Annotated in this window: 42 protein-coding genes, 1 tRNA gene and 4 pseudogenes (2 of these 47 running past the window's edge); 24 read left to right on the forward strand and 23 right to left on the reverse strand. The window is 62.5% G+C overall.

The features are described from left to right. Positions 1–93 carry the 5' end (the start) of a hypothetical protein gene (locus C1720_RS13550; RefSeq protein WP_158241599.1) on the reverse strand. The gene continues 159 nt to the left of window position 1, outside the view, so 93 of the gene's 252 nt are visible here — the first part of the coding sequence; the start codon lies at positions 91–93; its stop codon lies beyond the left edge, outside the window. A 1,471-nt stretch (positions 94–1,564) separates the two neighbouring features. Here C1720_RS13550 and greA point away from each other — a divergent pair. The 4 genes from greA to C1720_RS00730 all read left to right on the forward strand — a co-directional run bounded on the left by greA (position 1,565) and on the right by C1720_RS00730 (position 4,175). Next, a complete protein-coding gene (greA, locus tag C1720_RS00715) occupies positions 1,565–2,041 on the forward strand; it encodes a transcription elongation factor GreA (RefSeq protein ID WP_050716003.1) in 477 nt (158 codons plus the stop codon). Positions 2,042–2,062: 21 nt separating this feature from the next. Then, the gene (locus C1720_RS00720; protein WP_102282884.1) at positions 2,063–2,491 is read left to right on the forward strand and encodes a DUF4149 domain-containing protein; all 429 of its coding nucleotides are present in this window, start codon (positions 2,063–2,065) and stop codon (positions 2,489–2,491) included. Positions 2,492–2,750: 259 nt separating this feature from the next. Continuing rightward, entirely contained in the window at positions 2,751–4,028 is a 1,278-nt protein-coding gene (locus tag C1720_RS00725) for an aspartate kinase (RefSeq protein ID WP_102282885.1), read from the forward strand. 54 nt (positions 4,029–4,082) lie between these two features. Beyond that, positions 4,083–4,175: transfer RNA gene (locus tag C1720_RS00730), tRNA-Ser, on the forward strand. 1,097 nt (positions 4,176–5,272) lie between these two features. Here the strand turns inward: C1720_RS00730 and C1720_RS12635 are convergent. The 3 genes and pseudogenes from C1720_RS12635 to C1720_RS14085 form a co-directional block, all read right to left on the reverse strand. Next, positions 5,273–5,413: a transposase gene (locus C1720_RS12635; protein ID WP_146006794.1), complete on the reverse strand. Its 141-nt coding sequence runs from the start codon at positions 5,411–5,413 to the stop codon at positions 5,273–5,275. Between the two features lie 256 nt (positions 5,414–5,669). Further along, a pseudogene (locus C1720_RS14080) lies at positions 5,670–5,927 on the reverse strand (transposase); the annotation flags it as partial. Between the two features lie 24 nt (positions 5,928–5,951). Continuing rightward, a pseudogene (locus C1720_RS14085) lies at positions 5,952–6,149 on the reverse strand (transposase); the annotation flags it as partial. Positions 6,150–6,356: 207 nt separating this feature from the next. On the opposite strand from C1720_RS14085, the gene C1720_RS00740 reads away from it, so the two are divergent. The 4 genes from C1720_RS00740 to C1720_RS00755 all read left to right on the forward strand — a co-directional run bounded on the left by C1720_RS00740 (position 6,357) and on the right by C1720_RS00755 (position 12,387). Then, on the forward strand, positions 6,357–8,504 hold the full coding sequence (locus tag C1720_RS00740; RefSeq protein ID WP_102282887.1) for a TonB-dependent siderophore receptor: 2,148 nt from the start codon (positions 6,357–6,359) through the stop codon (positions 8,502–8,504). A gap of 166 nt (positions 8,505–8,670) precedes the next feature. Further along, on the forward strand, positions 8,671–9,945 hold the full coding sequence (locus C1720_RS00745) for an AbiH family protein (RefSeq protein ID WP_102282888.1): 1,275 nt from the start codon (positions 8,671–8,673) through the stop codon (positions 9,943–9,945). 222 nt (positions 9,946–10,167) lie between these two features. Further along, the gene (locus C1720_RS00750; RefSeq protein ID WP_146006795.1) at positions 10,168–11,220 is read left to right on the forward strand and encodes a PstS family phosphate ABC transporter substrate-binding protein; all 1,053 of its coding nucleotides are present in this window, start codon (positions 10,168–10,170) and stop codon (positions 11,218–11,220) included. A 78-nt stretch (positions 11,221–11,298) separates the two neighbouring features. Then, positions 11,299–12,387, forward strand: coding sequence for a PstS family phosphate ABC transporter substrate-binding protein (locus C1720_RS00755; protein WP_102282889.1), 1,089 nt, complete (start codon positions 11,299–11,301; stop codon positions 12,385–12,387). 248 nt (positions 12,388–12,635) lie between these two features. Here C1720_RS00755 and C1720_RS00760 read toward each other — a convergent pair whose 3' ends face one another. After that, positions 12,636–12,878: a hypothetical protein gene (locus C1720_RS00760; protein ID WP_102282890.1), complete on the reverse strand. Its 243-nt coding sequence runs from the start codon at positions 12,876–12,878 to the stop codon at positions 12,636–12,638. A 365-nt stretch (positions 12,879–13,243) separates the two neighbouring features. Here C1720_RS00760 and C1720_RS12640 point away from each other — a divergent pair, with 365 nt between their 5' ends. The 7 genes and pseudogenes from C1720_RS12640 to cas6 all read left to right on the forward strand — a co-directional run bounded on the left by C1720_RS12640 (position 13,244) and on the right by cas6 (position 22,025). After that, positions 13,244–13,474 carry a hypothetical protein gene (locus tag C1720_RS12640; RefSeq protein WP_146006796.1) on the forward strand — a complete coding sequence of 77 codons (231 nt, stop codon included), beginning with the start codon at positions 13,244–13,246 and terminating at the stop codon, positions 13,472–13,474. Continuing rightward, a pseudogene (locus C1720_RS14525) lies at positions 13,471–16,160 on the forward strand (fused MFS/spermidine synthase); the annotation flags it as partial. The gene C1720_RS12640 and the pseudogene C1720_RS14525, both read left to right, overlap by 4 nt. A gap of 240 nt (positions 16,161–16,400) precedes the next feature. Next, the gene (locus C1720_RS14530; protein ID WP_233199985.1) at positions 16,401–17,855 is read left to right on the forward strand and encodes a spermine/spermidine synthase domain-containing protein; all 1,455 of its coding nucleotides are present in this window, start codon (positions 16,401–16,403) and stop codon (positions 17,853–17,855) included. Between the two features lie 156 nt (positions 17,856–18,011). Continuing rightward, positions 18,012–18,902, forward strand: a pseudogene (cmr4, locus tag C1720_RS00775) (type III-B CRISPR module RAMP protein Cmr4); the annotation flags it as partial. A gap of 4 nt (positions 18,903–18,906) precedes the next feature. Beyond that, a complete protein-coding gene (gene cmr5, locus C1720_RS00780) occupies positions 18,907–19,356 on the forward strand; it encodes a type III-B CRISPR module-associated protein Cmr5 (RefSeq protein ID WP_102282894.1) in 450 nt (149 codons plus the stop codon). A gap of 11 nt (positions 19,357–19,367) precedes the next feature. Beyond that, on the forward strand, positions 19,368–20,678 hold the full coding sequence (gene cmr6, locus C1720_RS00785) for a type III-B CRISPR module RAMP protein Cmr6 (protein ID WP_158241600.1): 1,311 nt from the start codon (positions 19,368–19,370) through the stop codon (positions 20,676–20,678). A gap of 204 nt (positions 20,679–20,882) precedes the next feature. Next, positions 20,883–22,025 carry a CRISPR system precrRNA processing endoribonuclease RAMP protein Cas6 gene (gene cas6, locus C1720_RS00790; protein ID WP_158241601.1) on the forward strand — a complete coding sequence of 381 codons (1,143 nt, stop codon included), beginning with the start codon at positions 20,883–20,885 and terminating at the stop codon, positions 22,023–22,025. A 116-nt stretch (positions 22,026–22,141) separates the two neighbouring features. On the opposite strand, the gene C1720_RS00795 is transcribed toward cas6, so the two are convergent. From C1720_RS00795 to C1720_RS12645, 3 genes are all read right to left on the reverse strand, one after another. Further along, positions 22,142–22,843 carry a hypothetical protein gene (locus C1720_RS00795; protein ID WP_102282897.1) on the reverse strand — a complete coding sequence of 234 codons (702 nt, stop codon included), beginning with the start codon at positions 22,841–22,843 and terminating at the stop codon, positions 22,142–22,144. Positions 22,844–23,010: 167 nt separating this feature from the next. Beyond that, positions 23,011–23,397, reverse strand: coding sequence for a hypothetical protein (locus tag C1720_RS00800; protein ID WP_102282898.1), 387 nt, complete (start codon positions 23,395–23,397; stop codon positions 23,011–23,013). A gap of 9 nt (positions 23,398–23,406) precedes the next feature. Beyond that, the gene (locus C1720_RS12645; protein WP_146006797.1) at positions 23,407–25,722 is read right to left on the reverse strand and encodes a tetratricopeptide repeat protein; all 2,316 of its coding nucleotides are present in this window, start codon (positions 25,720–25,722) and stop codon (positions 23,407–23,409) included. Between the two features lie 627 nt (positions 25,723–26,349). Here C1720_RS12645 and scpC point away from each other — a divergent pair. After that, complete coding sequence (scpC, locus tag C1720_RS00810) at positions 26,350–27,900, forward strand: succinyl-CoA:acetate CoA-transferase ScpC (protein ID WP_102282900.1); 1,551 nt, start codon at positions 26,350–26,352, stop codon at positions 27,898–27,900. Positions 27,901–28,084: 184 nt separating this feature from the next. Next, on the forward strand, positions 28,085–28,942 hold the full coding sequence (thiD, locus tag C1720_RS00815) for a bifunctional hydroxymethylpyrimidine kinase/phosphomethylpyrimidine kinase (protein ID WP_102282901.1): 858 nt from the start codon (positions 28,085–28,087) through the stop codon (positions 28,940–28,942). Between the two features lie 321 nt (positions 28,943–29,263). Here thiD and C1720_RS00820 read toward each other — a convergent pair whose 3' ends face one another. The 8 genes from C1720_RS00820 to C1720_RS12650 form a co-directional block, all read right to left on the reverse strand. Next, positions 29,264–30,073 (reverse strand): family 1 encapsulin nanocompartment shell protein, encoded by an 810-nt coding sequence (locus tag C1720_RS00820; protein WP_102282902.1) that lies wholly within the window; start codon positions 30,071–30,073, stop codon positions 29,264–29,266. 47 nt (positions 30,074–30,120) lie between these two features. Beyond that, on the reverse strand, positions 30,121–31,257 hold the full coding sequence (locus tag C1720_RS00825; protein ID WP_102282903.1) for a Dyp-type peroxidase: 1,137 nt from the start codon (positions 31,255–31,257) through the stop codon (positions 30,121–30,123). 106 nt (positions 31,258–31,363) lie between these two features. After that, positions 31,364–33,202 (reverse strand): type IV pilus assembly ATPase TfpB, encoded by a 1,839-nt coding sequence (gene tfpB, locus C1720_RS00830; protein ID WP_102282904.1) that lies wholly within the window; start codon positions 33,200–33,202, stop codon positions 31,364–31,366. Positions 33,203–33,544: 342 nt separating this feature from the next. Then, a complete protein-coding gene (locus tag C1720_RS00835) occupies positions 33,545–34,312 on the reverse strand; it encodes a class I SAM-dependent methyltransferase (RefSeq protein ID WP_102282905.1) in 768 nt (255 codons plus the stop codon). Next, positions 34,299–34,895 carry a flavin reductase family protein gene (locus C1720_RS00840; protein WP_102284423.1) on the reverse strand — a complete coding sequence of 199 codons (597 nt, stop codon included), beginning with the start codon at positions 34,893–34,895 and terminating at the stop codon, positions 34,299–34,301. Before C1720_RS00840 ends, C1720_RS00835 begins: the two co-directional genes overlap by 14 nt. 260 nt (positions 34,896–35,155) lie before the next feature. After that, on the reverse strand, positions 35,156–36,385 hold the full coding sequence (gene serA, locus C1720_RS00845; protein WP_102282906.1) for a phosphoglycerate dehydrogenase: 1,230 nt from the start codon (positions 36,383–36,385) through the stop codon (positions 35,156–35,158). 282 nt (positions 36,386–36,667) lie between these two features. After that, on the reverse strand, positions 36,668–37,126 hold the full coding sequence (locus C1720_RS00850; protein ID WP_146006798.1) for a hypothetical protein: 459 nt from the start codon (positions 37,124–37,126) through the stop codon (positions 36,668–36,670). 768 nt (positions 37,127–37,894) lie between these two features. Next, positions 37,895–38,116, reverse strand: a complete 222-nt coding sequence (locus C1720_RS12650) for a hypothetical protein (RefSeq protein ID WP_146006799.1) — start codon at positions 38,114–38,116, stop codon at positions 37,895–37,897. A gap of 93 nt (positions 38,117–38,209) precedes the next feature. Between C1720_RS12650 and C1720_RS13555 the strand changes: the two genes are divergently transcribed. After that, on the forward strand, positions 38,210–38,386 hold the full coding sequence (locus C1720_RS13555; RefSeq protein ID WP_158241602.1) for a hypothetical protein: 177 nt from the start codon (positions 38,210–38,212) through the stop codon (positions 38,384–38,386). Positions 38,387–38,464: 78 nt separating this feature from the next. Here the strand turns inward: C1720_RS13555 and rpiA are convergent, their stop codons facing one another. Further along, positions 38,465–39,136, reverse strand: coding sequence for a ribose-5-phosphate isomerase RpiA (gene rpiA, locus C1720_RS00855; RefSeq protein ID WP_102282908.1), 672 nt, complete (start codon positions 39,134–39,136; stop codon positions 38,465–38,467). Positions 39,137–39,349: 213 nt separating this feature from the next. On the opposite strand from rpiA, the gene C1720_RS00860 reads away from it, so the two are divergent. Next, positions 39,350–40,483, forward strand: a complete 1,134-nt coding sequence (locus tag C1720_RS00860) for a quinone-dependent dihydroorotate dehydrogenase (RefSeq protein WP_102282909.1) — start codon at positions 39,350–39,352, stop codon at positions 40,481–40,483. Here C1720_RS00860 and C1720_RS00865 read toward each other — a convergent pair. Then, positions 40,477–40,713 carry a hypothetical protein gene (locus C1720_RS00865; protein WP_102282910.1) on the reverse strand — a complete coding sequence of 79 codons (237 nt, stop codon included), beginning with the start codon at positions 40,711–40,713 and terminating at the stop codon, positions 40,477–40,479. The two genes, C1720_RS00860 and C1720_RS00865, sit on opposite strands and share 7 nt — an antisense overlap. Before the next feature lie 215 nt (positions 40,714–40,928). Between C1720_RS00865 and C1720_RS00870 the strand changes: the two genes are divergently transcribed. Further along, entirely contained in the window at positions 40,929–41,546 is a 618-nt protein-coding gene (locus C1720_RS00870; protein WP_102282911.1) for a TRAP transporter small permease subunit, read from the forward strand. A gap of 16 nt (positions 41,547–41,562) precedes the next feature. Further along, on the forward strand, positions 41,563–43,443 hold the full coding sequence (locus C1720_RS00875; RefSeq protein ID WP_082203264.1) for a TRAP transporter large permease: 1,881 nt from the start codon (positions 41,563–41,565) through the stop codon (positions 43,441–43,443). Between the two features lie 114 nt (positions 43,444–43,557). Here the strand turns inward: C1720_RS00875 and C1720_RS00880 are convergent, their stop codons facing one another. Together C1720_RS00880 and C1720_RS00885 are read right to left on the reverse strand one after the other, a co-directional pair. Then, positions 43,558–44,640, reverse strand: coding sequence for a TRAP transporter substrate-binding protein (locus C1720_RS00880; protein WP_102282912.1), 1,083 nt, complete (start codon positions 44,638–44,640; stop codon positions 43,558–43,560). A 344-nt stretch (positions 44,641–44,984) separates the two neighbouring features. Beyond that, positions 44,985–45,974 (reverse strand): Bug family tripartite tricarboxylate transporter substrate binding protein, encoded by a 990-nt coding sequence (locus C1720_RS00885; RefSeq protein ID WP_102282913.1) that lies wholly within the window; start codon positions 45,972–45,974, stop codon positions 44,985–44,987. Positions 45,975–46,196: 222 nt separating this feature from the next. Between C1720_RS00885 and ubiM the strand changes: the two genes are divergently transcribed. Next, positions 46,197–47,411, forward strand: a complete 1,215-nt coding sequence (gene ubiM / locus C1720_RS00890) for a 5-demethoxyubiquinol-8 5-hydroxylase UbiM (protein ID WP_050715939.1) — start codon at positions 46,197–46,199, stop codon at positions 47,409–47,411. Positions 47,412–47,905: 494 nt separating this feature from the next. Further along, positions 47,906–49,792, forward strand: coding sequence for a carbohydrate-binding domain-containing protein (locus C1720_RS00895; protein ID WP_199170921.1), 1,887 nt, complete (start codon positions 47,906–47,908; stop codon positions 49,790–49,792). 204 nt (positions 49,793–49,996) lie between these two features. On the opposite strand, the gene rlmB is transcribed toward C1720_RS00895, so the two are convergent. From rlmB to C1720_RS00910, 3 genes are all read right to left on the reverse strand, one after another. Beyond that, a complete protein-coding gene (gene rlmB, locus C1720_RS00900; RefSeq protein WP_102284424.1) occupies positions 49,997–50,737 on the reverse strand; it encodes a 23S rRNA (guanosine(2251)-2'-O)-methyltransferase RlmB in 741 nt (246 codons plus the stop codon). 543 nt (positions 50,738–51,280) lie between these two features. Continuing rightward, positions 51,281–55,456, reverse strand: a complete 4,176-nt coding sequence (gene hrpA, locus C1720_RS00905) for an ATP-dependent RNA helicase HrpA (protein WP_102282915.1) — start codon at positions 55,454–55,456, stop codon at positions 51,281–51,283. Positions 55,457–55,883: 427 nt separating this feature from the next. Beyond that, complete coding sequence (locus tag C1720_RS00910; protein ID WP_102282916.1) at positions 55,884–57,407, reverse strand: sulfite reductase subunit alpha; 1,524 nt, start codon at positions 57,405–57,407, stop codon at positions 55,884–55,886. A gap of 72 nt (positions 57,408–57,479) precedes the next feature. Here C1720_RS00910 and C1720_RS13930 point away from each other — a divergent pair, with 72 nt between their 5' ends. Further along, positions 57,480–57,671 carry the start of a carboxypeptidase regulatory-like domain-containing protein gene (locus tag C1720_RS13930; protein WP_146006800.1) on the forward strand. 2,022 nt of this gene lie beyond the right edge of the window, so 192 of the gene's 2,214 nt are visible here — the first part of the coding sequence; the start codon lies at positions 57,480–57,482; the stop codon falls past the right edge of the window.

Genomic DNA, 57,671 nt, shown 5'->3' on the forward strand with positions numbered 1-57,671 from the left:
GAAAGGGAGAAGCGAAGCTTCTTGCTCCACCTTTTTGCTCCTTGTTTGATAGCGAAAACTCCCCGTATTTATTGCGACAAGGGCTGTTTTCATGCCCTTGAATCTGCTTCTGTTTTCATGAACACGCCCACGGCCTGGCCGCCTGCGGCGGACTGGCCACTCAAACCGTCTGTGCCGTTCGGTCTGCCGCTGGCTAGGCACACGCTGGAGCGACGGCTGGACTGGATGGATCGCGCGCGAGGAAGGCATTTACCGGCTGGGGGCTGCTTTGGCCTGCCCCGTGGCTGATGAAGCGTGCAATGCCGTCAGCGCCCCGGTCTGGCGCTTGCTGACCAGCGGCCCGCGCGGCGTCCGCCTGCCAGCGGGTGAGCCAAAGCCAATCACCACCCGCCATCCCGCGCCTTCAGGCGATGCGGCCCCGCCGCGCCTGGCGTTCGCTGTTTGACATTCCGCCGTTGGCTCACTGTGCAACGCCGCCCCGGGCCTGCTGGAGCAATCCGCCAACGGCATGGAGGACCTGACGAACAACAACCGCAGCCAACACGTGCGGCAAGCGCGTGGCCTGCCCGTGATCGCACGCTGAATACGCCAGCGGCCACGGCTACTACGCCTGGAGTGAGGAAGTGCCGCCAGTCTGCAAAGCCTGCTGGCGGCAGATGAAGCGGCGGGCCGCGAGGCGCGCCATGATCCGCCCGTTTTTCCGTCTGTTTTCCACCGGCGCATTCAGGCACGCCTCGCATCAAAAATAGAAGCAAATTCAAGCCATTAAAAATGCCATCAGCGCTGATTCCACTAAGACCCCCCGCTATCAAAGCAGAAACAAATTCATGCCCCTGACACGAGGCAGCTTGTCTGCTTGTGCACGGTGCCATCGCTTTGCCACGCCATTGCCCTTTCATCGCCTCGTCCGCCCGTCCGCACGCGGCATGCGGACAGTTCTTTATTCACTGTCCGAGGAGTTTTGAGCGTGATGAAAACCCAAGCCATCCAGGGGCCGTCGCAGAACCCAGGCCCCGCTGCCCGCCGCCGCAGGGGCCGCTTTCGTGCCAGGCGCGCCGCAGGCCTCGCTCGATGAGGAGGATGCGCCTGCCCAATGGGGTGACAACGCCAGCACCTTCCGCGTGCCCGCTTTTCGCTGATCAACGCCTGGCTCGACCGGAACCCCAACTAGCCCTTTCCCGCCCTGCGCGGCAGCTTCGTGCAGCTGAACGCGCAAAACCTCGCTGGCAGGCGCTACGTGGCTTCCTGCGCTGGCGACTTTTCCCGTTTTCTGGGTCAAGGGCGCCGCGTGACGCTGAGCGCAGGCTACCGGTAGCAAGAGCTGGCAGCAACTGAAAAAAGGGCGGGCGCGTCGGCGCGAACGCGCTTCGCGCGCTGCTCCCTGCCTACATCTACCCAGCGGGATTTCCACGCTGTCCGCAACCGGCTGCGCGGCATGCGCCAGCAGCTTTCAGCCTGCCCGTCAAGGCTTGGCAAAAAAGCGGGCGCAGGCATAATCCGCCCGAAATTTCTTGACCGGCCGCCGCGCAGCAATGCGCGGCGGTTTGCTTTTGGAGGAACCCTCATGGCCACCACCCCCCTGACCAAGCGCGGCGCAGAAAAGCTCAAGGCCGAACTGCACCGCCTCAAAACCAAAGACCGTCCCGAAGTCATCAACGCCATTGCCGAGGCGCGCGCGCAGGGCGATTTGAGCGAAAACGCCGAATACGAAGCCGCCAAGGACCGCCAGGGCTTCATCGAAGGCCGCATCAAGGAAGTGGAAGGCAAGCTTGCCAGCGCGCAAATCATCGACCCTGCCGCCATTCACGCCGAAGGCCGCGTGGTCTTCGGCGCAACCGTCGAGCTGCAAGACGAAGCCACGGGCGAAACCGTCAAATACCAAATCGTGGGCGAAGACGAGGCCGATCTCAAACAGGGCCTCATCAACATCTCCAGCCCCATCGCGCGCGCCCTCATTGGCAAGGAAGAAGGTGACAGCGCCGAAGTGCAGGCCCCTGGCGGCCTCAAGCACTACGAGATCATCAGCGTTGCCTACATCTGAGTCGTCTGTTCTGAAACACACATGCCCAGCGTTCTCAGTGCTTTCGCCAGCGCCCTGAGCGCGCGCCTGCCCTTGATGGCCGCCGCCTTGTGGTGGAGCAGCGGCATCTGCCTGGGCTTCGTCGCCGTGCCGCTGGTGTTCCAGCACGCGGGCAGCGTGGCGCTGGCCGCGCGCATCACGCCTCACCTCTTTGCCGCGCAAACCTGGCTGGCATTGGGCTGCGGCGCCGTACTGCTGCTCACGCGCCCCCGCGAGCCGCAGCGGCAAGACACGGCGCTTATCAGCCTGACCGCCTTGGGGATGCTGCTGGCGCTGCTGGTTCAGCACGTTGCCGCCCCGCGCATTGCAGCCCGCATCAACCTGCCGTTGTGGCACACGGCAGGCACACTCCTTTACGCGGGCCAGTGGCTGTGCGCCACTGTCGTGCTGTGGCGGCTGGCACGGCGCTGAGCCAGAATCAAAAACAAGAGCAATTTTGAAGGGTTAAAAAATGGCTTTCGCGCCCTTTCCACTAGGACCCAATGCTCTCATAACAAGAGCAGAAATACGCCACCCTTCTACTCCTGAACTCTTGGGCCGCGCCTGGCTTGGCCAGAAAGAACGCAGACGGGCAGGTCTGCGCTCCTCCTAGAATTCGCCCCTTTCGCACATGGGGTGAGCGCGTGATGCCCGCCCTGCTTCTTCATCCTTCACCCATACCGATTTCCCGATGGCATTGATCGTTCACAAATACGGCGGCACGTCGATGGGCTCGACCGAGCGCATTGCCAACGTTGCCAAGCGCGTGGCCAAGTGGGCGCGCGCCGGCCACCAAATGGTGGTGGTGCCCAGCGCCATGAGCGGCGAAACCAACCGCCTGCTGGGCCTGGCCAAGGAGCTGGCCCCCGAAAAGCTGACCGATGCCTGCCTGCGCGAGATGGACATGCTCGCCTCCACAGGCGAGCAAGTCTCTGTCGGGCTGCTGTCGCTGGCTCTGCAAGCCGAAGGCGTGCCCGCCGTGAGCTACGCCGGCTGGCAAGTGCCCATCAAAACCAGCAACGCCTACACCAAAGCCCGCATTGAAAGCATTGACGAGGAGCGCGTGCGCCGCGACCTGGCAGCGGGCAAGGTGGTCATCATCACCGGCTTTCAGGGCGTGGATGCGGACGGCAACATCACCACGCTGGGCCGTGGCGGCTCTGACACCTCCGCCGTGGCCGTGGCCGCCGCCCTCAAGGCCAGCGAATGCCTGATCTATACCGACGTGGACGGCGTTTACACCACCGATCCGCGTGTGGCCCCCAAGGCCCGGCGCATGCAGACCGTCAGCTTTGAAGAAATGCTGGAAATGGCCAGCCTCGGCTCCAAGGTGCTGCAAATCCGCTCGGTTGAATTTGCTGGCAAATACAAAGTGCCCGTGCGCGTGCTCTCCAGCTTCACGCCCTGGGACATCGACATCAACGAAGAGGCCCGCTCCGGCACCCTCATCACTTTCGAGGAAGACGAAAAAATGGAAAAAGCCCTTGTTTCCGGCATAGCCTTCAGCCGCGATGAAGCCAAGATTTCGGTGCTGGGCGTGCCCGACAAGCCCGGCATCGCCTACCAGATACTGGGCGCGGTAGCGGCGGCCAATATCGAGGTGGACGTGATCATCCAGAACCTGAGCAAGGACGGCAAAACCGATTTTTCCTTCACCGTGCACCGCAATGATTTGGCGCGCGCCGTGGACTTGCTCAAGAGCAAAGTGCTGCCCCAGCTGGGCGAAGCGCAATTGGTGAGCGACACGCACATCTGCAAGGTCAGCATCGTCGGCATCGGCATGCGCAGCCACGTGGGCGTGGCCGCCAAGATGTTCCAGACGCTCAGCGAAGAAGGCATCAACATCCAGATGATTTCCACCAGCGAGATCAAAACCTCCGTGGTCATCGACGAAAAGTACATGGAGCTGGCCGTGCGCGCGCTGCACCGCGCCTTCGGCCTGGACCAAACGGCATCCTCGCCGGCCTGACGCCGTAAACGGCCGAAAGCGCCCTTTTCTCTGCTAGAATCTGCCGCTTACCTAGGAGACGTGACCGAGTGGCCGAAGGTGCTCCCCTGCTAAGGGAGTATGGGGTGTAGAGCCTCATCGAGGGTTCGAATCCCTCCGTCTCCGCCAAGATTGACCCTAAGTGATTGATTCACTTAGGGTTTTTCTTTTGTGACCCATCTTCCCGCCCAAAAATCTGCCCAAAGCTGACCCGGTAGGGCTTGCAATTGATTGCAGCGGGGATCGCAGGGCTTCAGGCTGTTGCGCTTGGCACGAGCCTATAGCCGGGATCGCGTAGAAATGTGCGGCAGAATCTGGGAAAATCACGTCACCCATTCAATGGGTAGAAAGCGAGGTTGACTTGTTGACCAAGTTTTTGAATGAAAGGGGAGGACTTGCCCGAGGGCCTGATCTAGCGTGACGCAGCAGGGAGACCTATCCAAGTCGCTCCGAGTTCAGCGGACCGTAATCCAAAGGGCTTTCCCTGAGACGAGATGCTTGCATGCTATCGCTCATATAGCCGGTAAGGTTCAGGAGACTCAAACCTTTGCACGCTCTTAAGGTGTGCCGAAGTTGGTATTTGTGGCAATGGATAGGGTGGGATCAGCCACAGATGCCAACTTCACTTTTGCAGACAGCAAGAAGCCCCATTGCTGGGGCGTGACCGGTGGGTAATGTTGCTCGGTAAGGGGCTGGCTACATATGCCGATCCCGCCATGTTGAATGGCTTGACGGTAGTCCCTCGGTCGCCATTACGGATTCACAAATTGCCTGGTTCAATGCGGCCTCTTCCTCTTCTGGATCGGCAGGGACACGAGCTAAAAACTTCCTTCGCTGCCCACATGCGTTGCGATGGATTCGGAGAGTCGAGGCCATCCGTGAACACTCGCAAGGCCTTGCGGCGCATGTAACTGTTGTACGCGGCATCGTCCAAGCTACGGGAGTAGATTTCGTTTTCTAGGCGGGCAAGGAAGATGGGGGCTTGCATCCATGCTGTGACTGTCTGGGGACTGGTGCCCGCAAACTCTGCTGCTGCCTGCGGCTTGAGTCATGCCTTCTACCAGCGCTATCACGGCTTTTATTTGGCTATTTGACAAGAGTTTTTGAGGAGTTGGCTTGGAATAGACAACGGCCATGGCTTCACCTTTGTTCTGGGGACTTCAACCTGTGGAATAGCGCTCGCCTGCCTTGGAATAGCACGGCTGTTTGTTAGGGTCTGTTGAGAATTACCGAGACTGAATCACAGCTGAAGCCAGATAGATCACCTCCTTGAAGCTGGCATCGGTCTTGTCACTGCGCATGGCAATGCGCTTGAACTCCTTGAGCTTGCCAAAGAAGTTTTCTATGAGGTGACGCCAGCGGTACATGTGCTCATCAATGAGGCCGGTGTCGATTGAATCTTTGCGAGATCACGATTGGCACGCCTTGCGCTTGCAATCGCTCTATCAGCCATTGAACATCAAACGCTTTGTCTGCCAGCAACGCCCAAACTTTAGGTTCCGGATCAGTTCTTCGACTCCTTGCTGTCATGCCGCTGGCCTGGCATCAGAGTGAACTTGACCAGATGGCCCAGCGCATCGCACAGGGCCTGTATCCTGGCGCTCACGCCCCCGCGCCAGTGGCCTATGGCCTGACTTTGAGTCCTGCGCCCTGGCCGTGACGGTGCACTTTCACGATCGTGGCATCGGCCATGGCGTATTGCATATCCGGCTGGCCGCTGACGGCATCAAAGAGTTTTTGCCAGATATCGGCCTTGACCCAGTCACGAAAGCGTTTGAAAACGGTGTTGCATTTGCCGAATTCTTCAGGCAAATCGCGCCAGGGGCTGCCCGTGCGCACGCTCCACGGCACGGCCTCTACAAACAAACGGTTGTCCGTGCCTCTTGGCCCCGCATCGCNGTCACGAAAGCGTTTGAAAACGGTGTTGCATTTGCCGAATTCTTCAGGCAAATCGCGCCAGGGGCTGCCTGTGCGCACGATCCACAGCACGGCCTCTACAAACAAACGGTTGTCCGTGCCTCTTGGCCCCGCATCTCCAGGCTTGCCCAGGCAGTGCGGGGCCATCAGTGCCCACTGCTTGTCGCTCAATACTCTTCTTTCCATGGCGGGATTGCAGCATAAGAGGGGATTCTCAACAGGTCCTAGAACAAAGGGCGCGAAGGCGGTTTTTCCGCCCTTCAGATTCGCTCCTTTTTTTAACGTCGCCTGGCCCGGCGCGCGCGGGATTCAAGTTCACAAGAAACGCAAGGCTTTGCTTGCAAAAACAGTCAATTCGACGAGAGTCGTTCTCTTTTGCTTCCGCCTTGCGCCATGAACCCCGCTCCTCTTTCTTTCCGTTCCATCTTTCGCTTTTCCTGCCTGGCGCTGGCCGCCGCCAGCCTGTGCGCGCCGCTGCATGCGCAGCAGGCCCATGATGAAGAGGAGGAAAGCGCCGACGAAGCCACGCTGCAAACCGTGGCCGTGACCAGCGCCCGCGCCCAGGGGCTGGCGCCGCAGACGGTGGAGGCGGGCACTTTTCGCGGCGCCAGCATCATGGAAGTGCCTTCCACGGTGAACGTCATCACGCGCGAGGCGCTGGAGCAGCAGGCCGTCGAGGGGCTGTATGAAGCCGTGCGCAACACCGCCGGCGTGACGCGCCAGCAAAACGCGGGCGACACGTATGACCAAATCGTGATTCGCGGCATGGAGGTGCAAAACCGCACCAATTACCGCCTCAACGGCGCCATGCCCATCATGAATTTCTCGCAAGTGCCGATGGAAGACAAAGAGCGCGTGGAAGTGCTCAAGGGCGCATCGGCCCTGTATTACGGCTTTACTTCGCCTGCCGGCGTGGTCAATTACGTGACCAAGCGCGCGGGCAAAGCGCCCGTGACTTCGCTGGGGCTGCGCGTGAATGAACACGGCAGCGCCGTCGCTTCAGTGGATGTGGGGCGCCGCTTTGGCGCGCAAGAGCAGTTTGGCCTGCGCGTGAATGCCGCTGGCGGCGTGCTCGGCTCGCATCTGGATGGTGTGCGCAAAGGCCGGCGCGCCTTCTTTTCTGCCGCCTTCGACTGGCGCGCCAGCAGCCGCCTGCTGCTCAAGGCCGACTTTGAATACGACAAGCGCCGCATCACCGAGCAGGCCGCCGTGGGGCTGCCCGCCGCCGTCAATGGCCGCATCACCCTGCCCCGCCCCGTGGACCCTTCGCGCCTGGTCGGCCCCGCCTGGGCTGATTTCGAGGCCACCACCATCAACGCGCTGCTGCGCGCCGACTACGCCCTCAATGACAACTGGGCGCTCACCGTGGAGGCAGGCCACTCGGAAATGGAGCGCGACCGGCGGCTGCCCATCTTCCGCTTTGCGCGGGCGGCTGACGTGGCCACGGGGCAAGGCTTCATCCGGGGCAACATGCAAAACCATCAGGTTGAATCCGACATGGGGCGCGCCGAGCTGTTCGGCAGCTTCAAAAGCGGCTTTGTGGAGCACGGCCTCACCCTGGGCCTGAGCCACACCCGCAAAGAGCAAGACCCCATTTACCAGCGCAACTACAACATTTCGTCGCAGAACCTGTATGCCCCCGTGCCCATCACGCGCGTCACTTACGGGCCTGTGCCCACAACGCCCACATCGGCGCTGCTGAAAACGCGCGACCAGGGCCTGTATGTGGTGGACCGCATGCAGTTCGGCCCCCAATGGCAGCTGATTGCGGGCCTGCGCCACTCGCGCTACCACAGCACGCAAGGCAAGCGCGTTTATGACGCGCGCAAAACCACGCCCATGCTGGCCGTTGTTTACAAGCTGCGCGAGGACCTGTCCTTCTACGCCTCCTACGCGCAAGGGCTGGAAGAAGGCGAAGCCGCCCCGGCGGGCACCGCCAACCAGAACGAGCGCCTGGCCCCCGGCGTGAGCAAGCAAAAGGAAATCGGCGCGCGCTGGCAGGCCCCCTGGGGCACGCTGTTGTCAGCGGCCGTGTTCGACATCGAGCGCCCCGGCTACTACACCAACGCCAGCAACGTTTACACCGCCGATGGCCGGCAGCTCTACACGGGCCTGGAGCTATCGGCCCAGGGGCAAATCACGCGCCAATTGGGCTGGCAGACCGCCTGGCAGTGGCTGAACCCGCGCTTTGCCGACATCAACGCCGCCTACAACGGCAAGCTGCCCGAAAACGCCTCGAAGAAAACCGCCAGCCTGTTTCTCACCTACGCCTTCAGCGGCGCCTTGCAGGGCCTGTCGCTCAACGCGGGCGCGTACTACACGGGCCGCCGCCCCATGGACGACCTGAACCAGGGCTGGCTGGGCGGCAACACGCTCTACACCCTGGGCGCGCGCTACCGCCACCAGATGGGCGGCAACGCCTACACCTGGCAGCTCAACGTGGACAACGCCGCCAACAAGCGCTACTGGGCCGCCGGCGGCAACCGCCTGAGCGCGGGCCTGCCGCGCACGGTGAAGCTGGCGCTGAAAGTGGATTTCTGAAAACCTGCCCGGAAACCCTTTCCGGCAAATTCGTCATGATTCATCGCGCGGCTTGAATGGCAATGGCATCAGCCGCGCTGATGATCGCAAATACCGTCAAATCCTGACTGCCTTTTCTGCTATTTCCGCAATTTCCCTGCCCGCTGACAGAAACAGGAGCTGATCCATGCCATACGATGATCTGAAAGAGAAATTCAACGACGTCAAGCGGCAGCACAATATCATGGCCCTGGTGGGCAACGGCTTCGACATCCAGGCATTATCCGATTTCGGAGCGCCCTCTGATACGCGGTACGAATCCTTCTTTCATTATCTGAAGTATCGCAGATTCAGCCCGGACAACCATATATTTCAGGAAATGGAGCTTCTCCTCTCGGAAGGGAAAACAAACTGGTGCGATGTCGAATTCGCCATCGAATCCCTGCTGACCTGCGGGGAAACCAGCCCCGAGAAACTGTCTGAAGACCTGGGAAAAATACAACGGGAATTCGCGAATTTTCTCAACCAGGTTGTCACCCCTGATATTCTCACGAACCTGGGCGAATCATCCATGAAGAATAAATGGGCCATCACAAGCCTCATGGAATTTCTGGGAGACATCAGAAACGCAACAGACTTCGGAAGAATACGCTTCCCGAGGCGGCTGGATCATTGCCATGCCATCAACTTTCAATTCATCAATTTCAACTTCACAACCCTTCTGGACGATTTCATCTACCTCGACCAGAAGCAATTTGATCCGCATCCTTATGAGCATTCCGACAGGAATGCGACTTTTTATGCCAATCCCCGTAAGCACGAGACATATTCCTATCGCCCAAAAGGGCACAGGGAAAACACCCATGATGCATGGTTTAAGATTTATCTTGCCTGCAATATCGTGCATCCGCATGGAATTCTGTACACGCCAAGGTCGCTTCTTTTCGGAATAGACGAAACGACAGGGCCTGCGGAACGGTTTTCCAAACCTTATTGGTCCCAGAATGAATTGCGATACAAGGATCTCTTCCCTGAAACCGATTTGTTCATCATTTTCGGGTGTTCGCTCGGGCATACGGACCGGTGGTGGTGGAAGTCCATTGCCGATGCCCTTTTGAAGGAAGCGGAAGATCAAGAAAAGCCCGAATTGCTTCTTTACTGGCGAAAAGGAAGCAAAGAGGCCCAATTGACCGCAGATGAGCTTCGATGGAGATTTGCAAAAGCAGCCGGCCTTGCCTTTGATCAGAAGGTGCAAAAAATGCTCGCAAGCCAAATACACGTTGTTTTGTATGATGATTCAATAAGAGATCGCGTCTGGCTGAATACGCGCGCATTTGAATTCAATCAAACAGCTCATTTTTACGCTACTGCCAAGCCAGATGACGCCGCGCAAAAAGCTGGCGCCGTGCCAAGCCCACGCGTTTTGCCGCCTCCACCTTTCTGGCCACCCAAGGCATCGTGAGTCAGGCTCACCAGAAAGGCGGAGCGCGCTCCAGACGAAAAGAAGCAGCGGCCAGCGGCCTCTCGGCACTGGATTTTCACGCTCTATTTCTGCTCCTTGTTTGATAGCAATAGGTCCTAGTCAAACGGGCGCAGAAGCCGATTTTTTACCCTCATATTCGCTCCTGTTTTAGATGCTCTTGAATCAGGCCGTCCTATCCACCTCTGCCTTCCATTGCTGCCCATGCGCCCTGCCCTTTGCTCTTTTCTGAAAAAGCGCCCTGCCCTGGCGCTGCTTTGCCTGCTGGCCGGCCCGGCCCTGGCGGCTGGCGCGGCAGGCAGCGCACCGCCCGCGCCATCGCAACCCGAAGCCAGCGACCGCCACGCCAGCGGCGCGGCGCTGATTGGCGGCGCTGAGCACGCGCGCGCCCTGATGGAAGCGGCCAACGCCGCCTTCATGCAGCAGCACCCGGGCGTGCGGCTGGCGTTTGACGGCAAGGGCACCAGCAGCGCCGTGCCGCTGCTGATGCATGGCCGCGTTCTGCTGGCCGTGATGGGGCGGGCCATGAACGACATCGAGCGCGTGCCCTGGCGCAAGACCGTGGGGGCAGAGCCGCTGGCCGTGCGCGTGGCGCATGCCGCCTTGCGCCCTGCCGGGGGCCTGGCCACCCATCTGGCCGTTTACGTGCATGCCGGCAATCCGCTGCCCGCATTGAGCGTGGAGCAGCTGGCGCGCATGCTGTCCACGGGCCACCCGCTGGGCGATTTTTCGCACTGGAGCCAGCTGGGGCTGACGGGGCCGCAGGGCCAGCAGCGCATTGCCGTTTGCGCCACGCCCGAATACACGGGCTTTGGCGACTGGCTGCAAAAGCACGTGCTGCAAGGCCGCCCGCTGGCCGCCTACACGCAGCAGCGCAGCAACAGCGCCGCGCTGCTGGAATGCGTGGCGCAAAACGCAGGCGGCGTGGCCGTGGCCGCGCTGGGCATGCAGCGCGAAGGCGTGCGCGCCGTGCCGCTGCTGGGTCTGACCAGCGGCCAGCCGCTGCAAGGCACGGCGCAAGAGGTGACCGCGCAAGACTGGCCGCTGGCGCGCCCCCTGCTGGTTTACGCGCGGCGGCTGCCCGGCCAGGCCGCCGATCCGCTGGCGCGCGACTATCTGCGCTTTCTGCTCTCGCCCCAGGGGCAGGCGCTGGTGGCGGCGCGCTCTGGTGGCTACCTGCCGCTCACGCCCGAGCAGGCGCAGGCCGAATTGCGCAAGCTGGACGAAGCCGCGCCCGCCGCCCCAAAGGGCGATTGATGCCGCGCCCGGCCACGCCCCTTCTGCTTTCGGATTTCGCGGATTCCGCGCTTTTCCCCAATCTCTCCGGTTCAACCCATGCCCGCCTGCCTACACCCTTTACGCCTGGCCTGCCCTCTTCTGGCTTGCTGCCTGCTGGCCGCTTGCGCCACTTCCACGCCCGTCAGCCCGCCACCGGCGGACAACGGCGCGCCCGCCTACGCGCCCCGGCCCGTCAGCGTGCCCGCGCAAGCCGGCTATGTGCTGCCCGACGGGCGCGTTCACATCATCGGCAACGACGGCATGCAGGCGCTGATTGACGCGCTCAACGCCGCCTTCAGCCGCCACCACCCGAACGTGCGCTTTGCCGCCACCTTGCAAGGCTCATCCACCGGCATGCCCGCACTGGCGGCAAACGCCACGCTGCTGGCGCCCATGACGCGCGACATGTGGCCCGGCGACCGCGCCGCCTGGCGGCAGTTGCAAAGATCACAAGGAGCGCAAGGCTCGCAAGAGCCGCTGGCCGTGCGCATCGGCTACAGCGGCTACGGCCCGCGCCCGCCGCACAAAACGCCGCCCGCCGTTTACGTCAACGCCAGCAACCCGCTGGCCGGGCTGGACATGGCGCAAGTGGCCCGCATCTTCACCGACGGCCAGCCCGGCGGCGACCTCAACACCTGGGGCCAGCTGGGCCTGACGCAGCCCGGCTGGGCCAGCCGCCGCATCCACGCCTACGGCCTGCGCGATGACGGCGGCTTTGCCACCGGCGTGCGCACGGCCCGCCTGGGCGGGCTGCCCTTTTCCGTCAAATACGAACCGCTGCCCTCGCGGCAAGACGTGATTCGCGCCGTCTCGCAAGACCCCTACGGCATCGGCCTGATCGGCTGGATGAACGCCAGCGCCGTGGCCGCCAACGTGCGGCCGCTGCCCCTGGCCGCCCAGCCCGGCCAGCCCTTTTACGGCCCCGATCTGCCATCCGTGCGCCAGGGGCGCTACCCGCTCTCGCACCACGTGCAGTTCTACGCGCGCCAGCCGCTGGACGAACTCGCGCGCCAATACCTGCTGTTCGCCCTCTCCAGCGAAGGCCAGGCCATCGTCGCCAGCCAGCAAGGCAGCCCCGAAGGCTACGTGCCCCTGAGCGCAGACGACCTGGCCGCCGAACGGCGCAAATTGCTGGCGGCGCCCTAAGAAGCTGTTTGTCTTCTGACTACAAGAATCTGCCGGCCTGAACAGCGCTTCAAGCCCCGCCACGCAGCCAGATCAACAAGGCCAGATGATCACGCTCCTTCGCTTCCGCATCAATCATTTTTCATAGCAAATAAATAGGGGTGAAAAAACAGCGCTTGCGCTCATTTCACTAGGACATAGCGCTATTAAACAAGGAGCAAATAAAGCCAGCAGGCGGCCTTTCTGCTCCCCGCAAAAGGCCTGCCTCGTCACTGAGCCTCTTCCAGCGCCTGCCGCTGCTTTTGCATCTCTTGCATGGCCTGCTCGTACTGCTGGCGCACCTGCTGCTGAATCTGCTGCGCCTGCTGCCGCGCGTTGCCCGCCGGCTGGCTGGCAGCGGGCGCGCCGGGCACAGCCACGGGCTGCGTCAGCATCTGGGCAGAGCGGCCTGCCAGTTTGGCCACGATGAACAAGGCAATAAGAAGGCCAATCAGGCCAAAGGCAATGCGCATGGAAGAAATCGCCGTGAAAAACCAAGCCTGAAACAACCTGCGCGATGCGCATGTCGTGTTTTTTGAACAGCCTTGAAAATTCTATTGTTGCCTGTTGTTGCGCAATGTATCATCATAAGAGCTGTTCGTAACAATTCGCCTTGCGCGCCGGGAGCATCCATGTTCGTCCGCCACTACCTGCTTTCTTTCAGCATGCCTGTCTTTTTGGGCAATGCTTGGCAAGACTCCCGATGGCTCACGTCGCAGATCAAGTCTCTTTTGCGGCAGTGGCGGCGCGTAGCCTGGGCGGCAAATCAGAAATGCACCCTTGACCCGGCTGCTGTGCACGCCATGCGCGAACAAGAAAGAAGGGCGGCTGCTAGGACATGCTTGGCTGGACAACGATGACACTCACGAGCGCAAAAAGCGCAAGCCCCGGTCTGGCGCTGCGCTTGGTAGCGCTCGTGCTGAAAGAAGGTGAAGGCAAGCGCGCCCTTTGGCTACGCAACTTTACCGCCGTGGCCGAATTTCTCGTCCACGAAATCCGCTCTGCCGATAACCAGGGCGGCAGCGGTAACGCGTCCAACCCAAAACGCACTGAAGGAGCCACCGCATGAGCGTCCCTGCCGATCTGCACTTTCTCTGCATTGAACCGCTAGATGTGCTGCTGCGTGGCAACCAGTCTTTTGGCGCCCTTGGTAGCTATGGCGACGCCGCCATGCCGCCTTGGCCCTCCGTGGTGGCTGGAACCATCCGCTCGTGCATGCTGGCCGACGCGAGCACAAACTTGGCCGCCTTCGCCCGTGGCAAGCAGCCGCACCCCGCGCTGGGCACTCCCGCGCAGCCCCGCCCCTTCACCCTGCGAGCGCTGCACGTGGCCAAGCTGCCGGATCAATCAAAAGCGCCGCAAAAGCGCACCGACCTGCTGATACCGCCGCTAGCCGACCTGGTGATCAACGAAGACAATGAAGAAGACAAGCAAAAGGGCAGGCAGGTTTCCCAAGTGCTGGCGCTCACGCCCACTGCCCTACCGTCCACGCTGGCTGGCTCCTGCCCACTACCACAAGCGTCCGTGCTGGCGCAGGGCACACGCAGCAAACCCGCCAGCGGCTGGTGGTTCACCCAGGCCTGCTGGCAAAAATATCTGTGCGGGCAAATGTCTGATCCGGCAGACTGCGAGCGCATCAGCAGCCTCAGACAGTTTGGCGATCGCGTGGGCGTGGATCTGTCGGCAGAAACCCACAGCGTCTCAGAAAGGCGGCTCTTCACCATCCGCGCCATTGCCATGCCAAAGGGCGTAGGGCTGGTAGCCGCCGTGTCTGGCGTATCTGTCACGCCTGACGCGCAGCCGCCCGAAAGCGGCCTGCTGCGCCTGGGCGGCGATGGCCACAGCCTGACTGGAGCGCTATCAGCAAGCAAAATCGCTGCCGCCTGGTGGTACTCACCGGCCTCGGTCTGTTCACGCAAGGCTGGCTGCCCAATAGCTTCACGCAGCAAAGCGGCGATATCTGGTGTTTTGACCTGCACAGCGTGCAAGGCCGTCTGGCAGCTGCCGCCGTGGCCCGCAATGAAACCATCTCCGAGCGGGACTTGGCCCGGTGGCAGCCCATACCCGCCCGGTGCGTGGCTCCCACGGGCAGCGTCTATTGGCTGGATGAGATCAAGGCCAGCCCCGACGCCCTACGCCAGTTGGCTGAACGTGGCCTGTTGAGCTCCCCTTGTGAAGACGAAGCCCGTCGCGCCGAAGGCTTTAATCGCGTGCAGATTGCCGCTTGGTCCGAATTCTTCCCCGTCGCGCACGGATGGATAAGCTGCCGCCCGTGCATTTCAAATCAAATTGGTAACTTTTCAGAAACCAGCCTTCCAATGCAAAACCAGAACAACTCATCGAAACCTGCTTTTCAAAGCAAGACCCTGCTTCTTGGGATTTTTATTCTGTCCGGATTTGCCGGATTGATTTACCAGTCCATCTGGTCGCAATATCTGGGCATTTTTCTGGGGCATGCCGCTTACGCGCAGGCGCTGGTGCTGGCCATTTTCATGGGCGGCATGGCCGCTGGCGCCATGTGGATTTCGCATGCAGGCGAGCGCTGGCGCAACCTGGTGCGCTGCTATGCGCTGACCGAAGGCGTGATTGGCCTGCTGGGACTGGCTTTCCACTTCATTTTCACGTCTGTCGCGAACTTCAGTTACGACGTGCTCATCCCGGCAGCGGGCACGGCCTGGCTGGCCGATGTAGTGCGCTGGCTGGTGGCGGCGGCGCTCATCATTCCGCAAACCGTTTTGCTGGGCATGACTTTTCCGCTGATGAGCGGCGGGCTGATTCGCCGCTTTCCGGGGCAGGACGGCAGCTTGCTAGGCGGACTGTATTTCACCAACAGCATCGGGGCGGCGGCCGGAGCGCTGACGGCTTCTTTCGTTCTATTGCCCGCTCTGGGGCTGCCAGGCACAGTGGCTGTGGCCGGCGCGCTGAACCTGGTGGTGGCCGCCTTGGCCTGGTGGCTGGCGCGCAAGCCAGAGCCTGCCGCGCCAGCACAAGCAGCACAGTTCAAAGCGCAAAGGCCGGAGCAGGAACCTGCACCGTCGCTGACAACAGCCGGATCTGCGACACCAGACGCCGCCATACCCGCCACCGGCAGCACTCTTTTGCGCGTAACGCTGTGGAGCACCGCTCTGTCCGGCGCGGCCTCGTTCGTATATGAAATCGTCTGGATCCGCATGCTGAGCATGGCCGTGGGCAGCACGCTGCATGCCTTCGAGCTGATGCTCACTTCGTTCATCGCGGGCATCGCCTTTGGCGGACTGTGGGTGCGCAAGCAGGCTGACCGCAGTGCGGACCCGCTGCGGCTGGCAGGATGGATGCAAATCGGCATGGGGCTGGCAGCGCTGCTGTCGCTGCTGGTGTATGGCAATGCGTTTGACTGGGTGAGCTGGATCATGGGCGCGCTGGACAGAACCGCCAGCGGCTACACGCTGTATTCACTGGGCACGGCAGCCATTGCCATTGCCATCATGCTGCCAGCGGCATTCTTCGCGGGCACCACCTTGCCGCTGTTCACCGTGACCTTGCTGCGCAGCGGTCACGGCGAGCGCGCCATCGGGCAGGTGTATGCGTGGAATACCGTGGGATCCATTGCGGGCGTTTTCGTGGCCATGCACTGCCTGATTCCCGTGTTGGGACTGAAGCTGGCGCTGGTAACGGCGGCCTTTGTGGACATGGGCATTGGTCTATTCCTGCTGCGCCGCGAAGCGCAAAACCGGCCCCAGCTCATGCGCACGGCATTTGCCGCTCTAGGCGTCTTGCTGGCCACCTCATTGAGCATGACCGTGGTGCAGTTCGATCCGCTGAAAATGGCCAGCGGCGTATTTCGTACCGGATCAACCGTTTTGGACGGTGACGCCCAGGTGATTTTCTACAAAGACGGCAAAACAGCCAGCATTTCCGTTGTGCAGCAAGGCGGATTCAATCGCTTGATTGCCACCAATGGCAAACCAGACGCAGCCATCGCCATACAAGGAGAACCGACACTCGATGAGCCCACCATGACGTTGGCGGCCGCTCTGCCTCTGGCCGCGCACGACAGCCCCAGCGACATAGGCGTGATCGGCTTTGGCTCTGGCATGACAACGCACACCTTCCTGGGTGACATGCGCGTTAAGCAGGTAGACACCATTGAAATTGAACCGGCCATGGTGGCAGGCGCGCGCGCCTTCGGCAGCAAAGTGGCACGCGCCTACACGGATCCGCGCTCAAACATCGTCATTGACGACGCCAAGGCCTATTTCTCAGGCCAGCAGGCGCGCTACGACATCATCATCTCCGAGCCATCCAACCCCTGGATCAGCGGCGTGGGTGCTCTCTTTTCAAGAGAGTTTTACGAATTCATTCCGCGCCATCTGAAACCGGACGGGCTGTTCGTGCAGTGGGTACAGCTGTATGAAATTGACGATGCGCTGGTAGCATCCATCATGAATGCCTTGACGCCTGCATTTTCTGATTACCAAGCATATATCAGCAATACGGCAGATTTAATTATTGTCGCCTCACCACAGGGACGGTTGCCTGAAATCAAGCCGCAGCGCATCCTGCAAGGACTGGTGGGCGAAGACATGAAAAGACTGGGCATCGCAAGCGCCGGGCAATTACAGTTACGCAAAATTGCTAATGCACAAACATTGCGTGCGCATGGCGCTCTGTTTGGAACACCTGCAAACTCCTATTACCACCCTCTTCTGAGTCTGCGAGCGCCTGTGACGCGATACATGAACAAAGTAGCATCTACGCTAACCAATCTGACATATCAATCAAATATGTCATCTGCCATGCTACTTAATGCGCTGAATATCCGGCAACCTTTGCCGGACGATATTGAAACATCCAACATTGATCATTTCCCTGGAGAAACCGATACACGCCAAGCGCGAATTTATGCCGATTTCCTGCGCACAAACAGCTTGCCTGGCCAACTGGAGCAATCGCCTCAAGCGCTGACTTCGGCTTACCTGCTGAAGCAAGCGGCGCAGCAGGTTTGCACGCAGCCTGACAGCACAACAGCACAAGCCCTGTTGGCCAGCAACTTGCGACAGGCAGCTGAACAAACACTGATGGCCCTGCCGCCATCACGCTTGCAGGGCGTGTTCATCAACCCGGCTTGGCTACCCTGTAAACCTACGCATGTTTCCGAGGATTTCGAACAAGTGTTAGCTCTAACCGGTGCGCTGGCCCAGCGCGACTGGGCAAAGGCAAGCGAGCTGGCTGAACGATGGTTGCGAAATCCGCAGGCCCAGGCCGTCTGGAAAAAGCCGTTTGATGACGTGGCATTGCTCGCCGTCATGCTGGATTTTGCACGCAACGAAAAATGGGCCGAAATGGCGGAAGCCGAGAAAAGACTAGGGGCAAATGTGGCAGGAACTCCTGCTTCTACCCAAATGCGTGTGCTGCTGCTGGCAATGGCCGATGTTGAAAGTGCGCGCATGAAGATTTCCAATCCATCGTGAAGATTCATTCTCTTTTTTAGTAATAACATCTACAAATGACGTCTGAAGCAACGAGAAAGGCAAACGTCATGAATCTTTCCAACATTTTCTGCTTTTTTATTTCCAGTTAAACAAGGAGCCATCGCCCATGTTTGAAAAACTGCTGCCGTTTTCCTCTACGCCGTCAGCCCCGTCCACATGGGCGCGGGCCAGGCCGTGGACATCATCGACAACCCCATCCAGCGCGAGCGCCACACCGATCACCCCTGCTTTGCCGGCAGCGGCATCAAGGGTGCGGTGCGCCACAGCTACGAAGCGCTGGGCGGCAAAAAAGAAGACATTGACCGCCTGCTGGGGCCAGACGCGCAAAGCAGCACGCTGCACGCTGGAGCCGTGAGCTTTGGCGATGCCCAGCTGGTAGCCCTGCCCGTGCGCAGCCTCAAGGGCGGCTACGTCTACGCCACCTGCCCGCAAGTGCTGGCGCGCGCGCAGCGGCTGCTGAATCTGGGCGCGGCTGTCGCCAACTGGCCCGCGCTGGAGGTTGAAGACGGCCACTGCCTGCTGACCAATACCAGTCTGCTTTCTGGCAGCAAGCTGCATCTGGAAGCCTTTGAATATGAATACATCGTCGAGGCATCCAAGCCGCTGGCCGCCATTACAGACGATCTGGCCTCAAAGGCTTTGCCTGACAAGCCAACCTTCCAGTTCTTCCGTGACAAGCTCAAAACAGACCTCGTCGTTCTTTCCGACACCGACTTTGGCTACTTCGCCAAACACGCCATGCTGGTTGAGCCGCACGTGCGCATTGATGAGCAAACCGGCACCGCCAAGGACGGCGGCCTGTTCTACACCGAGAACCTTCCGCCCGAATCGCTGCTGATTGCCCCGCTGCTGGCCAGCCAGACGCGCACCGGCAAGAAAGACAACGATCGAAGCGCTGAAGAAGTTTTCGACACGATTCATAAGCTGCTGAATGGCCGCCTGCTGCAAATCGGCGGCGACGCCACCACGGGGCGCGGCTTGGTCGTGGCGAAAGTCGTCGCCAAAGAAACCCAAGGCAAGGAGTAAAGCTATGGCGAACGCGAAAGAACAAAAGCTGCGCCCAGAAACGCTTGAGCAGCGGCGCGCACAAAACGCCTGGGATGTCTGCGCCGACTACACGGAAAAGCACGTCAATTTCGCCAAGGGCCTGCCCGCGCTCATCATGAACAGCGGTTTGATGCAGGTGCTGGCTTTCTGCCATGAAAAAGGCGGCGACTGCGAACGAGTGGCCGCCGATCTGCGCCAGTGGCTTGCCAGCCAGAAGATTGGCCCTTTGGCTGCCCCCTTTTTCCTTGAAGAAGCAAAAAAACTTGAACAAGCCAGGGACGAAAAAGAAAAGCGGCAAATCCAGCAACGGATTTTTGAGGCTTTCATGCAGGCCCTCATGCAGTCCAGCCCGCACGACTACCAGCGCATCAATGCCGAAGCCTTCGCCTGGCTGAAATGGCTGCGCCAGATGGCCGCCGCCCGCGTGCAATAAGGAGAAACGCCATGCCTGTTGCCGCCGTGCCCGCCTATCTGGGACGGAACTTCAAAAACGACTCGCCCGCCCTGCGCTTTGGCATGCTGCTGCCGCTGTGGGGCGTGAATCGCCGTACAAAAGAGCTGCTCTGGACCACAAGCGACATCAGCCATGAAGTCCGAGGGCCGCTGCGTCAAGAGCGTGAAATCAAACTAAACAACAAAGTGGATGCCCTTGCGCAAGCTGCCGCGCTCAATCCCGAAGACAAAGCGGCCATGAAGGCCTTGGCCGACCGCCAATCGCACCTGGCCAGCAACCTGCCCCACATGCTCAGTCTGGATGCCACGGCCATCGCGCCCTTCACCACGGGCCTGGGCAACGAGCACCCGCTGGAAAACGGCTCTGCCTTTCTCAACCCCTATGGCCTGCCCTATCTGGCGGGCAGCGGCGTCAAGGGCGTGCTGCGGCAAGCCGCGCGCGAGCTGGCATCGGGCCAATGGGGCAATGAACACGGCTGGAGCGCGGACAAACAGTTTGAAATCAGGGTAAATGGCAAAAGCCTGGCCATCAGCATGCTGGATGCCCTGTTCGGCCTGGAATCGCAAGACGGCGACACGCTGCACATGCGCGGCGCGCTCAGCTTCTGGGACGTCATTCCGCAAATGCCCGAGCACTGCAAAAGCCTGCACGTGGAAGTGATGACGCCGCACCAGAGCCACTACTACCAGCAGAAAAAAGACTCGAAAAGCGGCTCCAGCGCCACCCCGCACGACAGCGGCCAGCCCACGCCCATCAGTTTTCTCACCGTGCCGCCGGGCAGCGGCATGACGTTTCATGTGCAGTGCGACCTGCCCCGCCTGCAACGCTTGGCTCCCACGCTGGCCGAAGGCGATGCGTGGAAAAAGCTGCTGCAAGCCGCGTTTGAACACGCCTTTGAATGGCTGGGCTTTGGCGCCAAAACCGCCGTGGGCTATGGGGCCATGCAGCCAAATGCCCAAGCCACCCAGGACCGCAAAGAAAAGCAGCGCAAACAAAAGGAGCAAGCCGAACGCCAGGCACGGCAAGCCACGCTCAGCCCTGCCATGCGAACCGTGGAAGCCTTCGTGCAAGAGCTGCGCGCCAAGCACGAGCAATATCCCAATTACAAGGAAGCCCCAAACGGCGTGCTGCACGGCAAAGCGCGCGAGCTGGCTAAAACCGCGCACGAAAGCGCAGACTGGAGCGCCGAAGAAAAACGCGCCGCCGCCGAAGCCATTGAAACCTGGCTACCCAAACTGGTCAGGGTGGACATCAAGGACGAGCGCAAAAAACTCAAGCTCGGCGCGCTCAAGGGCCAGTGAGGGGCCGGCAAGCCGTGCCTGACCGGCCGCCTTTGCACTGCGCTGGCGCGCCGCCCGCACCTGCCCCGCCCGCTCATGCCTGTTGTCCGCGCACCCATGAATTTGCTCCTTTTCAAATAGCATACTGTCCTCGTGGATAAAGCGGGAACGCGGTATTTGCACCCCATGAATTTGCTCCTCTTTCAGGAGCATTTTCATGCCCGAATGCTGTTGTCCACGGGCCTTGCCGAACCGCCGCCATGCCCGCCCCTGCCGCCCCTGCCCGCCGTGCGGCTGCGCCTGACTGTGCGCGCGGACGGCCCGCTGCCGCTGCCGCCCTACGCCGGCTCCATGCTGCGCGGCGCGCTGGGCCATGCGCTCATGGACCTGGCTCCGCTGCCCCACGCCAGCGGCCAGGCATGCGCCTTGCGCGAAAGCTGCACCTACTGCCAGGTGTTCGCCCCCGTGCCGCAAACGGCGCACAGTCTGCAAAAGTTCAGCCAGATGCCCGCGCCCTACGTCATCGCGCCGCCCTTTCAGATGGACAGCGCACACACCGGCGCGAATGCAAATACAGGCGCGGATTCGGATACAGACGCTGGCGGCGCCTGCCTGACCTTGCGCAAGGGCGAAACCTTCTCCTTCGGCCTGGTGCTCATTGGCCGGGCGCTGCAACACCTGCCCACGCTCACCCTGGCCTTTGCGCGCGCCTGCCAGCGCGGGCTGGGGCCGCGCCACACGCCCTGCTCCCTGCTGTCCATCGAGCATGAACAGCCCGCTGGCAGCGCCGCCGCATCCTTCGGCGCCACTTTTGCCCCTGCCTGGCGGCCCGGCCAAGGCGCCCCGGCGCTGCCCGCCAGCGCCGCCACGCTGCCCGCGCCCGCCGCGCTGGCAGGCAGCGCCAGCCTGCAACTGCTCACCCCCTTGCGCCTGCAACTGAACAACCGCCCGGCCAAGGCGCATGAACTCACCGCCCGCGCCCTGCTCGTCACCCTGGCGCGCCGCTGCCAGCTGCTGATGGACACCCAGCTCGGCCCGGGCGCGCCGCAACTGGACTTTGCCGCCCTTGCCGCGCAGGCCGAAGCCATCCGGCTCGACGCCAGCGGCCTGCGCTGGTTCAACTGGGCGCGCTACTCCAGCCGCCAGCGGCAGGCCATGAACCTGGGCGGCCTGCTCGGCACGCTGCACCTGCACGGCCAGCAGCCCGATGGCCTGGCCCCCTTCGCCGGCCTGCTGCACCTGGGCCAGTGGCTGCACGCAGGCAAGGAAACCACCTTCGGCCTGGGCCGCTATGCGCTGACCGCACTGGCCGATGCAGCATCCGCGAAGCCACCCGCAGCCCCTGCCTTCGCTCTGCAATCGCCATAGCTGCCAACGCTTTGCGTGCGGCACTGCTGGACAGTGAGTGCGTCCAACGCTGCCGCGCCCCGCCTGAGTCTTGTTCTTTTTTACGCCCGCACCCAATCGCGAGCCGATGGGGCAAATCAGGCCGCCTGCGCCACGGTCTGCGTCGCAGGTTCAGGCGCAGCTTCCGCGCTGGCTGGCGTCTGGGGCAGTTCAGAGCCAGGTTCGGGTTCAAGCTCCACCGGGCTGGCAAGCAGGCGCACTTGCCTGAAAAACTCATCCAGCGTCATGCAAAAGCAGGTGCGGTCGTGGCGATGGATGCCGAAAACGATTGCGGAAGCCGCGCCGCACTCCCCCGGCTTTTTCATGGGCATGAGGATTTCAACGTAGTTGATGAAAGCGGGCAGGCCAACGCCGTTTTCCAGAAAAGCCGCCTTGCTGCCCCGCTGCGCCAGGGGCGTGGGCCAGTAGGGAGCGGAACCCAGGCACAAGCGGCCCTGGGCGTTTTGCTTGCCATAGACCACGCGATGAAAGTGGCTCTGAAGCTCACCTGCGCGCTCCATGTCTTCAATGACGTTGAGGGAAACGCCGTAGTCGTAGAAGCGCTCTTTTTCGGCTTCAAGAGCAGCCTTGTCTTTCCTGAATTCGATGAGCAGCCATTTGTACGCGCCCGAGTGCAGGGCGGGGCTGGTTTGCCGGGGCGGCTCATCGCCCGCCTGCAAGGTGATGACGCCCAGCGGCGCAAGGAAATTGACGCCCCACTTGCGGCAGGCTTGCTGGAGAAAGGCGTATTCGACGGTTTTTTCCCACCAGGCGAGGGCGGCGGCTGGGATGGCGGGCATGGCTGGCTCCTTGGGGGCAATGGGTTGAACAAAAGCGGGCACTTGTGTTTTCAGAAACCTGTTCAGAGTCTGGCTGCAAGGGGGCCGCAGACCGCCCGAATCCACACTTTTGTCTCCGTGGACGAACACTTTGAACAGGCTCTTACAGACAAGGCGCGAGGGAGCGATTATTCACGCAGCCCATCCGTCAGCCCGCATTCATCGCACCAGATCACAGTTTGCGCTGCGATGTGGCCGATCTGGCAGGCCTGAAGGTAGAGGGCCCGGCCTTCGCGCAAGGTGTGCGGGCCGTCACGCCCAGAAGGCGGCCGCCAGCGCGCCACGGACATCGCCAGTGAGAGCCTGTTCAAAGAATCTGGCCGCGAAGGCAAAAAAGCCAATCGGAATGGGCTGCAAGGCGCAAAGCAAATAAACCTCATGCGGGCCTTGAAAGCGCCCGGCCTTTCCATCAACACCACTGGCAGCAGCCGTGCGATCAGATGCGCCGCCAGTTTGGCGCAGGCGGAGCTATGGCAGCGACCAAGAATGGCGAGGCGGAAAAGCAGCAGGCACATCAAAAATCATCATCTATGGCGGAAAGGATTTCTGGATTCCCGGATTTTGATTTCTGTGTCCCTCAAAAGAACTCGAAAATGATCCTTGGCATCTTTTGCCCCCGGTGACAAATAGATTCCATCCAAATGTTCAACGACGGACCCATCGCATTCTACATATATGGTTTTCAACTTGTAGTCGGACTGAATTTTTTCGTCTTTCCAGCCGGTAATGTATATCATTCGACACTCCTGCTCTTCCTGATAGGCAGCATGTTTGACCAAATATTGCAATTTCAATAATCCAATCCGCATGAACTTATTGACAGATTCTTTCGCATTTGCGCCGTCCTCATAGATTTCATCAATCAGACATGTGAGCCTTCTCATCAAATCACGAATACCATTTTCCTTTCGCTCTATGATTTTGGAATAATTTTCCCATCGGGCTTCGGCCATTTCTCGGATTGAATCCAGATCTTTCGAATTCATACTGTTGGCGCATTCTTGATAGAAGGTCGCCTTATCGCGGCGCGCCAATGACAGATAGCCTGTCTCCGGGTCAATATATATACATCTGTACAGGTTGTATTTTATTGGTTTATCTGCATTTGCTTTGTCGCCCCTTTCGTTCATTGAAAACTCTGGCATTTTCGGAATCTCATTTGCTTCGTCATCTTCATCTTTCAACTTGTGATCTTGATCATCCACACGCACAGGATTATTAATATGCATGGCACGGTTGTCTCGACCAAAGAAATCGCTCAAAAAGACCAAGCTCACGCCTGACGCCTCCTGATTATTTTCCTTCCCATAAAGGCGGAATTGGTTCAAGCTATCGTGATTGAATGTAAAGCAACCAACAAACGTTGCATAAGGTTCATTGCCAACGAAGATATCTGAAGGCAGCTTGCAACATTTTCCCAAATATTGCCCCAGGACAACACCCTCCTTAGGGTCGTTCACATTGCCAACAGAACCAAGCCGAAATGCAGAAGGTGAACTCGTTTGTGAGTTGCCAATTAATTTAAAAGCAGTCTCGCAACGGCTATAGTGAGCAAATTTATGTTCATAACCATGGTATTCGGCAAACTTGAAATCTTCCAATTTGATATCCTCAGGTTCATCCTCCTTGAAATTCTCCAAGCTTGCATCAAGCGCATCATAATCAACAGAATTCATATTTTGCGCACAAAGCAATTTAGCTTCAATCTCATCTATGATTTTCAGAAAATCAATCGAATTCCATTTAATTCTCTCCACTTTTTTCGCCCTAACTTCTTCCAAAAGCCTAACCAGCTCAAAAAAACATTTCGAGTCATGGTAAGAAGCGCTCTCTTGTTTTTTAAATAAATTCATGGCCTCTGTAAAATTATTCTTTATTAAATACATCTTACCTATTGCCAACTGATTTTCATGCTGAAGAAAATCCTCGCCCTCATTCAATTGGGGCATAATATTCATTATATACTTAAGTAAACCGTTTGCTTCCCGCTTTAATAACTTATCTCTCCAAATTTCTCTTTCTAACAAAATATCCACAAAACGATATTGAACAACGTTACAAAGATGTGAACTGTCCTTCAAGATATTAGGAATACCATCAAAGCACTTAATTGCCTCTTTGTACAATCCACCGCATTTACATAATTTCGCGACAATTAATTTTAAATAGATACTAGCATTACTTGCAGCAACTTCCTGCAATTCCCTTAATATCGGAACAGCCTTATCCTTTTGATTAGCCCGGAGGTACAAGCGACCTAGTTTTATTCTAGAGTCATAATACAGTACATCCTCTTTATTCGAAACACTCTCAAGGGCTTTGATGGCCTGCATTCCCAATCCCTTTTGCAAGCACAACGTTCCGAGTCGGTTTCTAGCCATATCAAAACGGTGTCGGGTCCTATCTAGAACTCGTAGGAATAATTCCACCGCTTCTTTTTCCTGATTTAATCCAATATGTGCTTCAGCCAATTTAATTTGTACCGAATCATAAAACTCGCAATTATGCTCCTCAAAGAGGCGGAATATATTAACTGCGTCTCCCGTTCTTCCAGCCAATAAATAAAAGCAACCCAAATTAAATCGAATCTCTTCCACTTCTTCTTTGGATATACCGGAACAGTGATTTTCAAGAATCCACTCCGAAGCCTTTATTACTTCAATCCACTGCCCGCTTCTAACATATATATCAATCAAATAACGCTGCGCCCGAAGATATTGCACATTATCGCGTTGAGTTATGCGCTCAAACTCATTTTTCGCTTCTTCGAATTTTTTCTCCTTCATCAAATCAATTCCCCGCTGAAGGATTTCATCCGCACTAATTTCTCCCATCGTCATTCTCCAATTCAATGATCAGACAGAATTGAGATATTACCTTGCATTTCACGCAACCCATCAGAATTTCTTTGTGATTCCCAACTGCCGAGAAATACTTGGCAGTTGCTTCACTGCGGTAGTGCGCACCTGGCTGCCACGAAGAAAGCCCTGTGTTCGTCTTTGCGGCGAGCAGTGCAGTTTTTCAAATCCAAATTGCCCGTGTGTTCTTGCCGGCATGCAGGCGCTGGGCATGGGCAGAAAACGCAGGAGCAGTGGCGGCGGACGGTTCAGCTGCCCATGCAGCGGCAGGCTTGCGGGTGGGCATAAGGGATAGCCCTGAAAAGAGTGGGTGGCGCTATGCAAATCATAGCTGCCCGCGCTGATTCCACTAGGGCTTGCGGCCGGTTTGCTTCCAAGGCACAAGCCCGTGCAAGGCAGTGGCTGGGCGCGCGCATGCCTTCGCTGAACGGCTGGACAAAGCCTCTGCACAGAAGGGAAAACCCTATTGTTTTCAAGGCCGGAAAACAGGCTGTCTCTCCTACACTCAAAACACCGTTCGGACGCATTCAACGATTGGCTTGACCAGCCTGCCGGAAGGCGCTCCCGGTTTCCCTTTTTATTTGTTTAACTATCACGAGGCACCCGGATATGACTACCCAGGCGTTTACCCCCGAAGCAACCCAGGCCCGCATTCAGCACGAAGGCTTGCGCAGCAAGATCATGACGGCCGAGCAGGCGGCGGAGCTGATCCAGCCAGGCTTCAATGTGGGCATGAGCGGCTTTACCGGCTCAGGCTATCCCAAGGCGGTGCCCCTGGCGCTGGCCGCGCGCATGGAGGCGGCGCACGCGGCGGGCAAGCCGTTTCGCGTGGGCCTGTGGACGGGCGCTTCCACCGCGCCCGAGCTGGACGGCGCGCTGGCCAAGGCCGAAGGCATCAGCATGCGGCTGCCCTATCAGTCTGACCCCACGGTGCGTAACCAGATCAACGCGGGGGGCATGTTCTATTCAGACATGCACCTGTCGCACGTGGCGCCCATGGCCTGGGCCGGCTTTTTTGGCCGCCTGAACGTGGCCGTGATTGAAGTGGCAGGCATCCTGCCCGATGGTCGCCTGATTCCCACCACCTCTGTCGGCAACAACAAAACCTGGCTGGACATTGCCGACCACGTGATTCTGGAAGTGAACCACTGGCAGAGCACGGGCCTGGAAGGCATGCACGACATCTACTACGGCACGCGCCTGCCCCCGCACCGCCAGCCCATCATGCTGACCGCGCCGCATGACCGCATTGGCGAGCCGTACCTGCACTGCGATCCGGAAAAAATCATCGCCATCGTGCAGACCGACGCGCACGACCGCAATTCGCCTTTCTCGCCGCCCGACGAAAACTCGCGCCTCATTGCGCAGCACATGATCGACTTCTTCCAGCACGAAGTGAAGGCAGGCCGCCTGCCCGCCAACTTGCTGCCGCTGCAATCGGGCGTGGGCAACATCGCCAATGCCGTGCTGGCGGGCCTGAACGAAAGCCCCTTCAACAACATGACCGCCTACACCGAGGTGCTGCAAGACGGCATGCTGGAGATGATCAAGTCCGGCAAGCTCACCTTCGCCTCGGCCACGGCGCTGTCGCTCAGCCCGGAGGCCACGCAGTACTTCACCACGCACCTGGACGAATTCCGTGGCCGCGTTCTGCTGCGCCCGCAAGAAATCAGCAACCACCCGGAGCTGATCCGCCGCATGGGCATGCTCGCCATGAACGCCATGATCGAAGCCGACATTTACGGCAACGTGAACAGCACGCACCTCATGGGCAGCACCGTCATGAACGGCATTGGCGGCTCGGGCGACTTCGCCCGCAACGCCTACATCTCCTTCTTCATGTCGCCTTCCACGGCCAAGGGCGGCGCCATCTCGTGCATCGTGCCCATGGTCTCGCACACCGACCACACCGAGCACGACGTGCAAGTCATCGTCACCGAGCAGGGCCTGGCCGATCTGCGCGGCCTGGCGCCCGTGCCGCGCGCGCGCCGCGTGATTGAAAAATGCGCCCACCCCGACTACCGCGACGCGCTCACCGACTACCTGGACCGCGCCCTGGCTGGCGGCGCGCCCGGCAAACACACGCCGCACCTGCTGCAAGAGTCGCTCTCGTGGCACCAGCGCTTTGTGCAAACGGGCGACATGCGCAAAAAAGGCTGAAGCGCCACGCGAAACACGGCGGCCAGCGCACCATCCGCCCGCTGGCCGCTTTCGCTCCTTTTCCAATAGCATGATCTCCCCGTAAACAAAGCGACAAGACGCTTTTCAAGCGCCCTGAATTTGCTCCTCTTTTTTGACCGAAAACCGCCTTTGGGCGGTTTTTCCGTATCCGCCCTGCCCTGCCATGAACACCCAACCCGAGCGCCAATACATCCGCGTCCTCACCATCGCCGGCTCTGACAGCGGCGGCGGCGCGGGCATCCAGGCCGATCTCAAAACCTTCGCCGCGCTGGGCTGCTACGGCATGAGCGCGCTCACGGCGCTGACGGCGCAAAACACTTGCGGCGTCACGGCCATCCACGCCGCGCCCACGGCCATCCTCACCGCGCAAATTGATGCCGTAGTCAGCGACATCGGCGCGCACGCCACCAAAGTCGGCATGCTGCACTCCGTGGAAACCGTGCAGGCCGTGGCCGCCGCCATCCGCCAGCACGCGCTGGCGCACGTGGTGCTCGATCCCGTCATGGTCTCCAACGCCGGCTCGCCGCTGATTGAGCCGCCCGCCGTGGCGGCCCTGGTGCGCGAGCTGTTCCCGCTGGCCGAAGTCATCACCCCCAACCTGGACGAAGCCGCCATGCTGCTGGGCCGCCCCGTGACGGACGCGCCCGCCGACGTGCCCGCCATGCACGCGGCAGGCCAGGCCCTGCTGGCCCTGGGCGCTAAGGCCGTGCTGCTCAAAGGCGGGCATCTGGGCGCAAACGAAGCCGTGCACGACCTGCTTTTCACCGCCAGCGGCCAGCCGCCCCTGCTCATCAGCCACCCGCGCGTTGCCACGCGCAACCTGCACGGCGCGGGCTGCACCCTGTCATCGGCCATCGCGGCCTTTCTGGCCCAGGGCCAGCCGCTGGCAGAAGCCGTGCAGGCCGGCTGCGATTTCGTGCACCAGGCCATTGCCGCTGGCGCAGCCGTGCGCACAGGGCACGGCAATGGCCCGCTGAACCACGGCGCCGCGCCGCTGCCCATGCGCACGCTGGCGCTTTAAAAGACCGTCCTAAAAAATCATTCCAAAAGCCTGGTCATGCGCCAAATACAAGTCATCTTGCTCATTTCAGCAAAATGTTTGGCCAGCACCAGCCACTGCATATCGCTCATGTCATTGGGTACATGAGGGAATTTGGCTATTCAGCCTGATTTGGGGATCGTTTTTTGGTGCAATGAGCGCGAGAGCCATTTTTTGCCGCCTGAATTTGCTTCTGTTTTTGAGGTTTCAGACAGGCGGCCCCAGCCGGGGGCCTGATCGGCCAGGTCAAGAACAGGTTCTGAAAGCGCGGCCTTGCTCCTTGGCCGCGCGGGCCGCCCGTCTTTACTTCTTGAGCGCCGCCACGGCGGCTTCGGCGGTGAGCAGCTGGAAGGTGAAGACTTCTTCCAGATACAGGCGCACGGCGCTTTCGGTGTGGCTGAGGTAGCCGATGGAGACATCGCGCGCCAGGTGCAGGGAGAAGTCGCCCCCGCGCGTGGAAACCAGATAGGCGCCTTCGATGGCGGGCGCCCACACGATGTTGTCCATGCCGCCCACCAGGCGCTGGATGTGGTTGAGCACAGGGTAGCCCTGCTCGTTGGCTTCTTGCAAGGCGGTGTAGGTGTCGGCGCCGAGCACGGCGGTGTAGGGGCCGTCCACGCCCGCGAGCTTGAGCTGCTTGAGTGCGGCAGCGGTGGCGTCGGGGAACTGGGCGGCTTGCGCGGGCAGCGCGAGCACGGGGTTGGAGCTGCCTTCGCTTATGCCGGTGATGCCCGCTGCCTTGTAGCCCAGGAAGATGGCGCGGTCTTCGGCGTAGGCCAGTTGTTCGGCGGCGTCTTTGGCGGGCTGCCAGTCGGAGTCTTGCGAGCCGCGCTCCACGTCGTCGATGGCTTCGCGCGAGAGTTCAAAGGGCACGCGCAGCTCGATCATGGGCATGACCTGGCGCTGGCGGGCAATGACGCCTTCTTGCGGCGATTTGAGCGCGGCCAGGTGGCCGGTGCCCACGGCCGGGCACTGCGCGCCGGATTCGGGCTGGATGACATCCACCACGCGGCGGCCCGCCAGGTTGCGGCGGAAGGTGCGGGCGACTTCTTCTTCAATCTGCGCCCAGGCGGCGCTGGAGATGGGGGCGAGTTCGCGGTGAAGGTTGTTCATGGCATGGGTTCCTTTGGGTGGAGTGAATGGGAAAAAGCGGGGCGGCTTCAGCCGCGTTTCCGGGCGGGCGGCGGCTCTTGCGGCTGGCCTTTGAGCGAGCCGATGGCGAGCGCGCCGCTGGCGGCGGTATCGGCGGCAGCGGCGGCATCAGCAGGCGCTGCGGCGGCGTCACCGGCGCTGGCTTCGCCTGCCAGCGGGTTGCCTTCGGCCAGGGCTTCCAGCAGGGGTTCGGAGGGCACGAAAAAGAGCGTGCCGGTCACGGCGGTGCTGTAGTCGAGCAGGCGGTCGTAGTTGCCTTCGGGGCGGCCGATGAACATGTTGGTCAGCATCAGCTCGGTCACGGCCGGGTTGCGCGCGTAGCCGATGAAGTAGGTGCCGTATTCGCCGCGCGAGGGCGTGGCAAAGGGCAGGTTGCCGCGCAGGATGGCCATTTCGTTGCCGTCGTCGTCCTCCACCACGTTCAGCGCCACGTGCGAATTGGCGGGCTTGACTTCGTCGGGCAGCTCGATGTCGTCGGCCTTGGTGCGGCCCATCACGCGCTCTTGCTCTTCGGTCGTCAGGGCATTCCACGCCTTCATGTCGTGCAGGTATTTCTGCACGATGACGTAGCTGCCGCCGGCAAAGTCCGGGTCTTCTTCGCCGATGACGGTGGCCTCGAAGGCTTCCTGCCCTTCGGGGTTTTCGGTGCCGTCCACAAAGCCCACCATCGAGCGTGCGTCAAAGTAGCGAAAGCCGTGCACTTCGTCCACGGGCTGCACGGCGCCATCGAGCGCGCGCATGGCCTGCATGACCAGCTCCTGGCACATGTCTACCGTGTCGGCGCGCACGTGCAAAAGCAAGTCGCCGGGCGTGGCCGGGGCGTGCTTGGCGCCGCGCAGTTCCTTGAAGGGGTGCAAATGCGCGGGGCGGGGGCTGCCGAAGAGGCGGTCCCAGGCGTCGGAGCCGATGCCCACCACCAGATTGAGCTGGCGCGCATCGTCGCGGTGGCCCACGCTGCGGCGCAGGCCGGCGGCGTTGCCGAAAAAGGCGCGCACGGCGTTTTCGGCTTCTTCGCCGGGGGCGATGTTCAGCACGACATAGTGTGCTGCGCCGCCCGCGCCGGCCGTGACGGCCTGGGGCTGGGGAATGGAGAAGGAAGAAGAGGAAAAGGAAGAAGAGGCGTGGGATGCGTCAGGTGTGTTCATGGCGGGATGATGTGGCCGCCGGGGCCGGTTTTTCAAGGCGGTTGGTTCGTGATGGAAGCGGGACGCGAGCGCGGGGCCTGCCCCGCTGGCTCGCCGCCCGCCTTGGTTATTGGCTCAGGGGCGGCGTGGCGGCCATCACTTCTTCCAGTGTGGTCACGCCTTCGGCCACGCGCAGGGCGCCGGCCAGGCGCAGGGGGCGCATGCCGTCGGCCACGGCCTGCTTGCGCAGCTCGGCAAGGACGCCGCCGTGCTGCACTTTGGCCTGGAATTCCTCGCTGACGGTGAGCAGCTCGTGCAGGCCCAGGCGGCCCTTGAAGCCGGTCATGCGGCACTCCACGCAGCCTACGGGCTTGTACAGGTGCGGCTCGGCGTTGAGTTTCCAGGGGCGGATGGCTTCCTTGAGCAGTTCGACGGCGTGCGGGTCTTCATTGGGCTGGCGGCACAGCGGGCAGAGGGTGCGCACCAGGCGCTGCGCCAGCACGCCCAGGATGGTGGCGCTGAGCAGGTAGGCCGGCACGCCCAGCTCCATCAGGCGGGTGAGGGCGCTGGGGGCGTCGTTGGTGTGCAAGGTGCTGAACACCAGGTGGCCGGTGAGGGCGGCCTGCACGGCCATTTCGGCGGTTTCCAGGTCGCGGATTTCGCCAATCATGATGATGTCCGGGTCTTGCCGCATGAGCGCACGCAGGCCCTCGGCAAAGCTGAAGTCGATGGCCGGCTGCACTTGCGTCTGGTTGAAGGCCGGTTCGATCATTTCGATGGGGTCTTCAATGGTGCTGACATTCACTTCTTCAGTGGCCACGCGCTTGAGGGTGGAATACAGCGTGGTGGTTTTGCCGCTGCCGGTGGGGCCGGTGACGAGGATGATGCCGTAGGGGCGGGCGATGAGCGCTTCCCAGCGCGCGGCGTCGTAGCGGGCAAAGCCCAGGGCTTCGAGCGACTTGGAGGCCGATTCGGGGTCGAAGATGCGCATCACCAGCTTTTCGCCAAAGGCGGTGGGCAGGGTTGAGAGGCGCATTTCCACTTCCTGCCCGGCGGGGTTGCGGGTTTTGATGCGGCCGTCCAGCGGGCGGCGCTTTTCCACCACGTCCATGCGGCCCAGCAGCTTGATGCGCGCGGTCATGGCGGCCAGCACGGCCAGCGGGGCCTGATAGACGGGGTGCAGCACGCCGTCGATGCGAAAGCGGATCACGCCCTGGTCGCGCCTTGGCTCCAGGTGAATGTCGCTGGCGCGCTGGTCAAAGGCGTATTGCCACAGCCAGTCCACCACCTGCACCACGCCCTGGTCGTTGGCGTCGAGCTGCTTGTTGCTGCGGCCCAGCTCCACCAGCTGCTCGAAGCTGGCGGTGGCCGAGACGCCGCCGCTGGACTTTTGCACGGCGCGCACGGTTTTGGCCAGCGCGAAGAATTCAGCCGTGTAGCGGCGGATGTCCGCCGGGTTGGCCACCACGCGGCGCACCATGCGCTTGCTCTGGCGCTCCACTTCGGCCACCCAGTCGGTGATGAACGGCTCGCTGGTGGCCACCACCACTTCGCCGCTGGTCACCTGCACGGGCAGCACCTTGTGGCGCTCGGCGTAGGCGGCGCTCATGGTTTCGGCCACTTTGCCGACTTCCACCTTGAGCGGGTCAATGCGCAGGTAGCCCAGGCGCGCGCGCCCGGCCAGGTATTCGGTCAGGCGCTCCACGTCCATCACGTTGCCCTGCGCGTCGGTCACGCCAATGGCGGCCAGGCGCACCAGCGCGTGCTGCGAGCTTTCGGCCTGGCCGATGCGGGCCACAGTGCGCTCGGCTTCTTCGTTGGTGATCACGCCGTCCTGGCGCATCCACTCGATGAGGTGGCGCCATTGCAGCGGGCCGCTGTAGTACTCGGGGTCTGGCGCGGCGGCAAAAGCGTGCTGGGCGTGGTGATGGCGGAGTGCGTGAGGAACGGGCGGCGGGGTGGTCATGGCATTGGGCAGGGCAAAACGCGCGGCGCGGGCATCAGTGTCTGTTCAGCATCTGGCCGCAAAGGGCGGCGGATCGGGCGGATCGGCGGATCGGGATGGGCTGCAAAGCGCCATCCGCAGACGGGCCTTGCCGCCTGCTGGAGGCTTGCAAGGCCCGCGAGCGCCCGGCTCCGCGCTTTTCGCACCCACGGGCAGGCTTTGGGCAGGTTCGCAGAAAGAGGAGCAAATTCAAGGGGGTCAAAAACGGCTTTCGCGCACTATCCACTAGGACATCATGCTATCAATCAGGGAGCGAAAACAGGCGCGCTCCAGCCATGCGCGCCTGCCAGCAAGGCCAGCAGCTTACTTCTCCACCGGCTTGAGCCACTTGAGCCACTGCGGCGCGGGCAGCCCCCAGCGCTGGCGGATTTCTTCGGCGCGCGCGGCCAGCGCCTCGCGCGAGGGGCGGGTGGGCGCGCGCTCGGCCAGCACCACGGTGTTGCCCTCGCGCGTGGGCTTGAAGGCCCAGAGGGCGCGCGCGCCAAAGGCTTCGCCCATGCGCGCCAGGCTGCGCGTGTAGCTGGATGAGCGGCCAAACAGGTTCACGCTCATCACGCCGTGGGCGGTGAGCAGGCGGCGGCAGTCGGCATAGAACGCAGTGCTGTCCAGCACGGGGGCGGCGGCTTCGTGGTCATACAAATCGACTTGCAGCGCGTCCACCGTGCCCAGCCACTCTTCGCGGCGGATTTCCTCGGCGGCATCAGCCAGCACCACGCGCAGGGTGGGGCCGTCTTCCGGCAGGCGAAACCAGTGGCGGCACACGGCCAGCACTTGCGGGTTCAGCTCGATGGCCGTGGTGCACATGCCCACCTGCTTGCAGCAGAACTTGGTTAGCGCGCCTGCGCCCAGGCCCAGCTGCATGGCGTGGCCTTGCACGGCGTCGTCCAGATCGGGCGCGAGCAGCATCCAGCCCATCATGCGCTGCACGTATTCCAGCTCCAGCGCGTAGGGCTGGCGCAGGTTCATGCTGCCCTGCACCCAGGGCGTGCCCAGATGCAGGTGGCGCACCGGGCCATCTTCCGAAATGCTGACTTCGGGCAGGCCGCCGGCTCTGGCATCAGTCGCTGTCATCAACCGGCTCCGTCTGGATGGATGCGCCCGTGGCGTAGAACTGCCCGCCCGCCACGTAGTGCAGGCTGCGCCACTCGGGCGCGCTTTCAAATTGCCAGCGGCCCTGGCGAAAGGCGCGCTCATCCGCCCAGGCCGCCGTGATTTCGCCCATGAACAGGTCATACAGCAGCTCGTTGCGCTTTTCCGGCAGCACGCGGCACGCCAGCCAGGCCGAGCAGCCCGCCACCAGCGGCGCGGGGCAGCCAGGCAAATCAAACAGCCGCGCGCCGGAGTGGGCGAGCTTTTGCGCGTCTGCATGCAGGCTGTGCGTGCCCAGCCAGCGCACCAGCGGCGCCTGCGCCGCCGTGGGCACCTGAATGACGAAGTGGCCGCTTTCCTCAATGAGCGCGCGCGTGGCCGCGCCTTTGTCAATCACCACGGAGAGCTTGTCAAAGTCCAGCACGCAGGCCCAGGCGGCGGCCATCACGTTCTGCCGGCCGCCGCTGCGCGCGGACACCAGCACCGTAGGGCCGTGATTGAGCAGCCGCACGGCCTTGGGCAAAGGCACAGGGGCGATGAAAGGGGGAAGCGGGGCGGATGGCATGGCCGTGATGGAAAGAGCGAAGCGTGAAAGAAAAAGAACGCGCTGGCGGGCCGGAGCAATCGGCGCTGCGGAAAAGAGAGCGGCTTGCGCCGGACTGGCGGGCGCTGGCGGGCTTTGGGACGTTTTCAGGCGCTTCTGAACGCTGGAACCTGCCTGGCCGCCGCGCCCTGTTGCCGCCCGCCATGCGCCAAAAAACAAACTGCCCGCGCCAGGGCGAAACAGGCGCGGGCAGCTCGCGGGGGCAAGGCGCGCAGGCCGGATCAGAACAGCACGCGCACGCGCATCGTGCCCGGCACGGCGCGCAGCTTGTCAATCACGCTGGCGGAAGCGCCCGCGTCCGTGTCAATCACCACGTAGCCCAGCGCGTCATCCGTTTGCAGGTACTGGGCGGCCACGTTGATCTTCGCGTCGGAGAAAACCTGGTTGATGGCCGACATCACGCCCGGCACGTTCTTGTGCACATGCAAGATGCGGTCGCGCCCCGGGTGCTCGGGCAGCGCCACTTCGGGAAAGTTCACCGAGGTGATGGTCGAGCCGTTGTCCGAATACTTCACCAGCTTTTCGGCCACTTCCAGGCCGATATTGGCCTGCGCTTCCATCGTGGAGCCGCCAATGTGCGGCGTGAGCAGCACATTGTCCAGCCCGCGCAGGGGCGACTGGAATTCGTCCTTGTTGGACTTCGGCTCGGACGGAAACACATCCACCGCCGCACCCAGCAGCTTGCCCGACTTGATGGCTTGCGCCAGCGGCTCGATTTCCACCACCGTGCCGCGCGAGGCGTTGATGAAAATGGCGCCCGGCTTGAGCGCCGCAATCTCCTTGGCGCCAATCATCCAGCGCGTGGAAGGCAGGTCCGGCACATGCAGCGAAACGATGTCGCACTGGCCCAGCAAATCGTGCAGATTGCCCACCGGCTGCGCATTGCCCAGCGGCAGCTTGGCCACCACGTCATAAAACAGCACGTTCATGCCCAGCGACTCGGCCAGCACCGAAAGCTGCGAGCCAATGGAGCCGTAGCCCACGATGCCCAGCGTTTTGCCGCGCGCTTCGTACGAATTCGTGGCCGATTTCATCCAGCCGCCGCGATGCGCCGCCGCGTTTTTTTCGGGAATGCCGCGCAGCAGCAAGATGGCCTCGGCCAGCACCAGCTCGGCCACCGAACGCGTGTTGGAATAAGGCGCGTTGAACACCGCCACGCCCTTGTGGCGCGCCGCCTCCAGATCAATCTGGTTGGTGCCTATGCAAAACGCGCCCACGGCCACCAGCTTTTGCGCCGCCGCCAGCGCCTCGGCGTTCAGCTGCGTGCGCGAGCGCAGGCCCACAAAGTGCGCATCGGCAATCTTTTCTTTCAGCTCATCGCCTTGCAGCGCGCCTGGCAGCGTCTCCACATTGGTGTAGCCAGCGTTCTTGAGCACTTCTACTGCCGAAGGGTGTATGCCTTCGAGCAACAGGAATTTGATCTTGCTTTTGTCCAGCGACGTCTTGCTCATGATGTGACCTAGCCTTTGAAGTGGGATGAAACGAAAAAGGGGCGGCGGATTCAACTGAACCGCCGCCCCGGCAGACAAGCGCGGGATGCTAGCACCAACGCCTGAAATAGCCTGACACGCGCCAGCCCGTCTGCGTTCAAACTCTGTTGATGGCCTGGCCGCGAGAGGCAAAAGTGCAGATCAGGGCTATCTGCAAGGTGCAAACCGCTGATGGGCTTTACTGTCCGCTTGCTGCCCGACGAGGCGTTTGCAACGCCCACGTGCAGATTACGAAACAGGCTCTCAACGCCCAGCCAGAGGCGATAAGGTGAAATAGCCCAGCAAATAGCGCCCTTCCTCATCAATCGGCTGCTCGCTCATGGCAAGGGCTTCGGCCCGCTGGCCTTTGCCATCCAGCCAAAGCTCCAGCAAGTCTTTGCCTACGCGGCGGCCCTTAATTTCCTGTCGGGTACCGTTCCAGTCCCTGGCCGCAGCGTCTGCCTGCTTGACATAGGCCACCCAAGTGCCGGGGGTCAGGAAAAAACGGCGCGATTTGATGGCATAGGCGTGGCCCAAAAAGGCCATTGCTTCATCTTCCAGACGGCTGGCTGCTTCCGAAAAATGGCTCGCGTCAGACTCTTGCAGAAAAGAAAAGGGAGGTGGATTTGACATGGTATCGATATCTGCTGCCCAGGTTGCTGCACCCAAAAATAAACAGGTCATCACGCCAGCATTGCGTAGAAATTTCTTCAACCAATTCATTTCAACCCCATATCAATATATTCAATCCCCGTCCTCCTATCATATTTCTCATTCAACAAAAGAATCACCACTGTCAACCGGTATATTTTCATTCACAAGACTCGAATTATTGCGTTGCCAAGGATTCCGCAAACGAAATACAGCCTCGTCATTTTGATCAAAACGAACTCCATCCACCACATAGACATGGTTATCCACCAAATCATCCTGCGGAGCGTTCTTGTCACAAAATAAGCAACGAAAAACCAATTTGATATATATTCCAGGTCTGTTGACAAAGTAACAGGGCACCCTTCTTGCAAGGCTTGCCTGACACGCGCTTCAATACTCTTGGTTTCCCTATTGCAAACGCTTGATCTCGAGAAATACCATCACCTCGCGCCCTTGTGATCGTCTGCATGGCTTCTCTTGCCTTGCCACCTTCATCTATATCCTTCTTCCAAGGCGCCTCCTCTTAATTTAGCGTAAGCAACTTCCATTACAGACAGCCATACAGGCGTGTCAAATTTACCATTGCCAAGTCAAAACTCTAAAATAAAATTGTCAGTTTCATGACTATAAGAAATAGAACTCTGGATTTGATCTGGAGACCGGTCGGCTACAGCTCCAGCATTAGCAATGAAAAGCAATATCCAATACGATCCTGCTGGATATTATCAGCAGAAGGCCTGCCAGACACTCCATACAAATCAGCGGCGCCATAAAAACGTTCATTTTCCAGAGTAGGTGCCACGGGAGGGATAGGGTGACTCCCTTCTCCACGCGCCGCTACATTGGACAAACCAGAACCAAGCTGATTAAGCCGGTGGGTGTCACGTCAGTGGCTGAAGGTGTTGCAGATCTGTTTTCATTGCGGCGGTCTTGGGGAAGCACACCACTGGCAGCAGTAGCTTGTACATGGAAGATGGCATGGATCATGTCTCGAGTGCTGTGCTGACAGGATGCTTTTTTGTTCTTCCCGACAAGCGTTTGCCACTGCTCGTCGTTCATATCGTTTAGGCATATGAAGTGCTATCAATCTAGGCTTTGAGAACAGTCTCTCAAGCCCGCCCAGCCCGCCTTTAACGAGCTGGGTGGAAAGCCATGACAGGCACAGGCGGCAACATCGGCATGACCGCCGTGGCCCGCACGCCCAATGTGCGGGTGATGAATGCCGTGGCCGCCTGGCGGGCGAAGATCGCCAGCGCAGCCGGTCTGATCGCTCATGCCCGCGTCAACCCCGAACAGCTTGGCAGGCGGACTTCAACATTGACAACCTGACCCGCGCAGCAGCGTTTTGCCGCCCTTTGCCACACCCTTTGGCCGCTGCTCTTCACGGGCAGGCTATGGGCAGATCGCTCAATCAAACTGCAAGGTACGCACGCCCTGCTGCGTGGCGAGCAGACAGCAGCTGGCCTTTTGGCGGGCGAACACGCCGACGGTGACCACGCCGGGCCACTGGCTGGTTTCGTTTTCAAAGGCCAGCGGGTCGGTGATGCGCAGGCCCCGCACGTCCAGGATGTGCAGGCCGTTGTCGGTCACGTAGGGCTGGCCGCCACTCATGCGCAGCGCGGCCTGGCCGCCCAGGGCGGCGAACTGGCGGGCCAGGCGCGCGGCGGCCATGGGGATGATTTCCACCGGCAGGGGAAAGCGCCCCAGCGTGTCCACCTGCTTGGAAGCATCGGCAATGCAGATGAAGCGCCTGGCTTGCGCGGCCACGATTTTTTCGCGCGTGAGGGCGCCGCCGCCGCCTTTGAGCATGTGGCCGCGCGGGTCGATTTCGTCCGCGCCGTCGATGTACACGGCCAGCTCGCCGGCCTGCTCCAGCGGCACGACGGCAATGCCCGCCGCGCGCAGCAAGGCCGTGCTGGCTTCGGAGCTGGAGACGGCGCGAATGGCGGCATGGGCTGCAGCAAGGGCGGCGATGAATTTGTTCACGGTGGAGCCGGTGCCCACGCCGATGAGCGCGCCCGCTGGCACGTATTGCAGGGCGGCCTGGCCGACGAGGGTTTTCAATTCATCCTGTGTCATTTTGGGAAAATGTGCCGTTTATCAGAGCACGTTCAGAGTCTGGCCGTGAGGGGCGAAAGCGCGAAATCGGGATGGGCTGCAAGGTACAAACCGAAGACGGACAGGCCTTGTGGTCTAGCAAGGATTCGCAACGCCGCAGACCGCCTGAGTCCGCACTTTCTGCATCCACGCCCAAGCTCTGAACAGTTTCTTAATGTTTTCTGATTATCCAAAATGCCTTTTATGCCTTATGGCCTGATCCGTTCTGCTCTGTTCTGCATGGACGCCGAGGCGGCCCACGAGAAAACGCTGGCGGCGCTGGAGCGCACGCAGAACACCTTCTGGCAGCTTCTGTGGCGGCAGCCGCGCGTGCAAGACCCCGTAACGCTGGCGGGCCTGACGCTGCCCAACCGCGTGGGCCTGGCGGCGGGGCTGGACAAGAACGCCCGCTGCATTGACGCGCTGGCGGGCATGGGCTTTGGCTTTGTGGAAGCGGGCACCGTCACGCCGCTGGCGCAGCCGGGCAATCCCAGGCCGCGCCTGTTCAGGCTGCCGGCGGCGCAGGCGCTCATCAACCGCATGGGCTTCAACAATGAGGGCGTGGCCGCTTTCGTGACGCACGTGTGCACGTCGCGCTTTGCCGAACAGCGGCAAAGCGCCGCCAAGGGCGCGCCGCGCATGGCGCTGGGCCTGAACATCGGCAAGAACGCCGCCACGCCAATGGAGCGGGCGCAAGACGACTATCTGATGTGCCTGGCCGCCGTGTATCCGCATGCCGACTACGTGGCAGTGAACATTTCCAGCCCCAACACCCGGAACCTGCGCGATTTGCAGGCCGATGAGGCGCTGGCCGCGCTGCTGGCGGCGCTCAAGTCGCGCCAGCGCGAGCTGGCCGATGCGCATGGCCGCCACGTGCCGCTTTTTCTGAAGATCGCGCCTGATCTGGACGAGGCGCAAGTGCAGTCCATCGCCGCCGCGCTGCTGGAGCACGGCATGGATGGCGTGATTGCCACCAACACCACGCTCTCGCGCGAGGCCGTGCAGGGCCTGCCCCACGCGCAGGAAGCGGGCGGCCTCTCGGGCGCGCCCGTACGCGAGGCCAGCTGCCGCGTCATCCGCCAGCTGCGCGCAGCGCTGGGCGCAGGCTTTCCCATCATTGGCGCGGGCGGCATCCTGAGCGGGGAAGATGCCGTGGCCAAGATTGAAGCGGGTGCAGACGCCGTGCAGCTGTACACCGGCCTGATCTACAAAGGCCCCGCGCTGGTGGCCGAGGCGGCGCAGGCCATCAAGGCCCATCTGGCCTCGCAGGGCCAGGTCCCGCCTGCTGGCGATGCCTCAGCCGGCCCGCCTGCGGTTGGCGCTCAATAACGGGCGCGCTCGCTGCCTTCTTTGCCGTCCTCTTTGTTGCCTTCCGCCTGCAATGGCTGGCCGCCTGTCCAGGCAGCTTTTGCCTGCGCCGTCCGGCCGGCCTGCAGACGGGCGCGGATTGAGCAGCTTCGCACGTCTTCTCGCACGCCACCCGCTTCCGGGCCTGTCCAGGATCTGGCCGTGGGGGCGACAAACTGAGAAAAGCAAGCCAGTTTCGCTTCTGAATCCATAGCATGAGGTCCTAGTGAAATGGGCGCATATGCCGTTTTTTATGCCCCTGAATCCGCTCCTGTTTTTGCTGCAATCTAACCTGCTGTCCTTTTTCATTTGCCAGCCGCGCTGGCAGGCATGGGCGCGGGAGCGCGGTTTCTGACATGCGGTAACGGTTTGCTGTTTGCCGATAACATTCCCGCTTTTTTTCGCGCATTTTTTTGCGGATTTGCTCATGCAGGCGCTTTTGAAATTCTCGCGGGCGGTGGACTGGCTGAACGGGCTGGTTGGCAAATATGTGATCTGGCTGATTCTGGGCGCCACGCTCATCAGCGCGGGCAATGCGGCGGTGCGCAAGGTGTTTGGCGTGAGTTCCAACGCGCTGCTGGAAGTGCAGTGGTATTTGTTTGCCTGGTCGTTTTTGCTGGCGGCGGGCTATACGCTGCTGCATCGCGAGCATGTGCGCATTGATGTGCTCAGCAGCCGCTTTTCAAGACGCGCGCAGGCGTGGATTGATGTGGCGGGCTTCGCGCTGTTTCTCACGCCGATTTGTCTGGCGGTCATCTACTTGAGCGTGCCGGTGCTGGCCGACAAGTTTCAGACGGGCGAGATGTCGGCCAACACGGGCGGGCTGGTGCGCTGGCCGGTATGGGCGGCGCTGCCGGTGTCGTTCGCGCTGCTGCTGCTGCAAGGCTGGTCGGAGCTGATCAAGCGCATTGCCTTTTTGCGCGGGCAGGGGCCTGACCCGATGGGCCGCATGAGCGACGCGCAGGACGCGCAGGCGCTGGCCGAGGCGCTGCGCGCCGAGCGGGAGGCGGCGCAGGCTGCCGCACCAGAGAAAAGCGCGGGCTGAAGCGGGGGCACAGGCAATGGAATTCGTGGTGGCCAATTTCGCCCCGGTCATGTTCGCGGGGCTGATCGTGTTTTTGCTGCTGGGCTTTCCGGTGGCGTTCAGCCTGGGCGCGTGCGGGCTGTTTTTTGCCTTCGTGGGCGTGCAGCTGGATGTGTTTCCGCCCAGCGTGCTGGCCTGGCTGCCGCAGCGGCTGATCGGCATCATGTCCAACGACACGCTGCTGGCCGTGCCCTTTTTCACGCTGATGGGGCTGGTGCTGGAGCGCAGCGGCATGGCTGAAGATTTGCTGGAGACGGTGGGCCAGGTGTTCGGCCCGCTGCGCGGCGGGCTGGCGCTGGCCGTCATCTTTGTGGGGGCGCTGCTGGCGGCCACCACGGGCGTGGTGGCCGCTTCGGTCATTTCAATGGGGCTGATCTCGCTGCCCATCATGCTGCGCTACGGCTATGACCGGCCGCTGGCGGCTGGCGCCATTGCCGCTTCGGGCACGCTGGCGCAGATCATTCCGCCCTCGCTCGTGCTCATCATCATGGCCGACCAGGTGGGCCGCAGCGTGGGCGACATGTACAAGGGCGCGTTCACGCCCGCTTTCATGCTGGTGGGGCTGTATGTGCTGTATGTGGTGCTTTTGGCGATATTCCGCCCGGCCTGCGTGCCCGCGCTGCCGCCGCAGGCGCGCACGTTCCGCGAGGCCAACGGCAGCAGCGGCTATGCCTCGCTGACGGCGGTGATGGCGCTTTCCATTGGCACGGCCACTGTGCTGGCGCAGAACATGGCCGCCGTGCACACCTGGTGGCTGGGCCGCACGGTGCAGAGCGTGCCCACCGACGAAAAAATCGTGGTGGCCGCCTGCGGCGGCGTGGCGCTGGCGCTGCTCATCGCCCTCATCAACCGGGGGCTGAAGCTGGGGCTGCTTTCGCGCCTGGCCGAGCGGGTGACGTTCGTGCTCATTCCGCCGCTGCTGCTCATCTTTTTAGTGCTGGGCACCATCTTCCTGGGCGTGGCCACGCCTACGGAGGGCGGAGCGATGGGCGCGGTGGGCGCGCTGGTCATGGGCTTTGTGCGCAGGCGGCTGGACTGGGCGCTGCTCAGGCAGGCGCTGGCGGCCACGACCAAGCTGGCCTCGTTTGCCATGTTCATTCTCATTGGCGCCACCATCTTCAGCCTGGTGTTCCAGGCGGCGGACGGCCCGCTGTGGGTGGAACGCCTGCTCAGCGACTTGCCGGGCGGCCCGGTGGGCTTTCTGATTCTGGTGAACGTGATGGTGTTCTTCCTCGCGTTCTTTCTGGACTATTTCGAGCTGTCTTTCATCGTCGTGCCGCTGCTGGCGCCAGTGGCCGAGAAGCTGGGCATTGACCTGGTGTGGTTCGGCGTGCTGCTGGCGGTGAACATGCAGACTTCGTTCCTGCATCCGCCTTTCGGCTTCGCGCTGTTTTTCCTGCGCTCCGTGGCGCCTGCCAGTCCCTATGTGGACCGCGTCACGGGCCAGCTCATGCAGCCGGTGACGACGATGCAGATTTACAAGGGCGCCATTCCCTTCCTGCTGATCCAGCTGTTCATGGTGGGCGTGCTCATCGCCTTTCCGCAGCTGGTCACGGGCAGCCTGGAAGCCAAGGCGGAGGTGGATCTGGACGCCATTGGCCAGCAGATGCTGCAAGACCTGGAGCAGCCTTCCGGCGGCTACGGCGATGCGGCTGATGAAAGCCATGGCGGAGAAGGCGCGGGCGGCTACGGCAGCGAGAGCGGCTATGGCGATGCGCCTGCTGGCGAGTCTTCCGGCAGCGATGCGGGGGGCTATGGCTCATCTGGCGGCTATGGCGCTGGCACGGAAGGCGGCGAGGCCGCGCCGCCGCCGGAAGATGAGCCGCAGGGCTACGGCAGCGAAGCGCCAGCGGAATAACCAGCGGAATAGCCGACGGAATAAAACGGCCATTTTCCATCAGCGCAGTGAATGCGCCGATAAAAAAGAAAGCCGCGATTCGCATCGCGGCTTTCTTGTTCATTTATCCATCATTTACAGCTTCGCGCCATTGATGTACTGGTTGTAGGTGAATTCAGAATAACGGTTCCACAAAATCTGCTCTTTCTGGAAGGCGCGCATGTCGTCAAACACCTTCTTGAATTCGGGTGATTTGTCGCAGTGCTCGGCATACACCTCCTGCGCGGCCTTGAAGCCCGCGTCCACCACCGGTTTGGGGAACATCTTGAACTGCGTGTTGCCTGCGCGCAGGCGCTTGAGCGCTTGCGGATTGCGGGCCTGGTATTTGCTCGTCACCTCAATGGCCGCCACATCGGCGGCGGCGCGCACGGCGGCCTTGTATTCGTCCGGCAGCTTGTCAAAGGCCTTGTTGTTGATGAAAAAGTCAAACTGCGCGCTCGCTTCCCACCAGCCAGGGTAGTAGTAATACGGCGCCACTTTGCTCAGGCCGAGTTTTTCATCGTCATACGGCCCCACGAACTCGGTGGCGTCCAGCGTGCCTTTTTCCAGCGCCTGATACACGTCGCTGCCCGGCATGTTCTGCGCCACCACGCCCAGCTTGGCCATCACTTCGCCAAACAGGCCGCCGCCCAGGCGCATCTTCAGGCCCTTGAGGTCATCGGGCGACTTGATTTCCTTGCGGTACCAGCCGCCCATCTGCGTGGTCGTGTTGCCCGCGCACAGCGCGTGGAAGTTGTATTTCTTGAAAAACTCGTCCAGCAATTTGCCGCCATTGCCCTGGCGGCGCCAGGCTTCCATTTGCAGCGTGGTCAGGCCAAACGGCACGGCGCAGGCAAAGGCGAAAACGGGATCTTTGCCCGTGAAGTAATAGCCGGCGGTCTGCGCAATTTCGATGTTGTTGTCCTGAATCGCGTCCAGCACGCTGAAAGCGGGCATCAGCTCGCCTGCGGCGTGCACCGACACCTCGAACTTGCCGCCCGTCAGCGCCTTGACCACGCGCGAAAACGTCTCGGCGCTGCCCATGAGCGTGTCCAGCGACTTCGGAAAGCTCGAAGCCATGCGCCAGCGCACCGGCTGCTGCGCCTGCACGGCAGGGGCCACGCCAGCGGCCAGCACGCCAGCCAGGCCAGCGCCTTTGATGAGAGAACGACGATCCATGATGGGGGTTCCTTTTGAGTCCATGAAAAAGGGAAAAACAAAGTGTAGTCACGGCCAGCCGCGCCCCGCGTGCAGGAAAACGCCTAATGCCCACCGTCCGGCTGCGAGGCGGCAGATTGAAATGGGGTGGCTAGCTTCGCTATTGAATCAATAGCGTGATGTCCTAGTGGAAACTGCGCAGAACGGTATTTTTGGACCTCTGGATCCGCTCCTGTTTTTGATGGTTCCGGCGAATGCGGCTGTCCGGTTCAGTGCTTGCAGCGCGCGGGCGGCCTGCGGCGGCAAGGCTGGCCCGCCGCTTCACGGGGAGAGGAGGGGAAAACAGCGGAAAAACAGGTTTTCCGTCAGCTCCCCGCCGTGATGCCCGCTTTTTTGATGATGCGGGCATTGGCCTGTGATTCGGCTTGTATCTGCCGGGCAAAGGCAGCAGCGCTGCCGCCAGTGGGCAGGTTGCCGGCGGCTTCGATTTTCTGGCGCGTCTGCGGCTCATTCAGTGCGGCATTGACGGCGGCGTTCATGCGCTCGATAACGGCGGCGGGCGTGCCGGCCGGGGCGAACAGACCGAATACGGAAAAGCGGTTGGCTTCAGGCAGGCCCAGTTCTGAAAGCGTGGGCGTATCGGGCAGCGCTGCCAGGCGGGCGGGAGCGCCTGCGGCCAGGGCGCGCAGCCTGCCCGCGCGCACGTGGCCGATGACAGCAGGGCTGGCGTTGGTGGAGAGCACTTCAAAGTGCCCGCCCAGCGCGTCGTTGATTTGCTGGCCGCCGCCCTTGTAGGGAATGTGGGTGATGTCCACCTTCGCGCTGGCCTTGATTTGCTCCAGCATGACGTGGCCCAGCGCGGCCGAGCCTGCAGTGGCCCAGCGCACGGAGCCGGGTTCCTCCCTGGCGCGCTCCAGCAGCGCCCTGAAGTCAGGCGCGTGGTTGGCGGGCGTGGCCAGCAGCAGCACGGGCGAGGCCAGCACGCTGGCGGCGGGAGCCAGGTCTTTTTGCGGGTCAAATGGCATCTTGCCGCCCAGGTGGGGCAGCAGCGCCACGGGGCTGACGGAGGCAAAGCCGAACGTGCGCCCATCAGGCACGGCCTTGGCTATGGCGCCCAGCCCTATGGCGCCGCCCGCGCCAGCCTTGTTTTCCACCACGGCGCTGACGCCCAGGCGCTGGGCAAGCTGGTCGGCCAGCAGCCGCGCCGTGGCATCGGCCACGCCGCCTGGCGGGTAGGCCACGATGATGCGAATCAGGCCCGCATCTGCACGCGCGGCGAAAGGCGCGGCAGCAAAAGGCAGAACAGTTGCGCGGGCCAGCAAGCCCAGACAGCGGCGGCGGTTGAAGGCAGGCATGGGAATACGGGGTTTTATGAATGTGAATGCTGCGCCTATTGTCAGCCCGCAGGCAAGGCGCTGGCGATGCGAATCGCCATTTTTGGGGCGGGCAAACAAGCGAAGCTGGCGCAGGCAAATGCCTGATTTCCCTGTAATAGGCAGGGGCAATGGCTGGTTTACCATGTGAAAACAGCCGCCTGCATGGCGTGTTTTTTCTTTTGCCCTTCATGGATTTGTTCTATGCAATTTGACATTCTCATCAGCGGCGCTGGCCCGGCGGGCCTGTGCCTGGCGCGCGCGCTTTCGGAATCGGGCCTGAATATCGGCCTGGTTGAGCAGCAATCGCTTCCGGCGCTGGAGCAGGCGCCGTTTGACGGACGCGAAATCGCGCTCACGCAGCGCTCGGCCACGCTGATGCGCGAAATGGGGCTGTGGCAGCGCATTGAAGCCATGGAGCCTGCGGCGTTTTCACCATTGCGCGATGCGCGGGTATTCAATGGCGAATCGCCCTTTTCCATGCAAATCAGCCACCGTCTCACCCGGCGCGACGAGCTGGGCTGGCTGGTTTCCAACTACCTCATCCGCCGCGCCGCGCTGGCCGAAGTGCAGGCCGCCGCCAGCGCGCATGGCCGCATCACCTTGCTGACGGGGCAGGCCGCCACGCAGGTGCGCTGCGGGGCCGAAGGCGCGCAGCTCACGCTGGCCGATGGCGCCACGCACACCGCGCGCCTGCTGGTGGCCGCCGACAGCCGTTTTTCCGTCACGCGCCGCGCCGTGGGCATTGCCGCGCGGCAAAACGACTTTGGCCGCAGCATGCTGGTGTGCCAGATCACGCACGAAGTGCCGCACGAGCACACGGCCTGGGAATGGTTCGATTACGGCCAGACGCTGGCGCTGCTGCCCATGAACGATGACCCGGCCACCGGCATGCCGCGCGCCTCTGCCGTGCTCACGCTGCCGCACCAGGGCATTGAGGCCATGATGGCGCTGGACGAAGCCGCCTTCGGCCAGGACATGACCCGGCGCTTTCATGGCCGCCTGGGCGAAGTGCGCCTGAACAGCACGCGCCACGTGTATCCGCTGGTAGGCGTGATGCCGCGCCGCCTGGTGGCCCCGCGCTTTGCCTGCGTGGGCGATGCGGCCGTGGGCATGCACCCCGTCACGGCGCACGGCTTCAACTTCGGCCTGCTCAGCGTGCAAACCCTGGCGCAGGAGTTGCGCGCCGCCCACGCCGCCGGCCGCGACATCGCCGCCGCCGACGTGCTGGCCCGCTACGAGCGCCGCCACATGCTGGCCACGCGGCCGCTGTATGAAATCACCGGCCTCATCGCGCGCCTGTACACCACCGACTCCGCCCCCGCGCGGCTGCTGCGCGACGCCGCCCTGCACACAGCCCAGCGCCTGACGCCCTTCAAGCGCCTGGTAGCCGCCACGCTGGCGGGCCATGCAGCGTAAGCCTGACCGTAAAGAAGCAAAAGCCAGGAAACCGGAATGGGCCGCCAGGCGCAGACGGGGTTTACGGCCCGCTTGCAGCCCGGCGAGGGCTTGCAAAACCCCCAAGCGCCCGGTCCCGTATTTCCGCACTCACGGACAGAGCCGCTTTCAAGCCCCTCTCATGGCCTGCATGCGCGAAATGAAAAGAGCGAAACGGAAAGAGCAAAACGGGGCGGCAAGCGCGGGCCAGCAAGGCGAATGAAAGGCTGAATACGCGGCATATTCCGCTCCTTTATCAATAGCAATAGGTCCTAGTGAAAATTGCGCTGATGCCAATTTTTACCCCTCGAATTCGCTCCTTTTTTGATTCTGGAATGGACAGCACGCGTCCGCTCACGGGCCGGGGCCTGCGCGGGGTTTCAGCGCGGGCCGGTTCGCGGGTTCGCATGTCCGTAAAAGCAGGTCCGTATAAATTCGCACTTCCCTCAACCACCTGAAACAGGAGCATTTGGATGATGCGAACACTTCAGCGAGGCTTTGTGTGCTTTGCCCTGGCGCTGGGGCTGGCAGGCTGCGGCGGCGGTGATGGAGATGCCGCCAGCGCCGGATCGGCGCCAGTCATCACGGCGCAGCCGCAGTCCGTCACCATTTCCAGCAGCGGGGTGACCACGCTGCGCGTGGCGGCCACGGGCAGCGGCGCGCTCAGCTACCAGTGGCGGCGCGGCGGCGCGGCCATCGGCGGGGCCACGTTTTCCAGCTACACCACCAGCATGGCGGGCAGCTACGCCGTGGTGGTGAGCAACGCCTACGGCAGCGTGACGAGCAACACCGCCACCGTGACGGTTCATGACGACGCGGGCACGCCCGGCAACGCCTGGAACATCCACACCGGCAGCCACGCGCCTGATCTGGCAGACACCAGCGGCTGGCTGCCTCTTTCCATTGCGCTGGACACGCTGGAGGTCAGCAGCGCTTCGCCGCGCCTGTCGGTGAACCGCGCCAGCAGCAGCATGGCCACGGTTTCAGTGGACGGCATGGCGGCCATCACCCTCACGCGCGACAGCTACGGCCTGACCATTCGCAACCAGCTCAGCGGCGACACGCACGTGGCCTTCAACCTCAGCGGCGCGGGCGTCACGCCGCTGACGGTGTACAGCGCCAATGACTACAAGCTGGCGCTCTCGGGCGCGGCCATTGCCAGCGGCGACGGCCCGGCGCTGAACCTGCAATCGAAACAAACGGCCTTCATCGAGCTGACGGGCATCAACACCCTGACCGACTCCGCCACCTGGAGCGCGCGCACCAGGGACGACGGCAGCGCCATGGACCTGAAAGCCACGCTGTTTGCCGAAGGCCCCGTCGTGTTCAGCGGCAGCGGCTCGCTGGCCATCAGCGCCACGCCAAGGCACGCGCTGGCCAGCGACGCGCACGTGCGCCTGCGCAGCGGCACGCTCACCCTCGCGGCCGCCGCCAGGGACGGCCTGCGCGCCGCCCAGGCCTTCGTGATGGATGGCGGGCAGCTGGGCATCACCGCGCCAGCGGGCAAGGGCATCAGGGTAAAAGGCAAGGAAAGCAACGCTGTCGGCAACACGCCGGCGCTGGGCTTTGTCGCCATCAATGACGGCGCGCTGTCCGTCACCAGCCGCGACAAGGGCATGACCGCCTCCTGGAAGAGCAGCGACGGCAAAACGGCCGACACGGCGGACGACCCCGATCCGCGCGTGACGATCAACGGCGGCGCGGTCACCATCACCACCACCGGCGCGCCCCGGGAAAACGCCAATGCGGCGGGCGGCAAAGACGCGCTTTCGCCCAAGGGCATCGAAGCCCGATCCGCGCTCACCGTCAATGGCGGCTCCGTCACCGTCAATGCCACGGACGACGCCTTCAAGGCAGGCTCCGCCGTGACCGTGTCTGGCGGGCGCGTTTACGTTGCCAGCAGCAAAGCCAGCGCGGTGGATTCCAGCGGAGCGCTCACCATCTCCGGCGGCTACATGGTGGCCATTGGCGCCAGCGCCACCGAAAGCGCGCTGAACGCCAGCCGGGGCGCCTTCACCGTCACGGGCGGCGTGTTCGTCGGCATCGGCGGCGGCAACAGCACGCCCGCCGCCGACGCAGCCGCGCAAAACATCATCTCTGCGCGCAACGTGAGCGCCGGCCTGTGGACGCTGCGCGATGCCTCCGGCAACGCCGTGTTCTCATACCACGCGCCGAAACCGGCACAGGCCCTGCTCGCCAGCTCGCCGCTCATCGTCACGGGCGGCTCCTACTCGGCAGTTACGGGCGGCGCGCTGGGCAGCGCGGGCGAAGACTTCCACGGCCTGGCCATCAGCCCCACCACCCACACGGGCGGCACGGCCGGCCGCAGCGTCACCATCTCCGGCCGCCTGACAGCCATGTGAGCCGGACGCCAGCAGGCCCCAGGCGCACCGCAAGCCCCGCCCGGCGCATACGCCCGGCGGGGCTTTTTTTCAGAGCCTGTTCAGCGTCTGGCCGTGAGGGATGAACGCGCGGGAGGCTCTTGCGGCCCGGCGAAGATGGGCAGCGCCGCAGGCTGCCCGATTCCGCGCTTGCCGCACCCACGGATGGATTTCGAGAACAGGCCCTCATCCGCCGCGCTGGCGCAGCGCCTCATACAGGCAAATGCCGCTGGCGACCGAAACATTCAGGCTTTCCACCGCGCCCCGCATGGGAATGCGCACCAGCTCATCGCAGCTTCTGCGCGTGAGCTGGCGCAGCCCCGCGCCCTCCGCGCCCAGCACCAGCGCGGCGGGGCCGGCGAAATCGGCCTCGTACAGCGTCTTTTGCGCCTCACCCGCCGTGCCCGTGACCCAGATGCCGCGCTCCTTGAGTTCGCCCAGCGTGCGCGCCAGATTTGTGACCATGAAATAAGGCACCGTCTCCGCCGCGCCGCTGGCCACCTTGGCCACCGTGGCGTTGATGCCCGCCGCGTGATCCTTGGGCGCGATCACGGCATGCGCGCCCGCGCCATCAGCCACGCGCAGGCATGCACCCAGGTTGTGCGGATCGGTCACGCCATCCAGCACCAGCAGCAGCGGCGGCGCTTGCAGCCCATCCAGCAAATCGTCCAGCGAGCGCGAGCGCTCCAGCTCCGGCACGCGCGCGGCCACGCCCTGATGGCCCGCGCTGCCCGCCAGGCGGGTCAGGCGCAGGCCATCGGCCTCAATCACGCGCGCGCCCGCTTCTTGCGCGCGCGCCAGAAACTGCTTCATGCGCGCATCGCGCCGCGAAGCGTCCACATAAATCTCGATCACGGAAGCAGGCGCGACCTTGAGCCGCACACCCACGGCATGAAAGCCAAACAAAACCTTGGAAGAGCCAGACATGAAGCCACCCGGAAAAAAAGAAAAAAAGCCGGCAGGGGCCGAGCCTTGAAAAAAAGCGAATTCTGGCTGCCCGATACCGGCCACGCCCTCGCACAGCGCAGGCAGGAGCCAGCCCGCGCCTTGCGCCCCATGGCGGTTTTCCCCTCGCATTCCACATTCCGCCCCTTTGCCCCTCACGGCCAGACTTTGGGCAGGTTCTTGCAGAACAGGGCGCGGCTGCCATTGACAAGACCAGTGCGGAGCGCGATCGCGGACTGGGCCAGCCATGAATGCACAGCGATGAATATGCGGCTTTATTTTGCTCTTTAATTAATAGCTAGATGTCCTAGTGGAAAGTGCGCAGACAGGCATTTTTACCCCATCAAATTAGCTCCTGTTTTTGATGAATCCGGGCGGGTACGCCTGTCCGGTTCAGCCGCCTGCGGCGCGGGGCCGGGCGGGCAAAGGGGTGGAAAGGTCAAGCAGTGCGGGCAGGTGGCGAAGGCTCATCTGCGGCTTGCGCCTTGCAGCCCATCTTGATTCGCAGTTTCTCCGCGCGGGTTCTCAGCGCCCCACTTGCGCCCAGACTTTTTCCAGGCGCTTGAGGCTCACGGGCTGGGGCGTGCGCAGCTCCTGGGCGAAAAAGCTCACGCGCAGCTCTTCAAGCAGCCAGCGCAGCTCTTGCATGCGCTCGTCTTGCTGGCCTTTGCGCTCGGCCACCAGGCGCCAAAAACGCTGCTCTTGCGCGCGCGCCTCCTGCATGTGCCGGGTGTCGCGGGCGGGGTCGGCGCGGCGTTTGTCAAAGCGCAGTTGCACGGCTTTGAGGTAGCGCGGGTAGTGCTGAAGGGCGCTCCAGGGCGTGGCGGTGATGAAGTCGGGCGGCAGCAGGCGCTGCAATTGCTCGGCGGCGTCTTTGGCCGCTTCTGGGGCGGCTTTGGCGGCGTCTTTCACTTTGCGGGCGGCCTGGGCGTGTTCGGTCAGGATGTGGGCGGCCAGGCGCGCGATTTCGTTGGCGATGAGGGTCAGGCGCGCGCGGCCTTCTTCCACGCGGGCGGCAAAGGCGGCTTCGCTGGCGGGCAGCGGCTCCATCAGAAAGGCGCGGTCCAGCGCCAGGTCGATGATTTGCTGGCGCAGCTGCCCTTCGGCGCCCAGCGGCATGTAGAGCACGGCCATTTTTTGCAGCTCGGGAATGTTTTTTTCGAGGTATTTGAGCGCGTCGCGGATTTGCAGGGCGAAAAGCCGCCGCAATCCGGCGCGGTGGCGCGCGGCGGCCACTTGCGGCTCGTCAAAGACTTCGATGGTGACGGCGTCGCCCGCGTCCACCAGCGCGGGAAAGCCGATGAGCGTCTGGCCTTTGCGGGAAATTTCCATCAGCTCGGGCAGCTCGCCAAAGCTCCAGCGGGTGTGGCGCTGGCTGGCGGCGTCGCTGCCAGCTTCGGTTTTGAGGGCGGCCCGCGCTGGCTGGGCGGGCGTTTGCGGCGCTTGGGGTGTTTCTGCCGGGTTGGCGGGGGCCGCGTCGGCGTTGAGTTCCGCCTTGGCGGCTTTCAGGCCGGCCAGCGCCTGAAAAGCGCCGCGCGCCTGGCCGCCCAGTTCGGCCTTGAGGGCGGCGAGGTTGCGGCCCGCGCCCAGCTGGCGGCCGTGTTCGTCCACCACGCGCACATTCATGAACAGGTGCGCGGGCAGCATGTCGAGCTTGAAGTCGGTGCGTTTGACATCCAGCCCGGTTTCGCTGCGCACGATTTGCAGCAGCGCGTCGGTCAGGCTGCCGTGGCCGAAGGCGTCGGGCGCGCCCAGTTTTTCGGCCAGCCGCGCGGCGCTTTCGGGCAGGGGCACGAAGCGGCTGCGGGGCTTTTGCGGCAGGCTTTTGAGCAGGGCCTGGATTTTTTCTTTCAGCATGCCGGGCACAAGCCACTCGCAGCGCGCTTCGCTGATTTGGTTGAGCACGAACAGCGGCGCGGTGACGGTGAGGCCGTCGCGCGCATCGCCCGGCTGGTGCAGGTAGGCGGCGGCGCAGTCCACGCCGCCCAGCCGCAGCATTTTGGGAAAGGCGGCGGTGGTGATGCCCGCCGCTTCGTGGCGCATGAGTTCTTCGCGGGTGAGCGTCAGCAGCCGGGGGTTGGCCTGGCTGGCTTGGCGCCACCACTTTTCAAAGTCGCGCCCGTTGCTGATGCCTTCGGGCACGTGCGCGTCGTAGAAGGCGTAGATGAGTTCGTCATCGACCAGCACGTCTTGCCGGCGGCTTTTGTGCTCCAGCTCCTGCACTTGGGCGATGGTGCGGGCGTTGGCCTGCAAAAAGGGCAGGCGGCGCGGCCAGTCGTCGGGCACGTTGCGCTCGGCCATGCCGTGCACCAGCGCTTCGCGGATGAAGATTTCGCGCGCCTCGCGCGGGTCGGCCTGGGCGTAGCTTTTGCGGCGGCCGCTGTAGACCGTCAGGCCGTAGAGCGTGGCGCGCTCGAAGGCGATGACGTCTTGCGCTTTTTTCTCCCAGTGCGGCTCCGCCAGCTGCTTTTTGAGCAGGTGGCCGCCCATTTCCTCCAGCCACTGCGGCTCGATGCCGGCGATGCCCCGGCCATATAGGCGCGTGGTTTCCACCAGCTCGGCGCAGACGATCCATTTGCCGGGCTTTTTGCGCAGGCGCGCGCCGGGGTGGCGGTGAAACTTGATGCCGCGCGCGCCCAGGTATTCCGCGCCGCCGTGGCCGCCGTGGCCGCCCCCGGCGTGGCCGTGCTGCCCTTCTTCCAGCTTGCAGCCCACGTTGCCCAGCAGGCCGGCCAGCAGGCTTTTGTGCAGGGCCTCGTAGCTGGCGGGGCGGATGTTTTCGCGCCATTGGTGCTCGGCGGCCACGGTGCGCAGCTGGGTGTGGATGTCGCGCCACTCGCGCACGCGGCGCACGCTGATGTAGTTTTGCCGCAGCAAGGCTTCCCACTGGCGGTTGCTGAGGCGGTGGGCAGGCGGATGGACCGGCGCTGTTTCAGGCATGAAATCGGCGTTTTGTCCTGGTGCAGACTCGTTTTTCTGCTCTTGTTTCTGGAGCATCCGCCGCGCTTGCGCCAGCGCTTGCGCGGCGCGCTGGGCGGCTGTTGCGCGCCCGCTTTCGCCTTTTTCGTCTTCTTGCGCCGGCATGGAGCGCCGCGAGCTGGCGGCGCGCCCTTCGCGCGCGTCTTGCAGCCACTGCCACAGGCGCAGGTAGCCGCTGAATTCGCTTTTGTCGTCGTCAAATTTGGCGTGCGCCTGGTCGGCCTGGGCTTGCGCCTGCAAAGGGCGGTCGCGCACGTCTTGCACGCTCAAGGCGGCGGCAATCACCAGCACTTCGCGCAGCGCGCCGCGCTCGCGCGCTTCGATCAGCATGCGGCCCACGCGCGGGTCCAGCGGCAGGCGGGCCAGCTCGCGGCCCAGCGGGGTGAGGGCTTGCGCTTCATTCATCGCGCCCAGCTCGGCCAGCAGGGCAAAGCCGTCGGCAATGGCGCGGCCCGAGGGCGCGTCGAGAAACGGAAAGTCTTCCACCCGCCCGCCTTCGCCGCCCAGGCGCAGCGCCTTCATGCGCAAGATGACGGCGGCCAGCGAGCTGCGCAGGATTTCGGGGTCGGTAAAGCGCGGGCGGCCCGCGAAGTCTTTTTCGTCATACAGGCGTATGCACACGCCGTTGCTCACGCGCCCGCAGCGGCCCGCGCGCTGGTTGGCCGCCGCCTGGCTGACTGGCTCCACCAGCAGCTGCTCCACCTTGCTGCGCAAGCTGTAGCGCTTGACGCGCGCCGTGCCCGCGTCCACCACGTATTTGATGCCGGGCACCGTCAGCGAGGTTTCGGCCACGTTGGTCGCCAGCACGATGCGCGGGGCCGTGTGCGGGGCGAACACGCGGTCTTGCTCGGCCTGGCTCAGGCGCGCAAAAAGCGGCAGCACCTCCGCGCCGCGCGTGAGCGGGCTGTGCGACAAGTGCTGGCGCAAGTGGTCGGCCGCTTCGCGGATTTCGCGCTCGCCGGGCAGAAACACCAGCACATCGCCCGCAGGCTGGCCCGTCCAAAGCTCATCGACCGCGCTGGCAATGGCGTCATTCAGGCCGTAATCGCGGCTTTCTTCAAAAGGCCGCCAGCGCTGCTCCACCGGATACGTGCGGCCCGAAACCATCAGCACCGGCGCGCTTTGGCCGCTGGCGTCGGCAAAGTGGCGGGCAAAGCGCTCGGCGTCAATCGTGGCGGAGGTGACGATGAGCTTCAAATCAGGCCGCCGGGGCAGGATTTGCTTGAGGTAGCCCAGCAAAAAGTCAATGTTCAGGCTGCGCTCGTGGGCTTCGTCGATGATGAGCGTGTCGTAAGCCTTGAGCAGCGGGTCGGTCTGCGTTTCGGCCAGCAAGATGCCGTCGGTCATCAGCTTCACGCTCGCGCCGGGCGAGAGCCGGTCGCTGAAACGCACCTTGTAGCCCACCACTTCGCCCAGCGGCGTTTGCAGCTCATCGGCAATGCGCCGGGCCACGCTGGTGGCTGCGATGCGGCGCGGCTGCGTGTGGCCAATCAGCCGCCCGCGCTCGCCCGCTTGGGCGTTCAGCCTGCCGCGCCCCAGCGCCAGCGCCATCTTGGGCAGCTGCGTGGTTTTGCCCGAACCGGTTTCGCCGCAAACGATGATGACCTGATGCTTTTGCAGCGCCGCCTCGATTTCCGCGCGGCGGGCCGAAATGGGCAGCTCCGGCGGAAAGGCGATGACAGGGCGCGAAGAAGCTGAAGCGGGCGTGGCAGGGGCATTCATAGGGCGGGCGATTATCTGGCGCGGCGTCTTCACGCGGGGCTGCCTGCGCAGCCGCTGCCCGCACGCGGCCTGCCAGCGCGGAAAAAGCGGAAAAGCGAAAAAGGAGCGAAGCAGGCGTGAGCGGTGGATAAGCTGCTTTTTTACGCTCTTATAGTCATAGCATGATGTCCTAGTGGATACTGCGCTAACAAGCATTTCCAGCCCCTTGAATTCGCTCCTTTTTTGGAACCTATCGGGCTAGAAAAGAACAGGCAGCACACCTTGCCAGCTCCGCTGGCAAGCGCGCCGTGAACCTGCTTCTTTCAGCCATGGTTAGTCATGGCGCAATTTCTTCTGCCGTGCCCGCGCATCGGCAAGATGCGTTGGTCTTTGATTGAATGGCGGCAAACGGCGGACTTTTGAATTCAGCCGGACGGCGGGCCTGGCCTCAATACACGTCGCGGCAGTAGCGTCTTTCGGCCAGCAAGGCATCCACGCGCTCGCTGCCCAGCGTCTGGCGCAGCACGGCATCCACGCCGGCGGCCATGCCAGAGAGGCTGCCGCACACGTAAAGGGCGGCGCCTTCGTCCATCCACTGGCGCAAGGTGGCGGCTTCGCGCGCGAGCACGGTTTGCACGTAGGTTTTGGGCGCGCCGGGGGCGCTGTCGCGGGAGAAGGCGGCATCGACGCGCGGCAGGTGGCCGCTGGCTTGCCAGCGGGCGATTTGTTCGTGGCAGAGCCAGTCGTGCGCGGCGTTGCGTTCGCCGAAGATGAGCCAGTTGCGGTGCTGTCCGGCGGCTTCGCGCGCGTGCAGGTGGGCCAGCAGCCCGGCCAGGCCCACGCCGTTGCCGATGAGGATGAGCGCCCGCTCGGCGTTGCCGCCCAGGTGAAAACCGGCGTTGGCGCGCAGGCGCACGGGCAGCGTCTGGCCCGCTTGCAGCTCTTCGGTCAGCCAGGCGGAGCACAGGCCGGGGCTGCCGTCGGCGCGGTTTTGGCGGCGCACGAGCAGTTGCAGGCTGCCGCTTTGCGGGATAGAGGCGATGGAGTAGTCGCGCGGGTTTTTGACGTCAGCCGGGGGGGCGATTTGCGCCAGGTCGCCTGCTTCCCACGTCAGGCTGGCTCCGGCGGGGGCGGTCAGCTCCAGCAGCCAGACGGGGCTGCCTGCGCTGCCGGGGTTCAGGCGGGTTTTGGCGGCCAGTGTCCAGTCGTGCCAGCCGCCCGCTTCGCTGGGGCGTTCGGGTTGCCAGCGGGCCAGTTGCGCGGCGTCCAGCCCGAAGGCGGCGGCCAGTTGCTTGCGCCAGGCGGCCAGGGCGGCGTTCATTTCAAAGTCATCGGCGCTGTCGGCCTTGATGCAGGCAAACAGGCGCTGGCCGCCGCTGGAGGCCAGCCAGCCGTCGATGGCCTGGCCGAACTGGCAGAAGTTGTCGTAGCTGCTGTCGCCCAGCGCCAGCACGGCGTAGCGCAGGCCGTGCAGGGGCGGGTGCTGGCGCATGTGCTGTTTTTCAAAGGCCACGGCTTCGTCGGGCGGTTCGCCATCGCCATAGGTGCTGGCCACGATCAGCAGGCGGGCTGCGCGCCGCAGCGCATCGGCATCGAGCAGCGCCAGCGGCGCAGCTTGCGCGGCCTGGCCGCACGCTTGCAGCATGGCGGCGGTGTTTTTGGCCAGCGTCTGCGCCATGCCGGTCTGCGTGGCCCAGGCGACGAGCACGGGGGCGGCAGGCCGTTTCGCGTCTGTTTCCGTGCTTGTTCCCGCGTCCATTTCCACCGCCGCTTTCGCGCCTTCAAGGCCCGTCTGCGCACCCGCCAAAGCGCTGCCGCCCGCCTCGCTCATTTGCAAGGCCCGCGCCGCTTCCCCTGCTGCCACCTGCGCCCTGTGCCGATGCCGCTGCCATACGGCCAAGCACAGCAAAGCGTAGGCCGCCAGCGCGGCAAAGGTCAGGGTGTAGCGGAGGACTTCCGTGGAGGCAGGCATGGCAAAAAAGTAATGAAAAGAGTTGAGATTTCAGCCAAATTTTGATGCAATAAGAAAATGAGGTAACAAGTCATGCACAACATGCCCAAATCCATGCAGCAAAAACAGCACGCCGCAGCCATTCTGGCGCAGCCGTCAAGGCTTGCGCAGCGCGCATGGCGAGGGCAGATGGCCTGTTTGGCGCTGGCGCTGCTGCCGCTGGCCGCCTGGGGGCAGACAGGTCCGTGGCTGCATGTGACTTTCACAATGGGCATGCACGCCGTG

It is taken from the genome of Ottowia massiliensis (assembly GCF_900240305.1).
Taxonomy (GTDB): domain Bacteria; phylum Pseudomonadota; class Gammaproteobacteria; order Burkholderiales; family Burkholderiaceae_C; genus Ottowia; species Ottowia massiliensis.

Coding starts and splice junctions, on each gene's coding strand:
- greA (WP_050716003.1), top strand. CDS start 1,565: ATGGCCACCACCCCCCTGACCAAGCGCGGCGCAGAAAAGCTCAAGGCC.
- C1720_RS00720 (WP_102282884.1), top strand. CDS start 2,063: ATGCCCAGCGTTCTCAGTGCTTTCGCCAGCGCCCTGAGCGCGCGCCTG.
- C1720_RS00725 (WP_102282885.1), top strand. CDS start 2,751: ATGGCATTGATCGTTCACAAATACGGCGGCACGTCGATGGGCTCGACC.
- C1720_RS12635 (WP_146006794.1), bottom strand. CDS start 5,413: ATGTACCGCTGGCGTCACCTCATAGAAAACTTCTTTGGCAAGCTCAAG.
- C1720_RS00740 (WP_102282887.1), top strand. CDS start 6,357: ATGAACCCCGCTCCTCTTTCTTTCCGTTCCATCTTTCGCTTTTCCTGC.
- C1720_RS00745 (WP_102282888.1), top strand. CDS start 8,671: ATGCCATACGATGATCTGAAAGAGAAATTCAACGACGTCAAGCGGCAG.
- C1720_RS00750 (WP_146006795.1), top strand. CDS start 10,168: ATGCGCCCTGCCCTTTGCTCTTTTCTGAAAAAGCGCCCTGCCCTGGCG.
- C1720_RS00755 (WP_102282889.1), top strand. CDS start 11,299: ATGCCCGCCTGCCTACACCCTTTACGCCTGGCCTGCCCTCTTCTGGCT.
- C1720_RS00760 (WP_102282890.1), bottom strand. CDS start 12,878: ATGCGCATTGCCTTTGGCCTGATTGGCCTTCTTATTGCCTTGTTCATC.
- C1720_RS12640 (WP_146006796.1), top strand. CDS start 13,244: ATGCTTGGCTGGACAACGATGACACTCACGAGCGCAAAAAGCGCAAGC.
- C1720_RS14530 (WP_233199985.1), top strand. CDS start 16,401: ATGACGTTGGCGGCCGCTCTGCCTCTGGCCGCGCACGACAGCCCCAGC.
- cmr5 (WP_102282894.1), top strand. CDS start 18,907: ATGGCGAACGCGAAAGAACAAAAGCTGCGCCCAGAAACGCTTGAGCAG.
- cmr6 (WP_158241600.1), top strand. CDS start 19,368: ATGCCTGTTGCCGCCGTGCCCGCCTATCTGGGACGGAACTTCAAAAAC.
- cas6 (WP_158241601.1), top strand. CDS start 20,883: ATGCTGTTGTCCACGGGCCTTGCCGAACCGCCGCCATGCCCGCCCCTG.
- C1720_RS00795 (WP_102282897.1), bottom strand. CDS start 22,843: ATGCCCGCCATCCCAGCCGCCGCCCTCGCCTGGTGGGAAAAAACCGTC.
- C1720_RS00800 (WP_102282898.1), bottom strand. CDS start 23,397: ATGTGCCTGCTGCTTTTCCGCCTCGCCATTCTTGGTCGCTGCCATAGC.
- C1720_RS12645 (WP_146006797.1), bottom strand. CDS start 25,722: ATGACGATGGGAGAAATTAGTGCGGATGAAATCCTTCAGCGGGGAATT.
- scpC (WP_102282900.1), top strand. CDS start 26,350: ATGACTACCCAGGCGTTTACCCCCGAAGCAACCCAGGCCCGCATTCAG.
- thiD (WP_102282901.1), top strand. CDS start 28,085: ATGAACACCCAACCCGAGCGCCAATACATCCGCGTCCTCACCATCGCC.
- C1720_RS00820 (WP_102282902.1), bottom strand. CDS start 30,073: ATGAACAACCTTCACCGCGAACTCGCCCCCATCTCCAGCGCCGCCTGG.
- C1720_RS00825 (WP_102282903.1), bottom strand. CDS start 31,257: ATGAACACACCTGACGCATCCCACGCCTCTTCTTCCTTTTCCTCTTCT.
- tfpB (WP_102282904.1), bottom strand. CDS start 33,202: ATGACCACCCCGCCGCCCGTTCCTCACGCACTCCGCCATCACCACGCC.
- C1720_RS00835 (WP_102282905.1), bottom strand. CDS start 34,312: ATGACAGCGACTGATGCCAGAGCCGGCGGCCTGCCCGAAGTCAGCATT.
- C1720_RS00840 (WP_102284423.1), bottom strand. CDS start 34,895: ATGCCATCCGCCCCGCTTCCCCCTTTCATCGCCCCTGTGCCTTTGCCC.
- serA (WP_102282906.1), bottom strand. CDS start 36,385: ATGAGCAAGACGTCGCTGGACAAAAGCAAGATCAAATTCCTGTTGCTC.
- C1720_RS00850 (WP_146006798.1), bottom strand. CDS start 37,126: ATGAATTGGTTGAAGAAATTTCTACGCAATGCTGGCGTGATGACCTGT.
- C1720_RS12650 (WP_146006799.1), bottom strand. CDS start 38,116: ATGAACGACGAGCAGTGGCAAACGCTTGTCGGGAAGAACAAAAAAGCA.
- C1720_RS13555 (WP_158241602.1), top strand. CDS start 38,210: ATGACAGGCACAGGCGGCAACATCGGCATGACCGCCGTGGCCCGCACG.
- rpiA (WP_102282908.1), bottom strand. CDS start 39,136: ATGACACAGGATGAATTGAAAACCCTCGTCGGCCAGGCCGCCCTGCAA.
- C1720_RS00860 (WP_102282909.1), top strand. CDS start 39,350: ATGCCTTTTATGCCTTATGGCCTGATCCGTTCTGCTCTGTTCTGCATG.
- C1720_RS00865 (WP_102282910.1), bottom strand. CDS start 40,713: ATGGATTCAGAAGCGAAACTGGCTTGCTTTTCTCAGTTTGTCGCCCCC.
- C1720_RS00870 (WP_102282911.1), top strand. CDS start 40,929: ATGCAGGCGCTTTTGAAATTCTCGCGGGCGGTGGACTGGCTGAACGGG.
- C1720_RS00875 (WP_082203264.1), top strand. CDS start 41,563: ATGGAATTCGTGGTGGCCAATTTCGCCCCGGTCATGTTCGCGGGGCTG.
- C1720_RS00880 (WP_102282912.1), bottom strand. CDS start 44,640: ATGGATCGTCGTTCTCTCATCAAAGGCGCTGGCCTGGCTGGCGTGCTG.
- C1720_RS00885 (WP_102282913.1), bottom strand. CDS start 45,974: ATGCCTGCCTTCAACCGCCGCCGCTGTCTGGGCTTGCTGGCCCGCGCA.
- ubiM (WP_050715939.1), top strand. CDS start 46,197: ATGCAATTTGACATTCTCATCAGCGGCGCTGGCCCGGCGGGCCTGTGC.
- C1720_RS00895 (WP_199170921.1), top strand. CDS start 47,906: ATGCGAACACTTCAGCGAGGCTTTGTGTGCTTTGCCCTGGCGCTGGGG.
- rlmB (WP_102284424.1), bottom strand. CDS start 50,737: ATGTCTGGCTCTTCCAAGGTTTTGTTTGGCTTTCATGCCGTGGGTGTG.
- hrpA (WP_102282915.1), bottom strand. CDS start 55,456: ATGAATGCCCCTGCCACGCCCGCTTCAGCTTCTTCGCGCCCTGTCATC.
- C1720_RS00910 (WP_102282916.1), bottom strand. CDS start 57,407: ATGCCTGCCTCCACGGAAGTCCTCCGCTACACCCTGACCTTTGCCGCG.